We start from the raw sequence: 57671 nt of genomic DNA, 5'->3' as shown, positions 1-57671 counted from the left end.
GATTGGGGGATTCTCCCCCAAATCTTGCTCATTTTCTAATAGGTAGAGCAGAAATTGAGAAATCAACTCTCATCACCTTAATTGTATTGACTTAGGAGGTAATCTATGAATGAAAATCCATCAGCAGCAGGTGGAATGCGCCGCCAACCCAGACAAGCGCGTAGCCAGGAACGAGTTAATCGGATTTTGGATGTAGCAGAAGAACTTTTTATTACTCAAGGCTATGCAGCCACCACAACCAATGCGATCGCCTCTGGTGCTAAAGTCCCAATTGGGTCACTTTATCAGTTTTTCCCTGACAAATCTGCAATCATGCAGGCACTTGCCTTGCGTCATGAGGAAAATATTCATCAAAAGTTAGCAGTGCTGGATAATCCTGAATTAGCCAATCTGCCCTTAGAAATTCTAGTAGAACAAATGATTGATATCACCGCCCAGCATTTCTCTGATAATCCTGGTTACTACGCCATTTTTATGGCACTCCAGGGTTCAATGCCCGAATTAGAAGCCGTCGGAGAGGTGATGGATGCTAAATTGATGCAAGATTTAGCCAGTTTACTAGCTAAACGCAAAGCAGGGTTAGAGACTACAGACTATGAAGCGATCGCCTTTATTTTAGTCAAAGCGATCGGCACATTACTATGGCTATCCCTCAGTCAAGAAAAAACATTTCAACCGCGATTGATAGCAGAAACCAAACGCTTGGCGTTAAGTTATCTGCAAAGCTATTTCCCGTCTGGTGGAAACAACGCGACTTTGTGAAATCATCACTATTTGTCCAACTTATTGCTTACATCCAACACCCTCATAAGCTATTAAGCACTTAGTTTGCAGTTTAGACCGCAGGGGAGCAGAGGGGCAGAGGAGAGAGTTTAAGTCATTTATGTACAATTTCAATAGTGCAGCTTAAATGCTGATTAGCTTATAATTCGTCGGGGCTTAAATTTCAGGATCAGCCAAGCGAGTAGTCGGGCGACTTTGAGACAAATCTTGAATAACTTGTACAGCAGAAACCACAGCTACTAAGGCGATGACGAAGATTGGTAATAAACCTTTGCCAAAAAGTGCGATCGCCAGTAGCACCACAGCACCACCCAAGCGATACAGCGAACGAATCTTACAATATCGAATCACACCATAGCGGTGCAGAACACCCACAGCTAACGAGCATAATGCCACTGAACCACAAATCAACCATCTTTGGGCATCTGGTAACGCCAGAGTTGGCGGACTTACCAAGATTTTTTCGACACCAACACCAGTAGCTGCAATTCCAATTACTAAGGGTAAATGGGTATAAAGCCAAATATTAACCGTCCCAACTTTTCCTTGAGTGCGTGCAGTTTCAATTGGTGTCCCACCTAAATTGTCAAAATAAACCCACCACCAACTAAAAGCAATTATCAGCCCAAAAATTGCGGAAATGACAGTCAACACCTGCCATTTTTGTTGTGAGACACCTTCAACCACCGCAATAATCGCTTCCCCCAACACAATAATTGTGAACAATCCAAAACGTTCTGGTAAATGAGAAGCGTGAGGAAGCAAGCCAATTTGATGTTTGCGTGCGGTGATTGGTGTACCAAAATCAATCGCAATTCCCACGCCCCAAAGTGCAAATCGCCAAGGAACAGGGACAAAAGCCGAACTCAACCAAATCAAAGATGCGATCGCAAAACCAATGGCGTAGCGAGTTGTTAATGGACGCGCCGACGGAATATGTATCCCCGCCCGCACATACTCCGCCACCAATACAGCCCGACCAAGTGCATAAGCTAAAGCAAAACCCGGCGAACTTTCTCCCAAGCCATGATGAATATTCACAGCCATCCCCGCAGCCGTTAACATTTGTACCCCAACCAACAACCGATGAATCACATCATCGCTATCAAAGCGGTTAGCATAAAACGTCGTCCCAATCCATGACCACCAAATCGGGATAAACAAAACTACAAATCCCAGTAATCCCGACAGCGAAATGTCTTCCTTGAGATTATGCGCTACTTGCGACACAGCAACCACAAACACCAAATCATAAAACAGTTCCAGCCAAGTGGCGCGTCTTTCTTCTTCACTATCTTCCTCACCAATACGTAATCTTGGCGGCTGGAGAAAATTTGTCATAAAAATTACTGGCAAATCGCTAATAGCTTTTTATCATACTGACAAAAGAGATAAGGAAGACAAGGGAGGGAGATGTTTGTCAATCATTGAGAATTGCTATAGGCTTTTCTAGCCTACTGATGTACAAATTCATCTGCGTTTATCTGTCTTGAAAAGTTTGCTCAATTCGGCAGAGCCACCCACGCAACGCCAGTGAAGGAGTCGGGGAACCCGCCCAACGCACTGGCTCAACTTTTCGCTGCGTTCATCTGCGGTTAATTAAAGTCAGAATTTAAATGTAATCTCAAGAAACTGTACTTTAAATCAGATTAATAAAGACAAAATAAAAAGTCCGCACTTGCGGACTTTGGTTAGGCTTTCTGTCACTGTAATTGGCTACAATCATGTATCATGATGCTTTTATTTTTCCTTATTCATTATTAGCAATCAAGCTGTGTAGTCTGTATATATAGACATAAAATCATAAATTTTATCCTGGAAATTTAATTAATCAAAGTCATTAAACAAGAAAAAATATAATTTTGAGCAATATAAGTGAGATTATCCACAAAATATGTATAGAATTATTTTGTTGAGATAATAATATCATATTAATAATATTTTTCATAAAATCTTGCTAGACATAAGCCAAATATTTAAGTCTATTGTAAACATCCACTTTAATTTTGCATCAATTATAAATAAAGTAAAGGTGGTCAGGTTATCAGCCCTAGGGATTCCCAGCCCTAGGGTTTTACTTTTTTGTGTAGTGCCAATTATTGATAAATTGATGTGTAGAATTTAAAAAAAATTAACCACTCGTCAGATAGATGTAACTGACAAAAAGACTATTTAAATTATAAATATAAAACCAAGGGCGTTACGAATTTAGGGTGCAACTATCCTAATGAGCAACCAAAAAATACACAGAGTAAAATTATATTTACTCTGTGTTTATCTGTGGCTGAGGATTGCTAGAGCAGTCTTATTTGATATGTGAAGAAAAGAGACAAGGGAAAGATGTGGGTAAATCATTTAGGATTACGAATATTGAGCTACAGCCTTGCTTGCCATAGCTCAATATCCTCACAATTAAATTTCAGCGCCGGCTTTAGGTTCTGCACCCATTGGTGACACATAGTCGCGGAAAAGATTAATCTGCTGTTCAAAAGCTAATTCTTTAATTTGTTCCAGCAAAGTTTCTGCTGCTGAAGAAAGACGATAACCAGCAGGTACAGGAATAATTACATTACTATCCATTCCTTGAGAGAGACGATACCAAAATAGCAGTTTGGTGGTATCTCCTAACGAACCATATTCTCTGCTTATTTGAGTATCTGCTCGATTAATTAAGTCTCGCTGAACTTGTAATTGTTCTTCGTGACTTAATTCTTTTACCTGATTAAATAAACCTTCAGCAATTTCTGGAGAAACAGTACTAGCAGCAGGAGCCGCAGGTGTAACAGACTCACCCATTTCTTTATAGATAAACCAGAATAAACCTAGTTGTTCATCTACATCTAATTTTCGCCAAGATTCAACACATTTACGAATGGTAGGGTCACTAGTTTGAGTGTAGGTCATAACAAATCTACTCGTGATTTATGTTGCCATTAGTCACCTTATCAAACACCTATTTCTGGTTTAACCCTACTGAAGACAGATGTGGTTCAACCAAAGAGAATAATTCAGAAATGATATGAATCATTGAAAATATGGAGGTTAGACAAGCTGGCTATCCTCCCAAATTCATGATTTATTATTTACAAATTCTTAGGCATTAACGAAGATATCTGCATTGGTTAAGGCTAATCCGGTGTTGAGTGTCGCAATTTGAACTCTGGCGATCGCACCTGAGCCATCTTGGTCAAAGAATAACCCACCTGTTGTATTGTTGTAACTTAAAGTATTTTTACTGAATTTTGGCTGAAATTATCACATATTGATGAGAATTTGTTGATAGGCTTGAATCATTTGCCGGGCGATCGCATCCCAGCTAAAATTTTCTAAGGCATATTTTTGAGCATTTATTCCCCGGCGTTGGCGTTCTTGGGGATTTTGCAAAGCTTGTTGCAATAACTCCAACAACGAAGATACCTCTGTTTGACCCACCCATCCCGACTGACTATCGCTTACTTGCTGCCAAATATGCACCTGGTCAGAAATCACTACAGGTATCCCCGCAACCATAGCCTCAGCGACTGCAATACCAAAGTTTTCGTAATAAGAAGGTAAAACAAATAAATCAGCCGCTTGCAGTAAACCAGCTTTCAATTCACCACTCACAAAGCCTGTAATGGTAGTATGCGATCGCAATGATGAATTTTCGATTTGAAATTTGATTTTGTTTTCATAGTCTGGGTCTTGAGGATTTGTCCCAGCTAAAACAAAATGAAACTTGTGATTATCCGCCAACAGCTTTTCTAAAGCCGGAATCAACAAATTCAAACCTTTCTTTGGGTCAATACGCGACATAAACAACACCAAAGGCACATCTTCCGGTATACCTAACTGACTGCGTACTGCACTTGCTGAAATTCTTTGCGTTGGTTTTACACCCAAAGGAATTACTAAATCTTTTGTCTTAACTCCAAATCTTGCTGATATTTTTGCTTCTTGTTCACTAGTGAAATGAATTGCGGCTGCACCTGCTAAATTTTGGCGTTCAATCAACTCGACATACAGCTTTTTTAATTGTTTTTTCTTTTGTAAATCAGCCGGGTCAAGAGTACCTAAAGGACGCAAAATATAAGGTAATTTTTTCTCCCGACATACCGTCGCGGCTGCACTACTAATTGGCGAAAATAAAGCATGAATATGCGCTATATCAAATTCCTTAGCATGAATTTTTAGCCAATTGAGTAACTCCAGGGAAAATTTATAGCGACGAAATGGCGCACAACGAAAGTAAATTATTTCATAACCATCTTGTTGAATTGGTCGATTTAAAGGTACATCTAAAGGTTGTTGACCAGTATCACCATTGCTATCTGTGGTCAGAATAGTAACTTTTACACCTTCTTTTGCTAAAGCCGGCGCTAACCCTAAAACCATTTGGCTAGGGCCACCATAAATTAACGAAATAGACGGAACAATTTGTAAAATTTTCATGCCTATTTACTCTGAAATAATTCTTGATAAAACTCATACTGCTCTTTAGCAAGTGCCTTATTAGTGTATTTTGCCATTGCTTTTTGATAGCCATTTACAGCTAAATTTTGGTGTAATTCTGGTTGCTTGAGCAATTTTTTGATGCACTCAGCTAGTAGTTGAACATTGCCTTCGGGAAATATTAATCCACTATCACCAATCACATGAGGTATTTCCCCAGAATCAGAACCAATCACAGGCACTTGACAAGCCATAGCTTCAATTAATACATGACCAAATTGTTCTTTCCAACCAGCAGCAGTTAAAGTTTTAAATTTATAAGTAGTTTCGGAAGGTAGCACCAAGGTACTCATTAAATTAATATAATTAGTAACTTCGTGATGAGGAACACTTTCTACCATAATTAATCTGTCTTGGATTTGATTATCTGTGGCTATTTTCAGGATTTCATCTCGCAGTTCGCCTCGCCCTAGAAGCATTAATTTCCAAGACTCATCTTTTAAAGTTACTAAAGCCTGCAATAAAGTTAATAAACCTTTTTCTGGAACAAACCTTCCAACAAAGCCCACCACAAATTCATCAGGTTTAATCCCTAATTTAGCTGCTAATTCTGGTTGTTTTTTGGGAGAAAAAAGAGTTTCATCAACACCTAATTGGGGCATAACTTTAATTGCGCCCTGATACCCTCGTTGCCGTAAAACTTCTGCTCCGTCTTGATTCCCAGAAATAATCCCGTGGCTATTATTGAGATTAAATTTTTCTAATAAAGCCGCAGGTAATTTTAATGTGTAGGGTAAATTCCACCAAGTAAAGAAGATATTTTTTGCCTTTAATCCCAACAATTTATTTAAAATAATCATTTGACTGTATGCCAAGCTTCTTGATGCTTGTTCTACTTGAATAACTTGCGGGCGAAATTGCTGCATCAAAGATATTAAATCAGTTCCAAATGTCAATAGCCCTTGATGATTTTGACTGAAATTAGAAATCGGCACTATTTTAAAATTACCTTCATCTTTATATTGACTTTCAATAGTCTGATTCTGTACACCACCGGGCTTCCAGATTTTAGGCACAACAACTGTCACCTCAATATCTGGTGCTAACTGAGCTAAAGCACGTAGTTTTTCACAATTAAGGTCTACTATATATGTATGACTAGCAACTAAAATTCTCATAGTTAATTTTCATGATAGATTGATAAATTTAACCGCAGATAATATCATTTATCTGCGGTGATAAAATCTAAACTTGTTCATCCAAATGGCTATAGATTTGTCCATCATTCCACACTGACTGAATGACAGTACCCAAAGCCTTCAGGAAACCCAAAGTGTAAAAAATAGCGCGAGTGAGAATTTTGATAGGTGAACCACTTTTATGACAAGGTGGTCTTCCGAGAACATGACAATCAAATAAACGGGCGTATAAACGTAAGGCTTGAGTCAAGGTTAAATTTTTCAGCCCTAATAAAAAGTGGTTGTGATAGAAAGTGAGTTGATATTTGAGCGATCGCATACTAATATCATGACAACCCCCAGTCTCTTCTCCCAAATGCACTAAATCAGCTTTTGGGTCATACCAAATTTTGTATCCAGTCTGTCGCAGTCGCAAACAAAAATCCGATTCTTCCCGGACTGCACTCCCGCGAAATCTCTCATCAAACTTCAGTCCGTATTTCGTAAAAATTTCGCGCCGAAAAGACATATTGCAACCCCTAGCTGTTAAAACCTGCTGGGGCTTAATAGTATGTACTAAATCAATATGATACCAAGCAATGCCAGGATCCATTGCTTGGGGAGGGAGATATTCAATTTCTAATTTTCCGCCAGAATCACCCAATTTCATTCTGTCAAATACTCGTCCGGCTACAGCTCCTACCTCTGGATTTTGTACATAATTTTTCGCATGAGCCATTAAAAAGCCAGGCGTTAATTTTACATCATCATCAATAAATAAAATTATTTCCCCAGATGAGCGACGCACACCATAGTTTCGCGCCCCTGGTAAACTCGCCCAATTTAGGTGAAACAATTTAATTTTCCCTTTTGCCGCTACCTCTTCTAAATATGCTTGAACTTCTGGTTGGTGTTTTGGATATTGGTCGATTACCAAAACTTCAAAATTTGGATAGTCCTGATTGAGAATATCAACTATACTATCGCGTAGTGGTTCATCTCTTCCGTAAGTTGGTATGATTACGGAAATTAAAGGAAAATCATTCATGTGTTTGATTGTGAAATAAATTGTTTGTTTTGCTCGTAGAATTGCCCAATGTGGAGTCTATCGCTGTTGATGGAAACTTAATGAATTAAAACTTAATTTTTAAACCTTTTTTATTTGTTGCTTTTTCAGGGTTGGCATCTTCCTTCTCTTGTTTATCTATCACTGGCAATTTGAATAGTATTCCTGCACCCAACCAGTAATATACAGATACTGGATCGACATCTAAAGGATAGTAGTAAGTGTTGTAACTAATAAACAATATAAACACCCACATCGACGCTGCGTAACTGCGGAAATTACGGTTTTTTATCGAGCGATAAGTTGTGAACGCCGTAAATGTCAGTGTAGTAACTAAAGCCAGAAAACCCAATACGCCAAAAATCCCAATCTCATATATTAATTTGGGGTAGTAAGTCTCTACTAGTTTGGTTTTACCTAATGCACGAGCAGAGTTAGTGGCTCGACCTAAACCACTTCCTAGAGGGCTATCTGTATCTTTTAAGTTTTCTTCAAATTGCTGAATAATAAAATCTTGAGGTGGTGAAGCATTCCAACGACTGGCAAAACTATCTATTCTCTCTTGAACAACTACAGGGTTGCTCACAACGGCAATTCCCAAAATCATCACTAACCCTACTCCTATGGGGATAAACCGTTTCAAGTTAGCAATTTGACCAGTCAGCAAGAGTAACATGACAAAACAAGTAGGTACTAAGCCTAGGGCGATTCTTTGTCCCGAAATTACTGCATTGACAAAGATTAAAGCCATAGAACCTAAACTTATTAACCGCCAAAAAATTGACGGGTCGGAAAAGCCTGTAGCAAAGGCAAAAAAAGTACTAGAAATTAAAAACCATGCCCATTGCCAAGGTGCAACAAATGTTCCTGGTAGCCGAATTATTCCTTGACTGGGGCTGTAGACTAGTGAGCCACCAAAATAACATCTAGCGTCAAGTGTAGCCTTAAATAAGGCAGAACCTTCGAGATTTTTAGTTCCTTCACAAATTCCAGTGAGTAAGAATAAGTATTGGATCAATCCTAGGACACAACAGACGATAATTAGTACAATTTGTAGACGCGATAAGAAGAAAAAATCTTGCTTATTGCGAATTAGGTAGTAAATACAAGTAATTAAAGATACGTAACCTAAAAGAACTTTTAAACCGAGAATTCCTAAGCCTATGGGAAATTCTTTAACAGGTTCCTCTAATAGTCCAGCTGGTGGTGGGTTAAACTGTTGTCCACCATTAATAAATACGAGAGTGAGCAAACAAGAACCCAATAAAATAAACAATGGGATTTTAATTTGCTTGGGGATGATGAATGGTAGTTTCTGTTTGCGGCAAATTTGCCAAAGAGCGATCGCAGCTGGGATGTAAAATGAATCTTTAGCCAATTGCAGAATCGGACTATTACCAATGTAATAAGTAATTGTGCCGCCAAAGGGAACGTAGATAATAAAGGCAATTAAAGCCTGACGAGGGTATTTATAAGAAAAAGACATCACCAGTACCCCCAAGACAGCAGGTAATGCAGCCTTAATACCGGCAACTAAAAACAGCAAAAAACCTAAAAACAACGCACCAGATAAGGATTTAGTGAGTAAATCCATAAATTCTTTGCGGGCTTTCGTTGCTTGACGCTTTTGGGCTAACCTTTCTTGGAGGCTAAGAGTCGGTGCTTCCTTTTTAGGCTGCTTTTTCGAGTTTTTTGATTTCTGGACTTTTGATTTTACTTTTGCCATAGCAGCGCCTTAGCCTGTTAGCCTTTGTATAAAAAGTGCTGGTTACTGAATTAGAAATATAAGTTTTCCAGTGCTTTTTTTGTGTTGATGCTGGCTAATTACTCAATCCTGAAAGTTAAAACCCGATAATAACATACATAAAGCTAGTGTCTAATGAGACGCAAGAACTTGCTGATACTAAGTTGTAGTAAGTCCTAAAGTCGTATTTCCTCATACATTATCCAATGTGTTGACTCAGCAAGACCTCTATCTCCCTTGTCTCCCTTGTCCCTGAATGATGAGATATTTTTTTAGTTGTCAATCCCCAAGATTATTCCTGGCGCACACCTCCAACTACAGGTGTAACTTGATTCGTCGAAAATGGATCTGTACCACCAGTCCAATTAAAGTCACTAATGCGAATGCTGAAACCGCCTAATTCTAAGACGGGATTGTAGCGTAGGGTAATGCCATAGGTGCGGCGGCTATATTCTAAAACATAGTCTGTACTGGTTTCTCTGCCTGTATCCAAGTTAATTGAGGTCTGAAACCCAATCCGAAATGGCCCATAAATTTGTTGAACAATTCCCGCATTCAAGACTTGGTTATCAACAAATCGGTCGAACAAAAAAGGTGATAATCCGCTAGTTAAGCCTCTAGAGTAACTGATATTAAAGCCTGTGTAATCAAAAAAAGGACGGGAAAAATGGCCAATCTGTCCTTGTAAACCAACTGAACCAATGAGATTGGTTTGGTCATCTCCACTGGTGTAATAAGTACTAGTACCTCTGATACTAGCTACCGCTTGTATATAAGGAACTACAGGTCTAGGTGTATAACGCAAACCGGCGGTAGCTGTGGGGGCTAATGGTTTTCCCTGCCAGAGAAACACACCAGTGCTGAGAGCGGCGCTGGCTTGTAGACGACCTAAAGAGACACGATCAATTGTTTGACCAATGTTGGTGCTAAATAAGTTTTGACGATCGCTATTAGCAGTAATATATTGTGCGCTGGCTTGATAGTCGAGGTTAATACCACTTTTCCCCAAAGGAATAATCGGCGAGGTGACAACAGCGCCCAAATTACTTTGGACAGTTTGAAAGCCAAGAGAACCGTTATACAAGCGATCGCGGTAACTATATTCCACATTTAAAAGATGTGGATTGCGATCGCCTAATTCTCGCCGCAGTCGCAAACTCGCCCGCAAATTGGAATCTAATTGGCTCAGGTCAAAACTAGTTAATTCTCCTGAACCGCGCAGTGTGGTTTTTGGGTCTAAAACTGAATTCAGTTTACTTCTCACACCAAACAAAGATGCGGGATTTTCTAAACCTGACTGAATGGCTTTTTGTAAAAAAAACTGCGGTGTAATTGTCCAACTTGTTGTTTCGGTATTGATGGGTGTAAAACCCCGTTCCAAATATAAACCACCACGGTCATCGCCATCATAGCCAGGCGAGACAATTGCAGGAGTGACTTCTTGTTCCCGGCGGTCAATAGTTTGGCTATCTACGGGGATGGGTAAACTCAGACCTTGATCAAATACCAAACGCTGACGTTCGGTTTTAATGCGGTCAATTAATGGAGCTTGGCGTGTCAGTGTAACTTTACTCGCCCGTAACTCTAGTTCGGGAGGTGAAAATGGGTCATTGGTAATTCGCACATCCCTAGCTTGCCAACCCCGTGGATAAAAATCGATGTGTCTAGCTTCAAATCGCAGTCGCTTAACTTGTCCGCCTTGTTTTGGTGTTGGTAGATTACTTGCGCCACGACCACCGACAACCACGTTCACTTCGCCCGGATTTTGGACATTGGTGAGGGGTTGATTAGTACGAATGCGATCGCTTGGTGGTCTGAGTTGTAAACCACCAGGGGTATTCTCAGCAGGTAAAAAGCCCAAATCTGTAGAGGATGTGGGGATATAAATTTCGCCTCTGCCATTTTCTAATTCCCCACTGTCTTGCAAAAAGTTATAAGTAAAACGTTGACCACGCAATACTTGATCACCTCTAGTCAAGGCCACATCCCCTTCCCCAACGGCAATTAAGTTGGCTAAATTCACTTGTAGGCGATCGGCATCCACTACAGCCCCATCAAATCGCACTACTACATTGCCTTCCGCCGTCACAATTCTTCGTTGTTCATCATACTCCTGCCGATCTGAGATCACTTCCACAATTCTTTCTCTAACCACTGGTGTGGTTGTCTGTGATGGCTGTTGGGGAGTGGGAGAAGTTGTGCTTGGGGGAGTTGGTTGGTTAGGTGATTTAAATTCTATATTGGTCGGGTTATTTGATTGGCTGGTGAGGTTGCGAGATTTAAACTCAATAATATTTTGAACTGGCTGAGTGTTAGGTATATAGTCGCTAAATTTCCCCGAAAGATTAATAGTTTTTGGTTGTTGTGGCTGTGCTGTTGTGCTTTGTGATGCGGGTGGAGTAACTTGTTCAGCAACGACTTTTGCTGCTGGGGGAAATTGCTGAACAGGTGACTGTGGTGTGATTTTTTCAGTGACGACTTTTGCGGGTGTGGGGATTTTTTCTGCCGATGCTGACTGAGTAACTGGTTCAGTGACGACTTTTGCAGATGCAGGGATTTTTTCTGCCGATGCTGGCTGGGCGACTGGTTCAGTGACAAATTTTGCGGGTGCGGGGAATTGCTGGACAGATGCGCCAGTTTGTGATGGATTTTCACCAATTAGATTCCCTGACTGAACGCCATAACCAATGCTGAGAGGTTGTCCTAAACTTGTAGCACTTCTGGAGGGAGAAAACGGCGATAGTGCTGGGGGTAAAGTTTCTGGTGTATGGGGAGTGGGTAGAGTTTTTGTCTTGACTAAATTATCTGAAGTAGATGCGATCGGTACTAATTGAGGCGGTAGATTTTTAGTATCGGCAATTTTGGCAGTTTGCGGTTTTTCAGCCGTGTTTTGAGCATCACTAGCTGATTCTACAAAAGCATGAGTTTGGGGATTGTCAACTGATGACAGCGAATTTGTCGATTTGATCGGTTCAATAACAGGCGGTGGCGCAGGCGGCAGAACTGGATGAAGCATATCTGGGCAAAATTAACCTAACAAATAGCCAACGATTAGCCGGAAAGATGAGAACACTTGTGTCTTCCGACTTTTGCTTTCTGCCTACGTGCAGCAAGCTGCTAAAAAGAGGAAATTCCACTGTCAAGGACACTGCTAGAAAACGCTTTCCTACTAGGGATAACTTTGCGATCGCCTAACAAATAGTATATTTTAATACTATTAATTTAGTAAAAACCCAGTTACTGTGAAGGGAAACTCCGTGTTAGCCAATGGCTGCGGATTTTCCCTGTGTAGCAACTGCTAATCAGTATTTAAACGTAAAGCTTTCCTGTAGGATAGCCAGCAATTGTCCGTGACTTTGGTTGTTTTCCACCTTCCGGCAGTCGCGGATAATTTGTCTTGTACTTACTCTAAATCCCGACGGCCGGGGTTACGAGCAGGATCATTTGACAAGAATCCGAAGACAAAAATAGTCACAAAGAAGGCAACAACAATATAAACAGCGATTTTTAAAGTCAGCATAGAAATATCTCCAAAGGGGGTCGGAAAAAGCTTCTCTCGGTATCTGCCATGCAGAAAAGATAGCTCCTTTATCTTACCCAAATCTTGTCTCGTTTTGAGCGCACTCTGTTGATAGGGGAGGCTATGTTATGACTACCCCATAGAGTATGGCACAGGTTTCGCCATTATCTCATGCTGTGGGTTGTTTTATAGCAGAAGGTAGGTTACAGGTGATAGGTGACAGGTTACAGAGTTAAATAAAAGCCTGTTGCTGTCGTTTACATTTACTAATGTCTTAACCAACCTAGACACTACTATTAAGTAAGTAGATGCTAATGAGATGTAGTTTTTGACTGGCTAATGTTGTGACGTTAATTAATGCCAGAGGTTTCCTGAAATTTTAGGGTGTAGGGGTGTGAACAATACGGTTCGGATAAGAAACTTACTTGTGTAGGCAAGCAAGGGTGCAGGGGTGAAAGGGGGAACGAAGGTACGCTCTCCCCTGCACCTGAAGCTCCTCCGCCCCCCTGCTCACCTCAACAGATACATTTGTTAACCGAACCGTATTGGGGGTGTGAGGGTGTGGGGTGTAGTTGTTCAGCACTCTTACACCCCTACACCCTTAAACCCTTACACCCGCCTCAACCAAAAACCGAATTTATCTGATTTGATCAGTTCACTTTCAAACCAGCCCTAGCTTGAATATATTCTGCTAGTTCGATTTTCACAGGTACAGCATTCCAAATTTCTTGGCAATATTCTTTAATGGCTCGGTCAGAAGAGAATTTACCCATCCTAGCTGCATTGAGAATTGACATTTTTGTCCAGTGTTCTTGGTCACGGTAAGCATGATTTACCTGGTCTTGACAGTCAATGTAAGACTGGTAATCGGCAAACAGCAGATAAGGATCGTGGTACAACAGTGAGTCTACTAATGGCCGGAACAGATTAGTATCACCATGCGAGAAGAATCCTGAACTGATCAAGTCAATGACTTCTTTGAGTTGGTGATTGCTATGGTAATAATCCCAAGGGTTATAGCCTCTGGATTTTAAATCATATACTTGTTCGGTTGTCAGTCCAAACAAGAAGAAGTTTTCTGCACCTACTTCTTCCCGAATTTCGATGTTAGCGCCATCAAGTGTACCGATAGTTAGTGAGCCATTCATGGCAAATTTCATATTGCCAGTCCCGGAAGCTTCTTTACCAGCCGTCGAGATTTGTTCGGAAAGGTCGGCGGCTGGGTAAACTCGTTGACCAAACCTGACATTGTAATCAGGTAAGAATACTACTTTTAGGCGATCGCGCATATCGGGATCATTATTAATCACATCCCCAACAGAATTGATGAGTTTAATGATTAATTTCGCTATGAAGTAGCCGGGAGCAGCTTTCCCACCAAAAATAAAGGTGCGGGGTGTAATTTCCAGATTGGGATTGTCTTTGAGGCGTTTATAAAGGGTGATGATGTGCAGCACATTCAAGTGTTGGCGCTTGTACTCATGCAGCCGCTTCACTTGCACATCAAACAGTGATTCGGGATTGACTTCAATTCCGTGGTTGTCCTTAATATAATTTGCCAAATAAGTCTTAATATCTTGCTTGGTTTGCCGCCATTCATGACGAAACTCAGCATCTTCGACAAAAGCTTCGAGTCGCTTTAAATCTTCTAAATGGCTAATCCAATCTGTCCCAATTTTACGAGTAATCAAGTTAGCCAGTTGGGGATTACTCACTACTATCCAACGTCGGGGTGTAACACCATTGGTTTTGTTGGTGAATTTCTCTGGCCAAAATTCGTAAAAGTCACGCAGAACATCTTGTTTGAGTAACTCTGTATGTAAGGCGGCGACACCGTTAATTGCGTGGGAACCAACACTGGCTAAATGTGCCATACGGACATATTTTTCCCCACTTTCATCAATCAATGATAGCCGCGCTAGGCGATCGCTATCGTCGGGATATTTAGCACGCACTTGACCGAGAAAGCGTTGGTTAATTTCATAGATAATTTGCAAATGTCTGGGCAGTAAGTTACTGAATAGTCTTAAAGGCCACTTTTCTAGAGCCTCTGGTAATAAGGTGTGATTGGTGTAGCCAAAGGTATTTTGCGTAATTTGCCAAGCTTGATCCCACTCTAGTTGATGTTCATCTACCAAGAGCCGCATCAATTCTGCCACACCGATGGAGGGGTGAGTGTCATTGAGTTGTACGGCAAATGATTGATGAAAAGTCTCTATGGTTTCGCCTTTTTGCAAGTGCAGCCGAATCATGTCTTGCAGAGAACAAGACACAAAGAAATATTGTTGTTCTAGGCGTAGTTCTTTACCTTGCTGCAACTCATCGTTAGGATAAAGAACTTTGGTAATATTCTCGGAAACTACTTTTTTGTTGACAGCACCGTAATAGTTACCATCGTTAAATGCCTTAAATTCAAACGATTCCGGCGCTTCAGCTTTCCACAACCGTAAGGTATTAGCGGTGTTGACGCGATAACCTAAGATGGGCGTATCGTAGGGAACACCTTTGACCACTTTATCGGGAATCCAGCGTACCCGATAACGGCATTTTTCATCGTAATAACCTTCCGTGCGACCACCAAACTTAACTTCGATGGTTTCTTCTAGGCGGGGAATTTCCCAAGGGTTGCCCAAATGCAGCCATTTATCTGTAATTTCTACTTGCCAACCATCCCGAATTTCTTGGTCAAAAATGCCAAATTCGTAGCGAATTCCATAGCCAATGGCGGGAATTTCGAGAGTTGACAGAGAGTCCATATAACAAGCCGCCAGACGACCTAGACCACCATTTCCTAGGCCTGGTTCTTCTTCAATTTCGCGCAGTTGCACAAAATCTAGCCCGGTTTCTTCCACGGTTTGGCGGACTAAATCATAAATGCCCAAGTTGATCAAGTTATTGCTTAAGTGCGGCCCCAAGAGAAATTCTGCGGAGAGATAACTGACAACTTTGACACCTTTTTTTGTATAGGCTTCCGTAGTTTTAAACCAACGTTGCAACATGCGATCGCGCACGGTGTAAGCCAAAGCCATATAATAATCATTGAGCGTGGCTGTACCAGGGTATTTACCTTGGATGTAAAAAAGATTATCAGCTAAAGCACGTTTGATAGTTTCTTTACTTAACCCGGTGCGATCGTCTTCAAATTCGCACTGAAATATTGGAGCTTGCTCAAATGTCGTCATAATTATTTCCTATCAAGAATAGAGAGTAGACAAGAGCGAAATCACCACTCCTCACCCTTAAGTCATCACAGTTGGGTTCATGCTGTTAGTTGCTTCAGCCAGAGTAATGAAACAAGCAAGTACTCTTTAGGTATCAAGGTGATGTGCGATGTGATTTTTCTCTAGCTGGCTCAATAAACTCTGGGGATTGCACCTTGAGTACCTGTACCGGAAATTTTCACCACTACAGGAGAAGCTTGATAAAGCCAATGCGAATACCCTGTTTATGACTAAAACTGCCATTAACAGGGTTGGTATAACTTAAGTCATGATTATTTTATGACTTGGTTTCTTGAAGGGAAAAAAAAGACACACTTTTCTTTAGATACAGTGGTGATTATGTCCGGGTAATGCTTACCCCTGTTTCTGATAATTGCTGATTCATCCGATTTTTGACGACTTTTGCAGGTACACCCACAGCCACAGAAAATGGCGGAATATCTTTTGTGACGACTGCGCCTGCACCAATAACGCTACCTTGACCGATGGTTACACCATCTAATACTGTGACTCCATGTCCTAGCCAACAATCATCTTCAATCACAATTCCTTTGCGTGTGATGCCTTGGTCTTTAATTGGTTCTAAGGGATTTGTAAAGTTGTGATTGTTAGCATATATGCCGGAGTGGGCTGCAATCATACAGTGTTTGCCAATGGTAATATCTCCTGGCCCGGCAATACATACATGAGGGCCAATAAAAGTTTCTTCGTCAATATAAATAGATGTGTTATCTAAACAACCAATATCAACATTGCGTTCAATAGCTACACCATAACCCAAATAAATTTTATTGTTGGAATGTCCTTGGGCATCAATTCTCACACCTTTAAAGATATGTACTTTTTTACCAATAGCGATGCAGTTTGTCCCCAAAAATTCCACACCGTTTTGGATATAAACTGAACTGTCTAACTGAGAAAAAATACTGCGATATAACCAATTACGGAGTTTTGTACCGAGAGCCATTGTCGGGATATCTGCTAATAAGGTTGTGAGTAGTACTTCCTTGAAACGTTGAATTTTAGCGGCGTATTTTTGGTTACTCATGGCTGTATTTGGGGTATTTTTTTGAATGAAGTGAGAAGAGAAATTGTAGGTAGCGCAATTTCTCTGAAATTAATCAAAAACTGAATTAGTAAGTCTTGAGCCGCAACTTATTAAAATAGCTGGCAATAAATTACAGGATAAAAGTGTATTTGATGAAAGTTAATCTCGTTTGATCAAAGTGCGATCACTTGAGATTTTCTAGCTCTTCATCAATTACTTTTAGCAACAAAATTTTGCATTTAGTATCAAGATTAATCTCAGCCAGATACTAATGCTGCTGCTAATTTATCCAGCAAATGACAGATGGTGACATCAACTATTCAACTGTTTGATAGTTGAAATAAATTGATATCTTTACCATCAAGTTGCTCTATGCAGTTGTTTTAAATATGTTCAATGACCTAATTAAACAAGGACAAATTCTGGCAATAACAATATGTATGTGATTGTTGAAGCTCAAAACCTACTGCGGACTGTTTACCAATCACAAAATAATTGCTAATCCTCTTGTTATTTTTAGGTCAATTAAAAATTGATTTTAATTAAGGTGGAGTATCACCAACTTCAGCCATCACATTAAAGTTTACCATCGGTGCAAACAAGTATGCGCTTCCCCGACTGCAATGACGACTTTCTTGCAATAAATTTCTAGAGTATCCCGCTACGCTCATGTTGCACACGGATGATTTACAACTTAACCAAGTCACGATTTCATTTAGATGGGTGGCTTTTCATAACAATTGCCTCCCAGAATAACACATTTTATTTTTGATGGATCACTCCCAAGTCGGAAGTTTTTAACAATATAATTAATTGACTACAGTTGGTAGTTTAAACAACATTTGTTTTATCCCAACTAGCAAGATTACAAATTTTAGATTCGTGATTTAAAATACATTATATATCTATCAATACGGTTCAGTTAACGTTGTCAGCTTATCGATTTCAGAAGAACCAAGACTTGGGGGATTCTCCCCCAAACCCCCGATTGGGAGACGGTTGCGTCCCCCAAACCCCCTCCAAAAAAGAGTTCTGTTTTATGTGTAGCAGTTAATTTATTTTCTTAACTGAACCGTATTGCATTATATATTTAGGAAAGTAATGAGTAATGAGTCAAAGATTTACTCATTACTCATTACTTAATACTCCTGGTGTACCTTACTGACTTCAAAAGTGCTGTATTTCAATACAGTTCCACTTAGCCTAATTCTTGGTTTCTTTCCCTTCATACAGAAACTTTCGGCACGAAACCGGACAGGCGTATAACCATAATTGCCAAATTTGTAAATCACCCAATCAGGTGAACCAGATGGACGATGTGTCTAGGATATCTCCCATTATAAATTGTGAAGTCTAGAGAAAATTCACGCGATGAGAAGCAATTCTCACAAGAAAACCAAATTTACAGACTAAGCTTCTTTAAATTAACTCCCACACTTGGTTGAAATTATGGTTGAAATTAAACAAATCGTCCAGCAAGCTTTTAGAACTGGTTATTTGAGTATCGCCGATCGCAACCAGATCCAAACGTTATTGCGCCGAGAGTACGACTCAGAAGACTTGGACGCTTTTATCATTTTGCAACGCGCGATCGCCTCTGGTGAAGTGATGCAGGAATCAAAACCTCGTCCCAAAACTTCTGCCACACACCACAAGGATAGCGCATCTAATATCAAACTTGCTTATAAGATTGCAGCAGAGTTGGCTTATGCGGCGGCGCAAAGTCTCACCATGCCAAAAAAACCACAAGATCAGCCTTCTTTGGGCAGTTAAACATGACGAATAGACATTAACCTCTCTGTTCTCGGTGGGAATGGGGAGTTTTGATGTCAATAGCGCCTCAATTATTAAATTTTCCTTATTAATTCAGACACTCCAGCAGAACATCAACAAGGAACAATCCGCTTGGGGTAAGGTTCTGCACTGATTTTCGTCTCAGTTTTTAATACTTAACAAAGTCATCTGTACTTTACAAACACAGTATAAAGAATTGGCAGCATTGGATAAACAAGGTAAACAATAACCATAGCTGAACTTGGAGAGTTGCTAACCTATGCAGCCAATTCGCACATTCAATGTTTCCCCGTCACTACCGCCGCGCCTGGAACCACTGCGGCGGTTAGCATATAATTTGCATTGGGACTGGAATGTTGAAACTAAAGATTTATTTCGCCGTTTAGATAGAGATTTATGGGAATCTAGCCATCACAATCCAGTGTTGATGCTGGGTACTATCTCCCAAGCACGGCTGTTGGAGGTAGTAGAGGATGATGGGTTTTTAGCACAAATGGATCGTGCTGCTCGTCAGTTAGATGATTATCTCCAAGAAGGAACTTGGTATCAGAAACAACGCGCTCAAAAGACAAAAGAATGTTATGCCTATTTTTCGGCAGAGTTTGGCTTGGTTGACTGTTTACCTGTTTATTCTGGTGGCTTGGGTGTTCTGGCTGGTGATCATTTAAAATCTGCCAGTGACTTAGGGCTACCATTGGTAGGTGTCGGCTTGCTTTATCAACAAGGGTATTTTGCTCAATACCTCAACGCTGATGGTTGGCAACAAGAACGTTACCCCATCAACGATTTTTATAATATGCCCTTGCATTTAGAACGCAATCCCGATGGTTCCGAATTGCAAATTGCGGTTGATTATCCAGGGCGCAAGGTATACGCCAGAGTTTGGCGGGTACAGGTGGGGATGGTGCCTTTGTATATGTTAGACACCAACATCGAACCCAATAATCAATATGATCACGACATTACAGATCAACTGTATGGCGGCGATATTGATATGCGTATCCACCAAGAAATTATGTTGGGAATTGGTGGTGTACGGATGCTGAAAGCTTTGGGTTATGATGTCACTGCCTACCACATGAATGAAGGCCATGCGGCTTTCTCGGCGTTAGAGCGCATCCGCATCTTAATTCAAGAAGAAGGTTTGAGCTATGCCCAAGCCAAACAGGTAGTGATGTCTAGCAACATCTTTACCACACACACGCCTGTACCTGCGGGAATTGATTTGTTCCCTCCCGATAAAATTTTGTATTATCTGGGTTACTATGCAGATATCTTTGGTTTGCCCAAAGAACAGTTTTTAGGACTGGGCAGAGAAAATACAGGGGATTTATCCGGGCCTTTCAGTATGGCGGTGCTGGCGTTGAAAATGGCGACATTTTCTAACGGGGTGGCGCAGCTGCACGGTGTGGTGTCACGGCAGATGTTCCAAGGCTTGTGGAAAAAAGTCCCTGTCGAGGAAGTGCCAATCACCGCTATTACCAACGGTGTTCACGCTCGCAGTTGTGTGGCAAAATCAACCCAAGAGTTGTACGATCGCTACTTAGGGCCAAACTGGTCATCAGTACCACCAGATAACCAACTGTGGGAGAGGATGGATGCAATTCCCGATGAAGAGTTGTGGCGCAATCACGAACGCTGTCGTTTGGATATGGTACTGTATGTACGGGATCATCTCGTCAAACATTTACGCGATCGCGGTGCTTCTTCTTCAGAAATTGCCCAAGCCCAAGAAGTATTAGATCCCTACGTTTTAACTATTGGTTTTGCCCGTCGGTTTGCAACTTATAAACGCGCTACCTTGTGGATGCGTGATTTAGAACGTATTCAACGCATTTTACTTGGTGATAAAAACCGCAAAGTTCAATTTGTGATTGCTGGGAAAGCCCACCCCAAAGACATTCCTGGTAAAGAACTGATTCGTGAAATCAATCATTTTATCCGCGAACATCATTTAGAAAAACAAGTTGTTTTTGTACCTAACTACGATATTCATATATCTCGGTTGATGGTGGCTGGTTGTGATATCTGGTTGAATACACCACGTCGTCCCAGGGAAGCTTCGGGAACTAGCGGAATGAAAGCCGCAATGAATGGCTTACCTAATTTAAGTGTTTTAGATGGTTGGTGGGATGAAGCCGATTATGTCCGCACCGGTTGGGCGATAGGACATGGGGAAAATTACGAAGATCCCAATTATCAAGATGAGGTAGAAGCTAACGCCCTCTACGATTTGTTAGAGAAAGAAGTTGTGCCTCTATTTTATGACCACCGCGACGAAGATGGACTGCCCCGACGTTGGGTAGCCAAAATGAAAGATGCGATTCGCCTGAACTGTCCGTTCTTTAATACAGCGCGGATGGTACGGGATTATGCCCAAAAAGCATATTTCCACGCCAGCGATCGCTATCATACTTTAGTGGATGATAATTATGCCCCAGCCAAAGAATTAGCCGCTTGGAAAGCTAAACTCAGCGACCACTGGTTTAACATCAGAATCAAAGATATTGATGTATCTGTAGGTTCAGATATTAAAGTTGAGCAAAAGGTAGCAGTGAAAGCCAAAGTTGATTTAGCAACTTTGAGTAATGATGATATCCAAGTAGAGTTATATCAAGGTGCGATCGATGCCAACGGTGAAATCGTGAATGCGGTTCCAGTTGTCATGGATTACCAAGGTCAAGATGACCAAGGCTTGAGTCTCTACACTGCTGATATTGTCTACACTACCTCTGGTTTTCAAGGCTTATCCTTGCGTGTGTTACCCAAACACCCACACCTGTCTAATGCTTATGAACCCAGATTGATTGCTTGGGCGGAATAAACTGGGGAGTAGGGAATAGGGAGTGGGGAATGGGGAAATTTCTACTACTCCCTACTCACCACTCACCACTCCCCATTTTCTTAGGGATGACAATGTAACCTGTAGTGCGATCGCCTAATACTAAGTTACGTTGTTCTCCCCAATACCACCAGTGTGCAGCCACATAAGCACAGATTAAACTATCTAGTTTATCTTCGATGGCTTTGAGGGCTGCACCTGTGGAAGGTAAAAGGAAAAAGTCAAAAGGAAAAAGATGAGATTGTGGTGTTTTAAGACTAGGTTCGAGAATAGGTAAAACTTCGAGAATATATTGATAAAGTTTGATTAATTCTACGCGACGCTCATTGATGCGCCCTTTTTTATATTTAAGAATACGTTCTAAATTAAATAAATGCACAATTGCAGGGTGTGGAAAAACTTCGATTTGATATCTACCAGGTGTTTTTGCTGCTATTGTTGGTGCATGGGCAAAACCACGGGATTCTAATTCTAAGCCAAAGTTAATTGTCCGCTCGGCAAAAGGTAAATTTTGATTAGCAGGATAGCAGCCGGCGTGATATTTGCCAAAGTATTTATGAGTCAGTTTGTCGGGGAGACGGCTACCTGTAGCGTTAGGAATCAAAGTCGGCGCATCAACCGCAATCATCGCTGGTGCTGCTGGTTGTACCCAGTGATCTATCCAAGTTAAAATGTCAGCGATCGCATCTTGGCGATCTAAATCTAGTAATTGCAATTTTCCATCGATTAATTCTAAACAGCACAAGCCACTTGGTTGCGATTTCCAACCTAAATCAATCCCAAGAAATTTCATTTATAACTAACTAATTCATTTGTTAATATAATTGCACAATTATATTTAAGTAGTAGGACTAAATTAAAACTAACTTAAAATTACCGGGTTTCGACTGCGCTCAACCCTCTTATTCTCAAGGATCGAGCATTGAGCGTTCGCGTAGCGTCTCCCTTGGGGAGAAGTCGAAATGCGTCTTCTAAATAATTGTGTCTACCTACTTACAAGTAAGCAGAGAAATAAATATTTATTCCTCTGCTTTATACACTTAATTTATTAAAAGGAAAAAAGAGACTTTTTCAACTTGTTCAAAATCTCATTAGTCTTGACTTTGAGAACCTTGTCCGCCGTAACAATCTTGTCCGGGTAAACACTTGGCAAATGGTGTTACTGTAATGATATTACCTACAACTAGACGGGCTGATGGTTGTGGTGCAATCATGGGTGATGACTGTTCAGGTGATGACTCTTCTGCTGGCGATACTCCTTGAGTTGGTTGTTCACCTTGACCATAACCACCACGACCATAATATTTACATCCCCCAGCTAAAAATTCTTGTTTTTCTGGAGATAAATCCACAAATAAATCGGATACTTTTGTTTGAACCAACATAATCTTGACCTCACTTACGTTACATAGGTATTTGTTAATTACCTATGCTTAATTTATAGACATATTTGCGAAATCAAAAATTATTCTTTGGTTATAAAAAATTAGAATAAGATTCTATCTTTAGAAGTTGAATAAATATATGTAAATTACTAGTTGGAGATTTGATAAATATTTATTGTATCTTTTTAGATAATTAATATAATGAATCAGTGCCTTTAGTTATACAGTAGTGAGTATAGGTAGCGATCGCCCCAAGTCCAGCAATAATTAAAATGCCCTAGATGAGTGAGTGCGATCACCCCAAATCCAGTAATAATTACAATGACCTAGATGAGTAAGTGCGATCGCTCCAAATCCAGCGATAATTACAATGACCTAGATGAGTAAGTGCGATCGCTCCAAATCCAGCGATAATTACAATACCTTAGATGAGTGAGTGCGATCGCTCCAAATCCAGCGATAATTACAATACCCTAGATGAGTGAGTGCGATCGCTCCAAATCCAGTAATAATTACAATGTCCTAGATGAGTAAGTGCGATCGCTCCCAATCCAGCGATAATTACAATGCCCTCAAAGTAATCAAATCAGTAATGATGAGTGCGATCGCTCCCAATCCAGCGATAATTACAATGCCCTCAAAGTAATCAAATCAGTAATGATGAGTGCGATGGCCTTCGACAGAGCAATCAAGGTATGCGGTTGCTCCTTATAGAAGCAATTAGCCATCATTGTTTAACAATGGATAATCATTAGATTTTCTTAATTTTTACTTACGAATCTAAAACTCCAATATGTCTACTGGATGGAAGATATTATGAAATATTGATACTTTGCCCCTTAGTAAGGCTACTATATCTAAATATATAAATTTTTTTGTAAAAAATCGACATTTTTGATTCTAATTTAATTAATGAATCCAAAGTTTTTCAATCAAATTAGTCCCAAGTTTTGCATTTAACATGATAGTTAGTATTACTAAGAAATCATCAAAACCCTCCTTAAATATTATATCTAAATTTGCATTATTATCTTGATAATTAATTTCCCCAATATACTCAATTTTATCGAAGTTTTTAACCCAGTCCAACCAATCTGATATAATATTTTCGTATTTTTCTTTAGTTTTTAAAGTTTTTTTTCTGAGTTGAGTTGTTAATATAATTTGATGAGATTGATTATCAGAATAAAAATTTATAAGCTTATGGCGTAATGCGGCTGGTTTTCTAAGATCATAATGCTTTAATTGATGATTTCTTCCCACTCGATACCAAATTATATGACTACCACCAATAATATACCCGTAGCGGTCACGCTTAGATTGCTCGTGCAGTGGTTGTAACAAGCTTTCTTCTTCATTCACTACCTGGCGAACTTTTTCATGTATCTCAGGATTTCTATCTCTATGCTGTTGATACCTAATTTCTGGATTAGGAGCAAAGATAATCTCATAAATTGGGTCGTAAAATTCATATAGCACATAATCATAAGGAGCTTCCAATAAATATTGAATTTTAGGATTTTGAGATAATAATGCAAAATCTGTAAGATAGATTTTCTGAACGATTGTGATTGGATGATAATTTGCCATTTCATCAACATGGTAGAAAGTACAATTATTACTCTTTTCTCTCGCAAGGAAGTTGCTCCACATTGGCAGATGAAAGCTTCACCATTAAAGCATTTGAGTAAATAAAACGATTTTTTCTGGAATTAATTTTCTTACTTGCGCCCTATTTGATTAAGATTTTAAGTATGAAAGCGAAAAATCAAGGGTTAAGGAGAGAGTGAAGGGGTGTATGTATCTAAAGTAATTACACCGTTCGGCTGACGCTCACGGCGAAGCCCTACACCCCTTCACCCAGTCTCCACAGAAAATCTTTGTGCGTAAGTCCTAAATTAGGCTAAGTCCACCATACTAAAACTACTTGTGTTGTGCATAAATGGAAAGTCAAAATGATCATGACAAGAAGTGACAAATGACCATCAACTCAATTTAAGCCTGCTTTACTTCTTCATACCAAATGCCAACTTTTTCAAAAGCAGCGTAAGCCAGCTTGAGAAAATGTACGACTCGCTGTTTGCTCAAAATGCCAAATTCTTTGTATTCTCTTGCTTCAGAGAAAGTCATGCGAGTTTGGTCAATGATGTTTCTTTCTTTGTATGCCAATTTCGGAAAGTCCACAACCTGAACGTTATGCTTTTGTACTAACTGTTGCATGTTCGGGTCAGAATCAACGTGTTCCCAGTCGTCACATAGTCCGCAATTTCTCACAAGGACATGGGGAACTTTATCACCATAGCTATTGATTGACTGGACAAATAAATTGAGGCTGTCATAGCCGCCTGTAGTGACAAACCACTTGCAAAAACTGACTCCTTCGGCGCTTCCCAGTTCGAGTAACTGGTTTTTATCAATCCAGTTTTTGACGGCGCGATGGCTTTGGGCGGCGAGATTGACAATTACAGGCTTAGACATTGCCATTTCAAAGATTCTATCAGCTTTGTCGGCTTGGCGTTCATCTTCGGTAAAAACGGCATACTGACACATACCTTTATAAACGCCAGCTACGTCAGGATTTGATCTATCCGTCTCTATGGGGACAAAGGGAATTTTCTTATCTAAGCAATATTGAATCATTGTCCGGGTGACTAGCGACTTTCCTACCCCACCTTTTTCACCATCTATTAAATGAATTGTTGGCATAATAGCTACCCCTAATACTGTTTGAAGTTATTTAAAATATCTGCTTGTGTTTTGGAAGGTTTGAGTGTCTTCTGCTGCAACTTTTATACCATCTGTTGAGAAATACTGCTGATTTTTCGTGAAATTAACGCGATGTGTGACTTATTCTTGAAACCCCTCTCCAAACCTCTCACGCCAGTCGCTACAACGGAGGAAACCTCCGCAACGCGCTGGCTCCCCGAAGCGGAGAGAGGCTTTGAATCTTGCCCCCCTTCCCTACAAGGGAAGGGGTTGGGGGTTAGGTTTGAGAGAAAGTTGCACATCACGTTAAATTAACGTTTATCTATAGAGTTTTTTGAGACTTTGTGCCTGTCATGTTACCGATCAGGGTCAAAATTTAAATAATCCTATCATCAAAGACTGACAAGGGTTCGATACAAACTTTTACATTTGCTGGGGGGAATAAGAGGCAAAAAAATACCAGACTCTACTTTTAGAGTTTTGCGAGTAGCACTTTAATATTTTCGGTGTTATCTTAAAATCCTGGCTTTATGTCAGGCTGTGCGCTTGATTATTTAGCGATCGCACCCACAAACATCATCACTATATCTAGTAATTTTTGCCTAGTAATTGAGCAAAAAAATCTCATCCATAAATCATTGAATCTGTCCTGTATCTACCTAAAAATACAGTCAATTAGTGTATCTATTGTTATAGATTTAATTGCGAAATTGTAATATTAAGCAACCAATTTTGAGCAAGAAGTCTACAATTTGGGTGGTAGCTTCTATAACTAATTTGTGTAAAAATAGGCGGCTACCTCAAGCTGTTTTTTAATGGGGGTCAGGTAATGGCTATCGCCACCATCAATCCCGCCACTGGGGAGACGCTCAAAACTTTTGAGCCACTCAACGATGTAGAAATTGCCGCTAAACTAAATTTGGCAAATCAGGCTTTTGAGCAGTACCGTAAGACGAGTTTCCCACAGCGATCGCTCTGGTTGCAAAAGGCTGCGGAAATTTTAGACCAAGAAAAGGCAGACTTTGGCAAAATCATGACGCTGGAAATGGGTAAACCATACAAAGCAGCGATCGCAGAAGTTGAAAAATGTGCCAGTGTTTGTCGCTATTATGCGGAAAATGCTGCTGATTTTTTGGCGGATGTGACTGTGAAAACAGATGCTAGTCATAGCTTTGTCCGCTATCAGCCCTTGGGGATAATTTTGGCAGTGATGCCGTGGAATTTTCCCTTTTGGCAAGTGTTTCGCTTTGCTGCACCTGCACTGATGGCAGGTAATGTTGGTTTATTAAAACATGCGTCGAATGTACCGCAATCAGCTTTAGCAATTGCCGATATTTTCCAACGGGCTGGTTTTCCCGGAGGTGTATTTCAAACTTTATTAATTGGTGCGGCAAAAGTAGCTGATTTAATTGCTGATGACCGAGTAAAAGCTGCTACCTTAACTGGAAGTGAACCTGCGGGTGCGTCTTTAGCCGCCAACGCCGGCAAACACATTAAAAAAACTGTTTTGGAATTGGGGGGAAGTGACCCGTTTATTGTTTTAGCCAGTGCGGATATAGCAGCCGCAGCAGCGACAGCCACCGCCGCCCGGATGTTAAATAATGGGCAATCTTGTATTGCAGCGAAACGCTTTATTGTGGAAGAAGCGATCGCTGATCAATTCGAGAAGTTATTGTTAGATAAATTTCTGGCTTTAAAAGTCGGCGATCCTATGCAATCAGACACCGATTTAGGGCCACTCGCCACACCAGATATCCTCCAAGAGTTAGATCAGCAAGTACAAGTTGCCAAACAAAGCGGTGGTAAAGTCTTGACTGGTGGGCATCCTATATCAAACCTTCCAGGTAACTTTTATCCACCGACGATCATCTCAGATATTCCTCTTGACGCGCCAATTGCCCAGGAAGAATTTTTTGGCCCAGTCGCCTTGTTATTTCGAGTGCCAAATATTGATGCAGCGATTAAACTGGCAAATGCTACACCCTTTGGTTTGGGTGCAAGTGCTTGGACAAACAACGACGAAGAACGTTCACGCTTAATTGCCGAAATTGAAGCTGGCGCAGTCTTTATCAATGGTTTAGTTAAATCTGACCCCCGCTTACCTTTTGGCGGTCTCAAACGTTCTGGCTATGGCCGAGAATTAAGCATTCAAGGCATACAAGAGTTTGTCAATGTTAAAACTGTTTGGGTGAAGTGATTAGTGAGTAGGGAGTAGGGAATAGGAAGGCAAAAATCAAAAGGCAAAAGTTAAAAGAAACCTAGTTTTTTACTTTTTACTTGATGTATCACTACTCCCCACTCCCCACTCTCCATTCCCTACTTTGTGCATCTTATGAGGAACTTAAAATGAATACAGCAGAACTATTAGTAAAGTGTTTAGAAAATGAAGGTGTAGAGTATGTTTTTGGACTGCCGGGTGAGGAAAATTTACACGTTTTAGAAGCAATCAAACACTCTACCATTAAATTTATTACGACTCGTCATGAACAAGGTGCGGCTTTTATGGCCGATGTTTATGGACGGTTAACTGGTAAAGCTGGGGTTTGTCTTTCTACCCTTGGCCCTGGGGCAACAAATTTGATGACTGGTGTGGCTGATGCTAACCTGGATGGTGCGCCTTTAGTAGCAATTACTGGGCAAGTGGGAACCGATAGAATGCACATTGAATCTCACCAATATTTAGATTTAGTGGCGATGTTTGCCCCGGTAACTAAGTGGAATAAACAGATTGTGCGACCGAGTATTACACCAGAAGTAGTCCGCAAAGCCTTCAAGCGATCACAAACCGAAAAACCCGGTGCAGTGCATATCGATTTACCAGAAAATATCGCCGCTATGTCTGTGGAAGGGAAACCTTTACAGCGCGATAAAACTGAAAAAACCTACGCATCTTTCGCCAGCATCCGCGCCGCCGCCGCGATGATTTCTCAAGCCGTCAATCCCTTAATTTTAGTTGGTAATGGTGCAATTCGTGGTCAAGCTAGTGATGCGGTAACACAATTTGCAACACAAATGAATATCCCTGTTGCTAATACATTTATGGGTAAAGGTGTAATTCCTTATACTCATCCTTTGGCATTATGGTCTGTCGGTTTACAGCAACGAGACTTTATTACCTGCGGTTTTGATAATACAGATTTAGTAATTGCGATCGGCTATGATTTAATTGAATTTTCGCCGAAAAAATGGAATCCTGAAGGTAATATTCCCATCGTACATATTAGTACATCTGCGGCAGAAATTGATAGTAGTTATGTTTGTAATGTCGAAGTTATTGGTGATATTTCCGATTCTTTGTTTGAAATCTTAAAAGTCGCAGACCGCCAAGGTAAACCAAATCCTTATGCGATTAGTTTACGCAGTGAAATTCGCGCTGATTATGAACAATATGCTAATGATGAAGGTTATCCAATTAAACCGCAAAAATTAATTTATGACTTGCGGCAAGTCATGGGGCCAGATGATATTGTAATTTCCGACGTTGGCGCACATAAAATGTGGATGGCGCGTCATTATCATTGCCATAGTCCCAATACTTGCATTATTTCTAATGGCTTTGCCGCAATGGGGATTGCGATTCCTGGTGCTTTAGCCGCTAAACTGGTGTATCCCAAGCGCAAAATTGTGGCTGTAACGGGTGACGGTGGCTTTATGATGAATTCCCAAGAATTAGAAACAGCGTTGCGCGTCGGTACTCCCTTTGTCACCTTAATCTTTAATGATGGTGGTTATGGCTTAATTGAATGGAAGCAAGAAAACCACTTTGGTAAAGGTAATTCATCTTTCGTCCATTTTGGTAATCCCGATTTTGTCAAATTAGCCGAAAGTATGGGTTTAAAAGGCTATCGCGTGGAATCTAGTCTCGATTTAATCCCGATCCTTAAAGAAGCCTTAGCGCAGGATGTACCCGCAGTTATTGATTGTCCTGTAGATTACAGAGAAAATCGCCGTTTTACTCAAAAAGCCGGTGAATTGAGTTGTGAACTGTAGTTCTGAGGACTGACACATAAAGGTTGTCTATTGAGAATGGGTGTAAGGTTTTTCCCTCCTAAACCTGCACCCTGATACAGCACTTTTGAAGTAAGTGAGGTACACCATTTACTTTTTTCAATCAGTTGCTGTACCTCATAAACAAGGCTCAAGTAGTAATACTTGAGCCTTGATAAAATTATGTAACCGAGGTGTCGGTATTTTTCAAAAAATAGCAGTAGTCAAGTTGGTAATTAGACAGCAAAAGGCTGATAATTCTGCCCTCTGTTACCTGTTACCACTTAATAGCGGTTACGGTAGCCGCCGCCACCACCGCGATTACCACCACCACCAAAGGAACCACGGTCTTCTTTAGGTCTAGCTTTATTAACTTTGAGGTCACGACCCATCCATTCAGCACCATCAAGTGCTTCAATAGCGGCTGTTTCTTCAGCATCGCTACCCATCTCTACAAAGGCAAAACCACGTAGACGACCTGTTTCACGGTCGGTAGGGATTTGAATCCGCTTTACAGAACCATATTCTGCAAAAACACTATTCAAAGCATCTTGTGTAACTTCATAAGAGAGGTTACCTACGTAAATTGACATAATTTAAATCCGAAATCGCAAGTTTGCAGAGATATTAGATTTCGGGGAGAAGTCTGTAAATACCAAAAGGAAAAGCCCATCAATACTAAAAACAAACGCTATCGCCGAATTAATTCTCACACCTCATCATGACACAAGATGTAAGTTTTAGGCAAGAAAAGAGAAAAATTGTCATAAAAAGAAATGTAACGACTTGTAAAATCTGCTGGATTCTCCATTTAACGGGAGAGTTTAGGATGAATGTAACGAGTAGGACACAAATAGTTCCTTTGAATAACAAAGAGGAACAGCTATGTTAACTAAACCAACAATTTATGGGCTAGTAGGTATACTCGCAGGTAGTGCGATTACTGCTTTATCCTTTACCTACGCTACCAGAGCCGCACAACAGCGTCTACAATCGCCTCCTTGTGCGACAAGTAGCACTATGCCACACAAAATGGCAGGAACACAGCAAGCAGATCAGAACTTCATCGAAATGATGATTCCCCACCATCAAGGCGCAGTCGAGATGGCGGATATAGCGTTGCAAAAATCTCAACGGCCAGAAATTAAACAGCTGGCTACGGCAATTAAAGCCGACCAGACCAAAGAAATTGACCAAATGAAAGCTTGGTACAAACAATGGTATGGCGCGGAAGTTCCTGCGACTCCAAGCACCGAGATGGGAAGTCATCATAGTGCAGGTCACAAAATGCCGGAAATGTCCATGCACTCAGGAATGATGGGTATGGGGATGAATTTAGAGACATTAAAAAATGCCTCTGATTTTGACAAGGAATTTATTCGTCAGATGATTCCTCACCATGAATCAGCAGTGATGATGGCCAAGATGGTAGCCAATAATGCTACACATCCTGAAATTAGGAAGTTAGCTGAAGCAATCATTAAGTCTCAAACTGCTGAAATTCAACAGATGCAGCAATGGTATCAAGCTTGGTCTAAGTAGTTTTATCATTCAAAATTCTAAATCTATGACACTCACACTTACCGTTCCCAACATGGCTTGTTCTGTTTGTGCTAACAATATCACCAATGCTGTGAAAACAGTTGATGCTGATGCGATCGTACAAGCTGATCCCGCAACTAAGCTTGTTAATGTGGAAACTCAAGCTTCTGAGGAAAAAATCAAAGATGCTTTAGCTAATGCTGGCTATCCCCCAGCTTAAGTATTACCTGGACTTACCTGTGTTGAGGCTGGGTGTAAGGGTTTTGAACACCTACACCCTTACACCCCTTACACCCCTGTCACCTGTCACCTGTCACCCGCTATTTCATCATACTTAGCGCGGACTGCCTGAATATCTTGCCACATCAACCATTTTGGGCTGCCTTTTTCTTTCGATGGGTTACGCAACAAGTAGGAAGGGTGAAAAATTGGCATACATAAATGGCCTTCCCACTCTATCCACTGGCCGCGAATTTTTGTAATTCCTTGCTTTTCGCCTGTTAATCCTTTGACGGCTGTTGCACCTGTTAACAAAATAATTTTGGGATCAATTAAGCGAATTTGTTCTAATAAATATGGGATGCAGGCTGCCATTTCATGAGGAGTAGGAACCCGATTATTTGGTGGTCTACATTTATTGATGTTACCAATGTAGACATCTTGCTCAGTAGTCAAATTCACCGATGCTAATATTTTTTCTAGTAGCTGGCCAGACCGACCAACAAATGGTAAGCCGGTTTCGTCTTCGCTTTGGCCTGGCGCTTCGCCCACAATCATGATTGGTGCTTTGAGATTACCTCGCCCTACGACAGCATTGGTGCGTGTTTGTCCTAATTCGCAACGTTGACACTGGTTGCAGTGCTGTGCCAATTCGGTCATGTTGTTGTAGGTTCCCGTCGGAATGGGAATTTTGCCATCTGTAGGAATCTGGTCTTTTTGATTGATGTTAGATTCTCCAAAGAGACTCAGTTGAATGTCGCTGCTCATGAAACTACGCTTGTTGGTTTAAGCACCTAGATTGTGTTGATTGCAGAATACTGAAATTGGCGTGAGTTCCATTGTAGCAGCGAACTTAAGACAAAAAACTATTGCCTATTGCTGATATTGCATAGCTTTGGCGTAATCACCCAAGGCATAGCAAGCAACTTTGAGGCTGGCTAGGGCTTGTTCTTCAATGCGGCGGTCTTTGATACTTCTCGCTAAGAGTAAGCGTTGTTCATAATATTGGATGGCTTGGTTATAATCTCCCAACGCTTCACAAGTTACGCCTAAACTGCCTAGAGATTGTTCTTCACTGCGTTTGTCTTTTAATTCTCTGGCTAGTTGGAGACGTTCTTGATAATAAGTCATGGCTTTGCCGTATTCATTGGTAGCATAACAAGCATTGCCTAAATTTTTGAGTACTTGAATGGCACTGCGGGGGTTGTTGAGAATGCGTGCGACTTTGACACATTGTTCGTAATAGGCGATCGCTTTGGGATAATTGTCCAAAGCATACCAAGCATTACCCAAATTTTTCAGGACTTGTTCTATACCCCAGTTATCTTGAAGTTCCTGCACCAATTTTAAGCTTTGCTCTTGATACTCGATCGCCCGTGTTAAGTTACCTGCTGCTTTGTAAACCAATCCTAAATTATTTAAGGCGGCAACTTGACTGCGCTTGTCTTGCAAGCTGCGGGTAATTTTCAAGCATTCATCTAAATATTTAATTGCTTTCTCATGCTCATTTAAGTGACGATAAGCGTTACCTAAATGGGAAAATGCCTGCATTTGTATTGATGGGTCTGGTGTCTCTTTTTTTAAAGTCAGACATTGCTTGGCATAAGTAATAGTACTTTTATAATCTCCCGAAGCGTAGGTAACTACTGCTAAAAAGCATAGCGCCTGTTCTTGTTGGGGGATATCTCCAATCACCTCAAATAACGCCAAGGATTGTTGCAAGGACTTCAAAGCCGCGATGAGTTCTCCCGCTTGTTGCTGTTGTATACCTTGACGCAATAGTTCTGCTGCTTCCCATAACTGAGTATTGCTGTTTTCCGCCAACATTGCATCAGCAGCATTTTGGTCAAATTCATGGGTAATGGTATTGCGCTTGATTGGCGTAAGGCGGGTTGTAGGCGCTGGCGTAGGAGAGGTACTGTTCAAGTTGTTTTTCCATTGACCGTCAGACATTGACCAATTCCCGTTAAATCAACTAGTAGATCAAGTGTTCCCAAAATCAATGCTGATCTCTCATAGACAGGAGTTACGCACCAAAATTGTGTATGGGGAGTGTGGGGGGTGTGGGGAGTGTGGGGAGTGTGGGGAGTGTGGGGAGTGTGGGGAGTGTGGGAGGTGTGGGGAGTGTGGGGAGTGTGGGAAGTGTGGGGAGTGTGGGGAGTGTGGGAGGTGTGGGGGGTGTGACTTGATTTTTTCGTTTTTTTGCGTAAGTCCTAATAGAAAACTATTACTGTAGTTATTGTTGGTTGAATAACAGGGTTGATGATGGAAAGAGTTTTGGAACCAGAAGTCATGGATACTTGGGAAGAAGCCATTGACTATGATGCGATGGATTTTACTGAGGTTAACACAGCTTTTGCCAAGGAAGCGATCGCTCTGGGTACAACAGCACCATGCTTAGTACTCGATGCGGGGACTGGCCCCGGTCGTATCCCGGTTCTCATTGCACAAATGTGTCCCCAATGGGGGTTGATTGCGATTGATTTAGCTCAGAATATGCTCAAAATTGCCACGCAGCATGTTCAACAAGCTGGCTTACAACAGCAAATTTCTTTGGAATTGGTGGATGCGAAACAGTTACCCTACGCAGATGCAATGTTTGATTTGGTGATTTCTAATAGCTTGGTTCACCATTTACCTGATCCTCTGCCGTTTTTCCAAGAAATCCAGCGTGTTAGTAAACCGAACGGTGGCTTGCTGATTCGTGATTTATTACGTCCAGCCGATGCAGAGACCATGAATGCTTTAGTATCCAGCATTGGCCATGACTATGATCCCCTTCAGCAAAAGTTATTTCGAGATTCTCTCCACGCTGCACTTACACTAGATGAGGTGAATCAGTTGGTGACTAGTGTCGGGTTAGCTGAAGTGAAAGTTTATCAATCAAGCGATCGCCATTGGACTATTGCACGTCATTGTAATTTATCTGTTTAAATTAAGTCAGCAACGCTTTAATTTCTACTACCCAAATTTAGCGATTCATTGGGATTTTTGTATTCCACACTTGTTCAAATTCTGCTTTAGTAATCCCAAATTCTCGAATATCTTCTTCTTGAATTGGTTTATCACATAACATTCCGTAATTGTCGGCAAAGTGGCTACTATCATAAAATAAGACATTGCCATTTTCGTAAACTTCTATTTGTCTAATCGGATATAGATCATCACCAATTTCGAGAAAGTAAGTACTAGTACCCCAAGCATCATATTCTCCTCCTAGGGTTTCATCCCAAAACCATTTACAATATTGCTTGACTTTAGTTTTTGATAAAAGCATATTTTTGCCTCCTTATATTGCCTCCTTTCAAACTCTGTTCTTTTTTACTTAAAGTTACAAAAACTAGTTTTTTGTAACTTTAAGTAAACATCTATTAATAAATTCACATTGATGACTGAAATGACTATCTATACAGCAATCATAAATGATTTATAAACATCTTTTTCTTATTTTCCTTGTCTCCCTTGTCTTTGTTGTTCAGATATCAACTAGGACTGCTATACAAGATTGAAAATTAACACTGACCAGTTTATTTTATCGTAGCACTTCCCGATTTAGTGCCATCTTCTGCGCGTATAATATCGCGCACTTCCATTAAAATTATCCCTAACATATTTTTGCCACTGCCGTCAGCGCCACAACCCCAATAATAATCAATGGGAGAATTTTCTACTATTTCGTCATTACCTGTACTGAGTAAAATTTCTCTAATATCTGTATGGGTTGTAAACTTACATAGTACTGCTTTTTTCATAATACTATCTTTGACTTGCTCCCAATCTTGACGCAAAGGACGGCTTCTTTCTCTACCCATTTTTGCGGCTTCTTTTGGAGTTTTTACCAAGCGAATTTTTTCTAAATGAAATGTTCCAACAAACTTTTGTGCTTGAAAATAATGTTCGCTTGTATACCAGTATAAATCATCCAACACAAATCCGTGATCAGAAAAGTTGGAGAAGCAACCATATTGTTCGCGGGTGCTATAAAAATAGATAGTCATCGAATTACTTGTGAAAAATCAGCTATTAGAGATTATTCATAGCATTTTCTTGGCAAATCGACAAAATTAACTCTGAAAGTAACTAAGCTTTGCACTTCAACGATGAAATTACATTTCATTAATAAAACAAAGAAATTATAGGACTCATATAGGAATCCGGTTTGATTTCTGAATTTATTTGTGTAGGTAGGGAATAGGGAATGGGGAGTCGGGAGTAGAAAAGAATCAGTACACCCAGGTCATTGCAATCTCATGATTTCAATCACTTTCACCATAAAATATTGAAACTGTTGTTATACCAAATTAAAAAATGATTGCGACAGATGGATGACTCAAAGGCTTACCGATCAACCCTTACCCAATCCACAATCTAAAATCCAAAATCCAAAATGGTATTAGATGTGTAGCCGCGACTGAAGTCGCTGGCTACAAGCTATATATAAATTTCTTAATTAATTTCAAACTTTATACTTTTCTCTTAATCTGCGATCGCCCAGCGCACATAAGGACGAGAAGCGGCTACAGTTTTGTAAGTAATTAGCTGTCCTGGTGCGTTGATGTTTCGCAAATCGACGCGAAAATATGCCTTTTTATTTTTAAACCGCACATTATAAAAAGGATATTCCTGACTTTGGGTTTGACCAATACAGTTAGCATAATTACTGCGTAAAGGTGAAACAAACTCAACAAACAGCTTATTATTAGATGCGACTAATTGAGTTGTATCGGCAAAATCTCTAGTCTCGGCAATTACAGTATGTTCTGCACCACCTTCATAAGGTAAGATTAACCACCACAAACCAACTGTTTGCGGGCAAGTACCGCTTGTGCGTTGCACTTTTAATTGTACATTGGGTTCAGCTAGTGGACTCTGTGAAGGTTGTGCTTGCGCTGTAGAGGCGATCGCACCTGCGGTAACTAAGGGGCATAAAATCCTCGCAAAAATTGTCAACTTTGCCAACTTATTCATAACTCAAAATGTTCATTGTACTAACTATTATTCATAAATTGACTCGGTAAATGTCGCAAAAGTGCCTAATTAATTTGATTTATCGCTAAGGTGTTTTCAGTTACAGTTACATCCTCAAAAACAACGCCACAATATGGTTAATTACGAATTACAAATTACGCATTCATACTACTTGCTGTCTCATGAAACCTCGAATCATTGTTTGTGGCTTAGGGCGTACAGGATATAAAATCTTTCGTCTGCTGAGACAGCAGGGCGCATTAGTTGTTGGTATTCATCACAAACCAATTGCCGGGGAATGTTCTCCAGATATTATTATTGGTAATTTACACGCGGCGGCGACTTTGACGGCGGCCGGGATTCAGCAAGCACATACGTTGGTCATTACAGCTTCGGAAGATACCTTAAATTTATCAATTATGATGCAAGCGCGAGTGTTAAATCCGCGCATTCGCATTATTAACCGCTTTTATAATACAAACTTAGGTGAAAGGCTAGATCAAACTCTCCCAGAACATTTAAGTATGAGTGTTGTGGGATTGGCTGCACCATTATTTACCTTTGCGGCTTTAGGAAATCAAGCTATAGGGCAAATCAAATTATTTGACCAAACTTGGCCTGTTCAAGAAGAATATATTGATGAAAATCATCCTTGGTTGGGGCGGAATTTAAGTGATTTGTGGGAAGAACCCGCGAGAATGCCAATTTATTATCTGCCGTTACAAGGGGAGATGAATTTAATTGATGGAGTGCTATCTGGACAAGAATTACAAGTAGGCGATCGCTTAATTGTCGCCACTCAACCGCGCATTCGTTCTACCCGCAGATCATTAATTAAAAAAGTCTTGAAAGTTTGTACCAGTTTGCGGCAGTTTCAGCAACATGGACAATCAATAGTCGTGGGCGCGTTAGTCTTAATAGCAATTATAGCGATCGCCACACTCACATATATGTCTACAGAACTGAGTTTATCTGTAGTCGATGCCCTTTATTTTTCTGTGGGGATGATTACTGGTGCAGGGGGTAATGATAAAATTGTTGAAAACGCCCCCAACAGCATCAAATTATTCACCATTGTGATTATGCTAATTGGTGCAGTGGTGATTGGTACTTGGTATGCGATGCTAACTGATTTTGTGTTAGGTAATCGCTTTAAGCAATTTTGGGACGCAGCGAGAATTCCCCAACGCCATCATTATATTGTCTGCGGTTTAAGTGGCATTGGTAGCAAAATTGTTCAGCAACTTCATAGCAGTGGTTATGAAGTTATTGTGATTGAAACCGACTCAAATAATAAATATGTCAACTCGGTGCGGGGTTTGGGGATTCCTGTAATTCAAGGTGATGCAAGTTTCCGCACCATTTTGCAAACCAGTAATGTAACTGCGGCGGCGGCGGTATTAGCTGTTACTCACAACGATGCAACTAACCTAGAAATTGCCCTTAAAACTAAAGGTTTAGCACCTAAAATTCCTGTAATTGTTCATTATGCTGACCCCGACTTTGCTAGGATGGCACAACAAGTATTTAATTTTGAAGCCGTCCTCAGTCCCGCAGAACTAGCCGCGCCAGCCTTCGCCGCCGCCGCTTTAGGTGGACGCATCCTCGGTAATGGTATCACCGCCAATAAACTATGGGTAGCCTTTGCCACACTCATTACAGCATCACATCCCTTTTGCGGTCAATTGGTGAAAGAAATCGCCATATCTGCTGACTTTGTACCGTTATATGTGGAAAGTAACAGTCAACGTGTCCAAGGTTGGCAATTACTCACAACACAATTAGACGAGGGCGATATTCTATATTTAACAATGCCCGCAAATCGTTTATATCAACTGTGGCGGGATGAGAAAGTATCGCAGACAAGTTAGAAAAAGAAAGGGTGTGGGGGTATCAGGGTGTGAGGGGGTAGGAGTTGAAGAAATGCGATCGCTCTCATTATGATTGTGATGATTGAAAGATGAAATGCGATCGCTCTCATTATAATTGTGATGGTTAAAAGATGAAATGCGATCGCTCACATTATAATTGTGATGGTTGAAAGATGAATTGCGATCGCTCTCATTGCTATTGTGAGAGTTGAAAGATGAAATGCGATCGCTCACATTATGATTGTGATGGTTAAAAGATGAAATGCGATCGCTCACATTATAATTGTGATAGTTGAAAGATGAATTGCGATCGCTCACATTATAATTGTGATAGTTGAAAGATGAATTGCGATCGCTCTCATTGCAATTGTAGGTGTAAAAATATAAATTGTAGTTGCATTTGATATGCTACAGAAGAAAGAACAAATTCAAAATTACTTGTGATTGTAGATAAAATACCAGACGAAGCAATAGTTATTCGGGGTGGACGTAATCGACCAGAAGATATTGAGCGTGGTTTTGGGACTCATCCTAGTGGAGTAACTGGAATATCTGTAGAGAGTGCGATAGGATTATCGATAGAACAGTTGGCTGCAACAATACCTCACGGACAAATTGGAGTAACATCAGTAGGCGCAGTTAGAGCTTTAGGAGGAGATGTAATTTGTACTTCTGGTAGAAGTTCCTCTCATGCAACATTAACAGGTTTAACTCCACAGCAAATTAGCAGCTTACTTACTCCTACAATTGCTAATCCAGCTAAAGCAAACTAGAAATTTTCTCACCATTTAAACGCTATGGATAAACCAAGAGTCTTTGCCGATTTTCATAATGCTGATTCTCAAGGTCGCTTGCGACTTAATTGTACTGGTACTATTGAAGATTTAGCTCGTCAAAAAATTTGGTTGCAAGATAATTTAAATTTGGTGTTGTATAGCGAAGATTTAGAAGTTGATGGAATTGTTCAATATTCTCATGAAGAAAATGTTTGGGTGGCGGTAATTGATTGGGATAATATCAGAGAGCAAGATAATATTTCAATTCCAGATATTAATCTTATATAGTAATAGTTTACTGTTCAGCCAATAATTAAGCTTATAATGAGAATTATTGACAAAGCCTCAAAATATGAGTGAAACAGCCGAAAAACTTAAAATTGAACTTTCTCGCCTGTCTGCAAAAGAACGTGCTGAAATTGCTTATTTTTTAATTCATTCTCTAGATGAAGATATAGATGATAATCTAGAAATTACTTGGGATACAGAATTAACTCAACGGTTGGAGGATATTAATTGTAAAAAAGCTATTGGGGAACCATCATCTCAAGTTTTTTCTGAGTTACGAGAAAAGTATTCGTGAAGTTTATTGTAATTCACACCGAAGCTCGAAAAGAGCTTGATGCTGCAATAGCTTACTATGAATCTCAAAAAGTAGGCTTAGGGCTTGATTTACTTGCTGAAGTAGAAAAAGTTATTCTTAAAATTCAGCAAAACCCCAATTTAGGCACTCCATATAAAATAGCAGGAATACGTCGTTATAAAATTCAACGTTTTCCTTATTTGATATTTTATACGGAGCTTGAAGAAGTGATTTGGGTGATTGCGATCGCGCATAGTAAACGCAAACCAAATTACTGGAAGCAAAGAAATATTGAAACATAATCAAAAATGTAAATTGCTATTGTGAGGGTTAAAGGATGAATTGCGATCGCCTGCAATAAAAAAACCGGGATGAACCCGGTATAGTTTTATATTACGTTTGCAATCGCAGTGTTATAGACACGGTAGCTGTGAGTAATTGAGGAATGCGCCAAGAAACAAGCGATCGCCTGATAATATCAATTACAGACTGTTCCTTAAAAGTAGAAGTCTGCTCATCTAACAACACCTGTCTGACTCGTCCCTTATTTATCTGCAACTCAAACACTAAATCCCCACCGGAATATATAAACAATGAGGCAGATTTTAAATGCTGAGTCAGAAGCGCAACCATTTGCTCATTTAATCCCGTCACACTCACAACCTGTAAACGCTCAACAGGATCAACTTTATCTACAAGTTCTTCTGCTTCTAATAAGTCTACATCCTCAAAATCTTCATCAAAACTACGGTAAGCTCTTTGTGCAAATTTCGGAGGTGAGGGTGCTTCACACAAAAAACTCTCTGCTTCCGGTGCGCCTGGAGATTCTACTCTCCGCTTACGTTGCAAAAACTCAGGCGCAGGAGATATTGCACTTACTTTGGGAGCAACAGCACTAACAGCACTCCCAAAAATACCTTGATAACTGATACCTTCAGCCATTTCTACAGGTACTTGCACAGAAACTGAACCCTGACGCGAATCAACTCGCACATCATCACTCACCGCCACAAAAGCCGTGTACTGCGACAACAGTTGATAAGTCAAAGCTGTATCCGTCACCGCTTCCACACCCAACTTAGTATCACCACTCACCATTTGATTCATTAATTCCTTGATGCGGGAACGTCCCCAAAGTTGAGCAATGGCGGGATTTCCTGCTTCCTCAAAGTCCAGGTTAAAGGTATGCTGATAACGTGTACCACCCGCAACAATTCCTGTAATGTGGAGTTTTCCCCCACGCGCATCAGGCTTTTTACCAAATAAAACTAACGGCTGTTCCGCAAACAAATCTGGTGGCGTAGTAGGATAGATAATTGGCGCATCACCATCGCCTTCCCATTGCAAATTAATGTTAGTCAAAACTGGATTATTAATTTGACGGTAGAATTTATCGACTACCTCATCCGTTGGTTCATCGTGGCGAATAATGTGAGATATACCCCTTCCTAATTCTGCAATGCGATTGAGTAAAAAGCGATTTACCGAACTACCTGCACCAAAACTATAAAGGCGGTATCTTGGTTGGAGATATCGTTGCACGTCAGAAAGAATTTGGTTTTCATTGCCAATATAACCATCCGTCAACAATACAATACTCCGCAAACGCACCGTATCTGTAACTGGGAAATTCAAAGCACTGAGAATACCCCGTGACATTTCCGTGCCGCCATTAGCAGTCAATCGATTAATATAATTGATGGCGCGTGTGCGATTTTGGGAATTATTAGAGAGGGGAACAGGCGATAGTTGCCGAGTCGTATCAGAGAAATCAATAATACTAAAAGTGTCATCAGGGTTAAGTCCATTAATAAAGCGGCGCATCAACTCTTGACATTGCATCAATGGCGCACCCATTTGTGAACCGGAAGTATCAATGAGAAACACCACATCTTTAGGAACCACCTGATCCTGACGATACTGAAGTGCAGGAATTAAATATAGTGCAAAATGTCCACCCCGTTCATCAGCTTGGCTGAGTACGGTAGCTTGAGTAGATTCGCCTGCGACTTGATAACGTAAAATCAAGTCTTTATTAGGAATTGTGTCCCCACCCGCTAATTTCACTAACACCCGCTTACCTTCATAAGCTACCTGAAGTTGGTGAGAAGGAGACTGGACATTCTGCACCTCAACCCCCGCATCAATTTCTACCGTTACATTAATATCATGGGGCGATCGCGTACCTGATGGTAAGATAGGTGCATTCAACCGTGAACCATCGGGAACTATATCTGTATCTTGATTTTGCGTCATCGGTGCAGTAGCCGAACCTACACCGCCTGCATTTCCATCAATTGGTATCCCTGGAATGTAACGGGGAGCAACCACCATCGGGAAAACAAACTCATAATTACCCGCCGTAAATTTCAGACTTTCAGAGTAGCGAATAATCACATCAATTTGCTCACCTGGTTGAATGTTAGCCAAGGATTGAGTAAAAATGTTGTCCCGTTCTTGTTCCAACAGTCCCGCAGTGCGTCCTTGCTGCTTGGCTTGTTCGTAGATTTGCTGTGCTTCTTGGCGTTTTTTAATACTACCTTTAATAGTCTTGTCGCCAATCTGAATCACCATATCATCAACAGCCGCCTCATCCGGTAATGGGAAAATATAAACAGCTTCTAACGTAGTTGTGAAAGGATTTTCAAAACTTTGGGTAACTTCTACCCGTGAGATATTCCCCGCAATTTTGGCTTGTACTTCAGTGTGCTTGAGGGGGAAAGCGATTTGCTGTTGTTCAGGCGTTTGAACATATAAGCCACCAGCTTGGCGTTCTAAAGGTTGAGTCATATAAGTTACCTCACGCTTTGATGTTATGTCTCTAGCGTAAGCGCGGTTACTCGGCAGATATGCTCAGTTTTGTGTTCAGTCAATGCTCAGTAGTTGGTTAATTAATTGAGCTACAAGGTGGGCTGAAATATTTTTAAAATATAGCTTGCTCAAAGTGATGACTATATGTATCATCGCTATATTATTAAGTTTGTATGTTCTAATCAGTATTAAGATGGCTTTAAGTATCCGATCAGCAAGGCAACTTCGTAGAATGCGACAGCGTGATCTAGCTGTTGCTGTTGGGATTTCCGTGCGGGAGTTAATGGAATTTGAACGGGGACTTACATTTCCCTCTAAAAATTTGCTTTATCGGATATCTGATTATCTGAATATGGATGCCGAGCAACTATTAGTTGCTCAAAATGAACTCTGTAAAAATCCCTTGACAGGTGAAGGATACGTCACAGCTTGCCCTGAGAACATAACAAAAATTTCACGTAAGAGACAGCCTGATCTGACAAAAAAACCTGTTCTTGACCTGTTTTGTGGAGTTGGAGGATTCTCATTTGGATTTGAGATGTGTGAGTTGTTTGAGGTGGTTGCAGGCATCGATATTCTTAGTGATCGATTACAAACTTTTTCATATAATCATGAGACTGCTAATGCTTATGGACAAGATATCCGCACTATTTCAACTGAGGTTTTAGAAACTGAGAATCCTCGTCCCTTCGTCATTATAGGTGGTTCACCATGCCAGGGTTTTTCATCTATTCGTCCGTTTCGGAACATAGAACGAAATGACCCAAGAAACAATCTAGTAGAAGAATTTTGTCGCATAGTTCATGATTTACAGCCAGAATGGTTAGTTTTTGAGAATGTGGTTGGTTTACTTACTTATCACAATAGACAAAATTTACAAGCTATTATACAAACTTTTGAGGAAATAGGTTATAGAACAAGCTATAAAGTGCTAAATGCTGCTTATTATGGATTACCACAGCGTCGTGAACGTTTAATCATAATTGGCAATAAACGAGGTAAACCATACAAATGGACTGAGCCTACACATTGGTGCGAACATCGAAGCATGGCTGGAAAACAAGAATGTGTTCTTAAACCGCCAGAAAAGCTATTTGCTAAAGATTTAAAGACTGCTGTCACTATAAATGAAGCAATTCATGATCTCCCCCAAGTTGAAGCTGGAAAACACGCTGTTGTCTATCGGGACGATATTAACCCTACGGAGTATGAAATTTTTATTCGTAATGGAGCACAGCAGTTAAAACTGCATGAAGCAACTGCACATTCTCCTCGAATGTTAGAAATAATTAGGCAAGCAGGAACAAATATTTACGCTTTGCCTGAAGGAACGGTTACAAGTGGCTTTAGCTCATGCTACAGTCGGTTAAATGGAAATGAGCCTAGTGTAACCTTAACCGTAAATTTTGTTCATCCGGCTTCAAATCGTTGTATTCATCCCTATCAAGATCGTGGCTTAACGCCAAGAGAAGGTGCACGCTTGCAAGGTTTTTTTGATACTTTTGAATTTATTGGTACACGATCTCAAATTGTTAAACAGATTGGGAACGCTGTGCCACCCCTATTAGGAAGTATCATAGCGCAAGGCATATTAGAAAGTGACTAATCTTGCTCAATAAGCTGCTGGTAACTTCGATATACTTTACCTTTTGGTGAAAGAGGAGCACGTTTTAAATCACAGTACACCACTTGAAGCACTTCCATACCTGTTGCATTAACCACAGCAGTTTTTCCAGAATCACCCTCTGTGTTACTGAGGTTGAAATGGTCTGTCAAAAGATAGCCACAGCGTATTTCCCAAATATAAGGTTTGACACCACGATTTTCTTTACCAATTATTAGAGAACCATCAGATTGGCAAAGTACATAACGACAGGTAAGATAATAACCCTCTTTAGCAAGATGTCCTTTGGGTTTATTAGTTTCAAGAGCCATTTTCAACTCAATATCAGGTACTTTTGGTGAGATACCAGTAGTGAGTAAATCTGGATATTTATGAGGCCCGTTACGTCTGAGTAAACCGTTGGAGTGCTTTGCTATAGCTGAGGCAAAAATATTTCCAATCATTGAAGATAAATTGGCTAGCTCAACTGTTTGGCTTAATGGAAAAACTTCTGCCGTCTCAAGAGTTGCATCTATCTGGTCAAGCAATTTATATGTGTCCCGAATTGCTTGCCGTAATATATCAGGGCTTAAACCAATTTTTTCTAGTACATTTGCATTTACAAAGTAGCCTAAATCAGATGCACGCATCACTCTACCTCCTGTTCAAACTGCAACAATTCAGCAGCTGAGACATCAAGAGCATGAGCAATTTTTTGAATGTTAATCAGACTGATGTTACGTTCACCTCTCTCAACACCACCTATATAGGTTCTATCTAGTCCTGCTGCAAGTGCTAAAGCTTCTTGTGAAAGACCACAAGTTTGACGGAGAGCACGTACACGTTCTCCAAAAAGCATTAAAATCACTTTCTTTTTGTTAGGCTGCGTCATAATGCAGCAGTAAACTTTAAAAGATGACTATAAGTCTACGGACTATAAGTATCTTAATTTTTGGTATTACAGATTTTGAAGATGCTGTACAAATTGCTTGTGCGATCGCTCAAAATTTAGATGCAATTGTGACTCGTGATACTAAATTTGCAGGTGTTTCGATCCCTGTATTGTCTGTGAGTCAGATATTACAACAGCTCTCTTTAAGTCAAAATAGAGACGATTTGCTCAGTTAACAGATATATGTCAAACTCGCTCAAAGCATCAACAACTGGACTGGGAATTGTAGACAAGGCGCGAAAACGTCTTGGTTGGACGAAAACTAGTACGGCGCGTTGGTGGCAAGATGCTCACACTTCTAGAGCTACTTTACGGCGATTTTGGCAGGGCGATCGCATTCAACAAGAAATTTTTATCGCTATCTGTCAGGCTGTTGACATTAACGATTGGCAAAGTATCGCAGAAATGCCTAACGCAGACTTCGAGGAAGTCTCTACACAATACCTCGACTGGGATGAAGCACCTGATGTTGAAAGTTTTTACGGACGTAATCAAGAATTAACTCAGTTAGAAGAATGGATTGTAGCCCATCGCTGTAAACTAATCATCATCACAGGGATTGCTGGCATTGGTAAAACGGCTCTAGCTCTGGCTTTGGCTGATTATCTTCAGTTACAATTTGATGGCTTAATTTGGAAAACGCTTTATTCCGCGCCATCCCTGGTTTCGCTGTTAGATGGACTTCTCCACACCTTTAAGCAAACTCCGGTTGATGATATTCCCTCAGATACCGCAAAACTCATTCACCATCTGCAACAGCGTCGGTATTTATTAATACTTGATGGATGGGATGAATCAGAAAAACACTATCATCAATTTATCCAGCAATTAAGCCGCGCTCATCATCAAAGTTGCATTATCCTCACCAGTCGTCAGCAACCAAACATTATTGAATCGAATACAAAAACAGTTCGCAGTCTCACGTTAACAGGATTACCAAAAGACGATGCCATCAAACTATTACAGGCTCAACAATCAGTAGTCAAAATTTCTCTTCCCAGTCCCCAGTCCCCAGTCCCTAGTACCCAATTCACAGGTAAGGAAATCGGACTATCACCCTTAATTCAACTTTATCGCGGCAATCCTTTGGCACTCAAACTAGTTACGCCATTGATTCAGTCGGTGTTTGGTGGGAATATTGCGGCTTTTCTGAGTCAAAATACGATAGTAATTGGCGATCGCTTGCGTGGTATCTTCAAGCAACAGTTTGAGCAACTGTGTGATTTAGAACAAAGTATTCTCTATTGGTTAGCAATTTGGCAACAACCAATTTCTTTTAGCCGCTTGCAAACTCATTTACTCATTTCTCTCGACCCAGCTACAATTTTAGATGCTATTGTCAGCTTAGAAAGGCGATCGCTTTTAGAAAAATGGATTTGTAGTGATGCACCAGCTTTTACCTTACAACCACTGGTGATGAAAATTGTCACCGATGAATTAGTAGAACGTGCAACTCAAGAGATAATTCTGGTAATGCAGAGTCAAGATATCGCTGATTTTAAAGTGCTGCGAACCCATTGGTTATTGCGTCCTGGTAGTGATGATATTGTAGGTGATCGCATTTTGCATCAAATACAAGAAAAACTCTGGCAGATTTATGGAGCAAATCTCGTACAAAATCTCCAGCAAATTCTATTACTTTTAAATGATAAATCCCCTTTAGCAATTGGTTATATTGCTTGTAATATCACAACCATTATTAAACGATTAGGATAGATAATATAACTACCAAATTTTAGACATATTCAAGGAAAATCCTGGTAAAACTGGATCTGCGCTAACTGTCTCAGGATTTTCTAAACATTCTTCTGGTTGATGAGGACGATAAATATAAACTTGGCGGTGTTTGCGGTCGATTAAAAAACCTAACTGTACCCCTGGCTCTTGCATATATTCTGCCATTTTATCTTTGAGGGGTTGGAGATTATCGCTAGGCGATCGCAATTCAATGACAAAATTAGGACAAATCGGTGCAAATCTTTGTTGTTGTTCTGATGATAAAGCATTCCATCGTTCTAATTTCATCCAAGAAGCATCAGGAGAGCGTTTTGCACCCGTAGATAATGTAAAGCCTGTACTGGAGTCAAAACAAATACCTGTACCGTCTTTTTCTGACCAAACTCCTACCTGTAAAGCTACATTAAAGTTGCGATTTCCTGTTTCTGAACCCGTAGGCGGCATAATTGAAATTTCTCCGAACTGATTCATTTCAATGCGTAAGTCACGGTTGACTTGACAGAAATCAAAGAATTGTTCATCTGTCATTTGCATTGATGCTGGCATTTGAAGTAATAAGGGATCTGAAAGCATAATGCTTGGGCGACTGGCTTTATTTTTATTCTCACGCATAGACGCGGTAGCGGCTTCTCGAAGAATAGGCGCAAAGTCGCTAAGAATAGAGTCTTGCAACTTTGCGCCTTGATACAAAATTTTAATGGGACTTTAGCATACTCAGTACTGATTGCTGAATGCCTTAACTCAGCACTCAGCACTTTCAACTCAGCACTCATTACTTGTTAGGTTGAGGAGTTAACCGCAAATAGGGTTTGACTACTTCGTAACCTTTGGGGAATTTTTCTTTTAAGACTTCGGGGTCTTTGAGAGAGGGGACGATAACAACCTTATCACCATCTTTCCAGTCTGCTGGGGTGGCTACGCTGTAGTTATCAGTGAGTTGCAAGGAATCAATTACTCGCAACAGTTCATCAAAGTTACGTCCAGTGCTGGGAGGATAGGTGAAGGTGAGACGCAGTTTTTTGCTGGGATCAATTACAAACACAGAACGCACTGTTACTGCTGCGTTAGCGTTGGGATGAATCATGTCGTAAAGGTCGGAAACTTTACGATCTGCGTCTGCCAAAATGGGGTAATTAAGGGTGGTGCTTTGAGTTTCTTCGATGTCGCCTACCCAGCCTTTGTGAGATTCTACATCATCAACGCTGAGAGCGATCGCTTTCACGTTACGCTTGTCAAATTCTGGCTTGAGTTTCGCAACTGTACCTAATTCAGTTGTACAAACAGGTGTGAAGTCAGCAGGGTGAGAAAACAGCACCACCCAGCTATCACCAGCCCATTCGTAAAAATCTATGTCGCCATGTGTAGAAGCTTGTGTAAAGTTTGGTACTGTATCACCAAGACGGAGAGCCATAAGAGATTCCCTGTAGATAAAGAGGCAGATGTAGTCTACTTTGCCATCATCCCATAAAACATCGGTTTCCCTATCGACTTTTAGCTATTTGTTACAAAATTTTAATTTTTTAGCACAGAGGCAGGGAGAGATGCAGTGTAACTAGATGCGGCTTGATTATTATACAGATATAAGGTTTATCTTTTACACTCCATCAATTAACTGAAAATTAACTTTTTGATCGCACAATAGAAGCAGAATTTACCACTTGATTGCCAAGATTACTAGATTACTCTTGATTCTGGGAGAAGTGCATGGTTTTTCAAAGGTCGCGGTTCGCCACTCATCTTGTAGTAATCTCTGCTTTAGTGTTCATGACGGGATGTAACACTGACCCAAATTCCGAGAATAATTTTACCGGGTTAACAGTCAAGTTACTGGTTGGTAGTGCTTTGGGTGACTTTTGCAATCAAGCGGCGAAAAATTTTAATACGACTCAACCAAAGCTAGATAATGGTACAGCTTTTCAAGTGAAATGCGAGTCTTTGGGTAGTGGCGATGTCGTGACCAAGGTAGTGGCTTTAGCAGAACAGTTGCAAAAGGGGACAGTACAAGCCGACGCAGCAGATTTTCCCACAATTATTTCTCTGGATGGTGACATATATCACAGTCAGTTAATTTACCGGATGAATCAACTGTTTCCGGGGAAAAATTACATCCCAGAAATCACAGAGTCGTCACTGGTTGCGAACACACCAATGGTATTTATGGCGCAAGCTGACATCGCCAGTGGTTTGCGGAAGGTTGCAGATCCTTACAAAGCTTTGGTGACGGCTAAAACTCACCGTGATATTGACCCAACTTCGCCACCTGTGACAGTTCATTATGTACATTCTGCCCCGACTCGTTCTAATTCTGGGCTGCAAACATTGGTAGCTCAATACGCCAGTGTATCAGGTAAGCGTCCTGAAGAAATCACAGTGGCGGATGTGCAGCAATTTCAACCCCAAATTCAGCAAATTCAAAGCAAGATTACTCGTTACGGGGTTTCGACTAATTCTCTCGCCCAAGCGATGGTGAAGAATGGGCCTTTTTGGGCTTCCGTTGGTTCAGTATATGAATCGAGTGTAATTGTAGCCAATTCTGGTTTAGCAACAGGACAGCAACGTTATCAAGCAGTTTATCCCAAAGCTACTTTTACTTCTAATATGCGGGCGATTATCCCGAATGCACCTTGGGTCAGCGCCGATGAAAAGGCGGCTGCGGAAAAGTTTATCACTTATTGGCGATCGCCAGAAACACAAAAAATTGCCACCGATTTGGGTTTACGTCCCGGAACTCCTGGTGTAGCTTTGGGTGCTAAGTTCAGTCCCGACTTTGGTGTAGAACCCCAAGCTAAATATGATTCACTGCGTCCACCAAAGCCAGAAGTTGTCGATGCAATGTTGAAATCTTGGCAAGAATTGGCAAAAAAACCTTCTTTAGTGGTGGTTGTTGTTGATTCTTCTGGTTCCATGTCGGGTGATAAATTACCAGCAGTCCAAAATACTTTACAAAACTATATTAAGAACTTGGGGCCAAAAGAGCAAATTGCCTTGATTGATTTTGACTCAATAATTCGTCCACCTGTATTAGTTGATGGTACACCCCAAGGACGCGATCGCGGTTGGCAATTCATCAATGAACTGCGGGCTGATGGCGGCACAAAATTATATGATGCGGCTTTAGAAGCAAGAAATTGGCTACAAAAAAATCTGCGTCAAGATGCCATTAACGCTGTGTTGATATTAACTGATGGTGAAGATGCTGGTTCAAAGATTAGATTAAATGAGTTAGAAGCAGAATTGAAAAAAAGCGGTTTTGCAACTGACCAAAGAATTAGCTTTTTTACGATTGGCTATGGTAAGGAAGGTGAATTTAAACCAGATGTTTTAAAAGCAATTGCCGAGTTAAATGGAGGATATTATTCTCAAGGCAATCCTGAGACAATTTCGCAGGTCATGTCAAACTTACAGGTGGAGTTTTAAACGCCAAAGTACGCGGAGTTTTTTATGGTGAAGTTAGTCAATCCTTTGTATTATCCAGTGGCTGTTTTAGTTGGTGGTTTGACTTTATTTGTTGGGGTACGTTTGGGGAATTTGTCTAGTTTGATGATGCTACCTGTGGCGACTGGTGTGGCGGTGGCTGGTGCAAGTTTTTTCAAGTATCGTGAAGGTGAGGTATTAGAGTTAGATAATCCAGCTTTAGAACGGGAAATATTAACAGTTAAATCATCGGCTTTGGCTTTAGCAAATCAAGCTAATGCTATGCGGTTAGAGGTGCAGAAATTATTAACTGATACCTTTCATGTGGAACTGTTGACAACAATTTTAATGAGTTGCGATCGCGCCGCCGAACTTCCAGCTAAACTTGATAAATTAGGAGTTAGTCTACATCATACAAATTCACTCCTTTCTATCGAAGCTCTACAACAGCAACTTACAGAAGTCAAAACCAAATTACCAGCTAGTTCTGGTGTAGCTAAACGACATCTGAATCAGTTAGCAGAAAGTCTGAAACGTAATATAGAACTAGCACAAGAAGGTGAAGATAGTCGTCTAGCCAGAGTTATCAATATTGCTACTCTCATTCAAGATTTTGCTGGCGTATTGCAAAAACTCCAAACAAGATTACGTACATCTGATTTAAGTGATGCAGAACAGATTAATGGTTTGCAATTAATTGCTGATGAACTCAATAGCCTTGCAGAAAATCTGGATTTAGTAGTATAGCCTTTCCTAGTCTGCTGAGGTGCAAATTTATCTGTGTCCATCTGCGGTTAATTATTCTTGCTTGTACTTCACTAGAAAAAGAAAGGCTATAAGACAGTGAAGTTGTAATTTCAGGAATCAAAGCGGATTCCTAATATATGCAGAAAAAAATCAGCCATCTCAAAAAATTTACCTTTGTTGTCATCTTTGCAGAGTCGTTGATAGTTATCCCTATGTTGGTATTGACGCTGGGTAAATCAATTAACTTAAAATGTCACCGACTTGAACCTAATTATGTCAAATGTCAGCAGCAGGTTAGCCATTTATATGGTTTATGGTCAAATACATCTACATCATTTAGATTAACGGATGTGGAGCTAGAAGAGTATGTCTTTAAAGAAGATTTACCTGAAGGAACTTATATTTACCTCAAAACTAATAATCAAGGAGAAGAGCTATATTTTTACGGGAGTAATTTAAAAACAGCATTAGCAGATAAAGAACGACTAGAAACACTACTAAGTAATAGTGGTCAAGCATCCTTAGAAATCACAGTTAAAGATACTTATTGGAGTGCTTTGGATTTTCTGAAAAATTTAGTAGGTCTCAACATTAGTATTATCTTTTCGATAGCTTTATTCTTCTTAATTATTCTGATTATGTTCGCTTTGATACTAGTTACTGCAAGCCACTTTTTTAACAAAACAAAATAATATGAAAAGCAAAAAATCTCAATTCAACCGCAGAAAACAAGTTTTTACTTCTGTAACTATTATCGCAGCTGCATTAGGTTTAACCTACGCGCCAATTCCTGGTTTACAGCAAACAGTGGTCATTGTTAGCGGGACAGAATTACAAGAACCACTGCAACAACTAGAAGCTAAATTTGAGCAAGCAAACCCTAATATCAAGTTAGAACTCAAATTTCAGGGTTCACAAGATATGGTGAACAATTATGTTGACCAGAAAAATGATTTTAAACCTGCGGTGTTAATTCCAGCCAATGGAGAAATTTTAACAGAATTAAGCGATCGCCTCCGCAGCACCACCCAAACCGAACCCTTTTATGAAACTCCTCAACCACTGGCTAAAACCTTACTTGTAGGTATTGCTTGGCCAGAACGGGGTAAAGTCCTTTTTCCCAATGGACGCTTTCAATGGTCAAAACTAGAACAAGCAATGCAAGCTGGTAACTGGGGAAAAGTTGGCGGTTCAAGTAACTGGGGTAGTTTTGATTTTGTCACCACCGACCCCACGCGGTCTAATAGCGGTCAGTTAACTTTGAACTTGTGGACACAATCAAAATTAGGTGGTGTTATTAACGCCGATAGTTTTAATAATTCCTCAGTCCAAGAACTATTTAGTTTAATCAAAAAATCAGTTTATCAACCGCCTCGTTCTACAGATATTCTTCTACAAGAATTTATTGTTAGAGGTGCTAATGATGCTGATGTCGCTACTGTCTATGAAAGTGTAGCTTTATATCGTTGGCAACAATCAGCCGCCAGTAAAGGCAAACCATACCAAGTTTATTATTTAGACCCATCAATTGAAACTACCGCCACCGCCGCCATTGTCCGACGAGACGTAGACGCAGGGACAGCAAAAGCCGCCAAACAATTTTTAGACTTTCTCACCCAACCAGAACAACAAGCAGTATTTGTGCGGTATGGTTTTCGTCCGGTAAATCATAATATTGATTTAAAGACTGTGCCGAATAGTCCGTGGAATCAAAATATTCCTGGCGTAGAAGTTAAGCCGAGTGTGAAAATTCTTCCACCAGCAGATAGTAAAACAATTACAGAAATTCAACGTCAATGGGAAAGGACGAATTAAAAAATGAAATTAATTAAGGGATTGATATTATTTTTTGTGATATTCGTTTTACCTGTAGGGATTTCCGTCTGTTTCTCAGAAAGTGAATTTATCTTCTATCCTTTAATTGATACTCAATTACCTCCAGGTTTTACAATGCAGAAGTTCGAGAGTATCAAACCAGGAATGACGAAAGCTGAAGTATCAAAAATTTTACCAGCACAGAAGTATTCATCAGAGGATGACAGTTCTTGGCATTATGGCCAAGATGGTGCAGCACCTTTTGGGGATTTTGCGTGGTTTGAGTTTATCATCCGCTTTAATGCAGAAGGAAAAGTGATCAAAACAGAACGGCAACAATTTAATGACTAAGTTTTCCCAATTCCATGAATTTATAGCCAATTACCTACTAAAACGTAAGGAGACCAATAAAAAGGATGCCTATAATTAGGGTCTGCTAAAAGCAGAAGTTGAGCGCGTTTTAAAGCTTCTGCTTTAGTCTCTTTGCTATTAGCAAACTGTTTATAAAACTCTCCCATAATCATGGCAGTACCTTGATCATCAACACTCCATAATGTTGCTAATGTACTACGCGCCCCAGAACGCAGTGCAAATCCAGCAATTCCTAAACCAGCCCGTTTATCGCCAGTAGCGGTTTGACAAGCACTCAAAACTAATAGCTCGATCGCATTTCTTTGGCTATTCTCTCTAGTTTGCAATAATGAACTTAATTCGTTAACATTGACGCGATCGCCGACTAAGGTGAGGTCTTTAGTTTGCGAATCTTTCCAAGTCAAAATAAAGGTATCTTCGGCGTTAGAAGCAAATTGACCATGTGTCGCCAGATGAACTACCGGTGCGCCAAATGACTTGATGATTTTTTCTAAGGCAATTTTAGTAAATTGACTATCTAGCAGGACTCGCGCTGGTACTTGTTGTTTAATAGAGTTAATCTCTTCTGCAACACTGGGTAGTCCTTCAAAGTTACCGATGGCTTCTGTGATTCCGGCTGCAATAGTGCGCGGTTTTTCTCTGCTTAAAGAACGAGTCGGTAATAGGTGTAACCCTGGTGTGAGTGCAATGTTATAGCCTTTCTGAATCAAATATTCTTTTCCATCATGAAGTGCGGCCATTGGGACACTCCGCAATGCGCCATCTAAGACAAACACGAGGTTTTCTACTTTGTGTGCTTGCAATTGGGGTTCGATATCTTTAATCAACCAGTTATAAACTTTTTGGGAAATCGGCAAAAATTCCCGCGTTGAACGTGTCACCAATTTTGCCCGTAGTTCTTGAATGGTCTTTTCTACTTCGGTTTGAGAAACTGGAATGGGTTTGGGGCGTAATAATAAGTTTTGTTTTTGGTTTTGAGCTTTGTTAGGTAAAGAAACAATTACCTCTAAGCGATCGCGTAAAATAATCGGATAAATGACTGCGGCTTTAGGATCAATTTCGTCAATCTGCACAGGTTTAGCATCTAAACAAGCTGTGCGAAAAAAGTTATCTAACTCCGCTAATTGCAGTGATTCAATAACATCCCTAGCAGTTTTGAGATTTTCTTGACTGGCTGCGGAATCTTCTTGATAGGGCGAATTTTGCAGCAATAAACTCACGAGTTCCCGATAAACCGGTTCTACTCCCTCTTGAAAGGAGAATTGGACTTCCCGGTTAATCGCTACTAAATCACTCCGCAATAATTTGAGAATATTCACCGCTTTGGTGTAAGCTGCGATCGCCGCTTGTTCGTTACGTCGCGGATTATCTTGCGCCTTAAGAATCCTGCCTAATTGCCAATGCCAACGATAAGCAATATCAGCAGCACCAATTCCTTCCGCCAATTTTAAAGCTTCCTGAGTCAATTGTTGGGCTTCTTGCCACTGGTGGGTTTGCTCGTATAAATTACCTAATGCCCCTAAAGCATAAGCTTCTGCACGCCTATCCTTGAGGATTTTAGCTTGGTCAACTGCACTGGCAATCATTTGGGCGATCGCTTTCCATTCTACATTTTCCCCGGTTAATTGCACAGTTTCGAGGTTTTTGACATTACTAAAACTCCCATCGACTAATATCTCATTTTTGGGACAATTAGCATTCATTCCCATCCTCATAGGTTCAGTTAATTGTTTCAAACAAGTCAAACTCTGAGCAAAGTGAATCCGCGCATATATAGTTGTGCGATTTGCTGGTACAGCATCGAGTTGTTGGTGAATTTCTGGCAACAAACTTTGGACTTGCTGCCATTTTTGCTGATCCATTAATAGGCGCATTTGATTCAGTTTTGCCTGCAACCGAGTTAACGGTGATTTAGCTAGGGTAGCTTTAGTGTAATAATCTAAAGCATCGGCAAGTCTTTGGCTTTTCTCTTCAGGATTCTGCCCTAAACTTAAAGCTTGAGCAGTGTTTCCTAAACTCAAATGAATGTCGGGTATTAATTGTGGATATACTTGTGCAGCTAGGGATAAACTTTTCTCTAATACTTGCAAAGAACCAAGGTTTTCTATTACTGTTCCCTCAGCATTTTTTTGAGTTAAATCACCCATCAACCGCAAAGTATTACCTAAATTCAGTAGTCCCATCACTTTTAGGGGAGAAGTTGGTTGTTTTTCGAGTAATTCATTTACCTGAATTAAAGTAATTCTTGCCCGACGATATAATCCTAATGCTTGTAATGCTTGAGTTTGATTTAGTTGGCTACCAATTTTCCCAGCATCATCACCCAATTTAGTATAAATAGCTGTTGCTTGCTCCCAACTGGTTAATGCTTCTTGGGAATGTCCTGATGCTAATTGTATTTGTCCTTGAGTGTTCCAAGCTTGGGCAAGTATTGATAAATAGTCTGACGAATTTCTTTGCGCCACTATTTTTAATAGTGCCAAACTGTCAGCGATCGCTTTTTGCGCTTGGGGTAATTGTCCAATTTGCTGTTCTGCCAATGCCAGATAATTTAAGGCTAGGGCTTGATTGAGATGATCGGTTTGTGCTTGAAAGCCTCCCGCCGCTTGCTGAAACAATTTAGCCGCTTCGCTAAAATTTTCAGTTCGGTAAAGTTGCATCCCTTCTTCTAAAGTTTGTTGGGGATTTGCTGACAACAGAGTTTCTGTGATGGGTGTAGTCACATTTTGTATCGCAACTTGGTAAGAGTTGGGAATCAGGGCAACTGGCTGAGTCATTTGTGATATTGTCGCAAAAATAATTAGTGCAGACATAATTTTTAAATTCGTAATTTAACCAGACAAAAAATATTTGATCAGCAGAAGGAATAAGTTAAACCTGACTTGAGATTACCGGGTTTCGACACTTCGACAAGCTCAGTGCATCGCTTCGCTCAACCCTCTTCTAGCAAGCTTGTTGAGCATTGAGCGACTTGCCTTGAGCGTAGTCGTTCGCGTTAGCGTCTCCGCAGGAGAAAGGAGTCGAAATACGTCTTCTAAGTAATTTTTAAAAGTCTTTTTTCTTATTCAAACTTCAAATTTCAGACTTCCTAAAACGGTTGAGTATAAACTAAAGAAAAATACAAACCATTTTCCTGCAAAGTATTATTCTGAGAATTAGCATCAATTAAAGGGATACCCCAATCAAATCGGGCATTAATGCGATCGCTTTGCCATAGTAATCCCAAACCAACAGAAGCTAGGCTATTAGGATCAGGATCAGCACGATTGGAACTGTTGTAAGCAGTACCATAATCAATAAATGGTGTTAATTGTAATACACCTCCTAATTGCGGGGCGCGGAGAATCGGATAACGTAATTCAGCCGACACAAAAACTGCATTATCTGTCAAAAGTAAATCTTGGCGATAGCCCCGGACTGTTGCTTGACCACCCAAACCAAACTGTTCTAGGGGTACTAATGCTCTGTCGGCTAATTGAGCATCGGCTCGTAATACAAGTAAAGTTTCCGGTGCTAACAGGCGTACCCATTGGGCTTGTCCCCGCCAAGAGAAAAACCTGCTATCTGGTGGTGCGCCACTGTTGGTAACATCAAAGGCATCGATTCCAAAACTAAATTGCGATCGCGCTGCAAATACTTCTCTACTATTGCGTTGTGTCCAATCTTGAAAAAATCGCAGCACCGAAAGCCGAGTTTGACCATCCACAGACCCCGGTGAAGGAAAGGGAACACGTTCCCCAACTAAAGCTTCTAAATAGCCAATATCACTGTTACGCCGATTGGCTGTAATTCCCAAGGCAAATTCTGTGGTAGGAGTTTGCAACAGTGGTTGGCGAAAGGTAATGGCAAAGTCTTGGGATCTACCTTCAATATTTAAAAAATCAAAAGGTTCTTCTACAACATTGCTAGTGGTGTAGTTATATTGAAACTGCACAGTCCCATTGTAGGGATTAACTGGTAATGTGTAGCTAACATCAACATCATTACTGCCATCGGTGTTGGCATAAGCAACAGAAAGTCCATCACCTAATCCCAATAAATTGGCTTGGTTAAATTGAATTTGTCTCTGAAAACTGCCAATACTCGGAACTCGATTATTATTAAAATTCACCTGGGCGCTGAAGGTTGAATTTTCAGATGCCCTGATATCAATTACACTAGTCCCTGGACGAGAACCAGCCGCCAACTCCGCCGAAATATTTTTAATTAAAGGATTTAGTTGTAATAGTTGCAGTGCTTGGAGTAACTTGTTGACGTTTAAGGGTTTGCCTGTAGCTACAGCAATGCGACTCCGCACATAATCCGGGTTGAGTCGTTTGAGTCCCCTAACTTCTATGCTTTCTACACTACCTTCAATCACTTGAATTGTGACAACACCACCCCTAGTCTTGAAGGTTTGATCAGCCGGGATAAATGCTCCCGAAGAAATGTAACCTTTATCTGTATAGAACCCATTTGGGATCTAGTATACTGATAAAATAACAGTATGTTTTGTCACTTATGTATTTAAGCAGTTTAACAGATGAAGAGTGGCTAATTATTGAACCATTATTACC

The 57671-nt window shown here is 40.5% G+C and carries 50 protein-coding genes; 22 read left to right on the top strand and 28 right to left on the bottom strand.

Annotated features, from left to right (window positions below; all coding sequences use genetic code 11):
- The first annotated feature begins 105 nt into the window (after window positions 1–105).
- On the top strand, window positions 106–762 hold the full coding sequence (locus H6G79_RS28415) for a TetR/AcrR family transcriptional regulator (RefSeq protein ID WP_190594439.1): 657 nt from the start codon (window positions 106–108) through the stop codon (window positions 760–762).
- 177 nt (window positions 763–939) lie between these two features.
- On the opposite strand, the gene H6G79_RS28410 is transcribed toward H6G79_RS28415, so the two are convergent.
- The 10 genes from H6G79_RS28410 to H6G79_RS28365 form a co-directional block, all read right to left on the bottom strand.
- Window positions 940–2124: a low temperature requirement protein A gene (locus H6G79_RS28410; RefSeq protein WP_190594438.1), complete on the bottom strand. Its 1185-nt coding sequence runs from the start codon at window positions 2122–2124 to the stop codon at window positions 940–942.
- Between the two features lie 1071 nt (window positions 2125–3195).
- On the bottom strand, window positions 3196–3687 hold the full coding sequence (locus H6G79_RS28405) for an orange carotenoid protein N-terminal domain-containing protein (RefSeq protein WP_190594437.1): 492 nt from the start codon (window positions 3685–3687) through the stop codon (window positions 3196–3198).
- A gap of 351 nt (window positions 3688–4038) precedes the next feature.
- Window positions 4039–5214 (bottom strand): hormogonium polysaccharide biosynthesis glycosyltransferase HpsP, encoded by a 1176-nt coding sequence (gene hpsP / locus H6G79_RS28400; RefSeq protein WP_190594436.1) that lies wholly within the window; start codon window positions 5212–5214, stop codon window positions 4039–4041.
- A gap of 2 nt (window positions 5215–5216) precedes the next feature.
- A complete protein-coding gene (gene hpsO / locus H6G79_RS28395; RefSeq protein WP_190594435.1) occupies window positions 5217–6392 on the bottom strand; it encodes a hormogonium polysaccharide biosynthesis glycosyltransferase HpsO in 1176 nt (391 codons plus the stop codon).
- 67 nt (window positions 6393–6459) lie between these two features.
- A complete protein-coding gene (hpsN, locus tag H6G79_RS28390) occupies window positions 6460–7440 on the bottom strand; it encodes a hormogonium polysaccharide biosynthesis glycosyltransferase HpsN (RefSeq protein WP_190594434.1) in 981 nt (326 codons plus the stop codon).
- 85 nt (window positions 7441–7525) lie between these two features.
- Window positions 7526–9184, bottom strand: coding sequence for a hormogonium polysaccharide biosynthesis protein HpsL (gene hpsL, locus H6G79_RS28385; protein ID WP_190594433.1), 1659 nt, complete (start codon window positions 9182–9184; stop codon window positions 7526–7528).
- A gap of 310 nt (window positions 9185–9494) precedes the next feature.
- The gene (locus H6G79_RS28380; RefSeq protein ID WP_190594432.1) at window positions 9495–12218 is read right to left on the bottom strand and encodes a DUF3769 domain-containing protein; all 2724 of its coding nucleotides are present in this window, start codon (window positions 12216–12218) and stop codon (window positions 9495–9497) included.
- A 387-nt stretch (window positions 12219–12605) separates the two neighbouring features.
- Window positions 12606–12722: a photosystem II reaction center protein I gene (locus H6G79_RS28375; protein ID WP_015114068.1), complete on the bottom strand. Its 117-nt coding sequence runs from the start codon at window positions 12720–12722 to the stop codon at window positions 12606–12608.
- A 650-nt stretch (window positions 12723–13372) separates the two neighbouring features.
- The gene (locus H6G79_RS28370) at window positions 13373–15904 is read right to left on the bottom strand and encodes a glycogen/starch/alpha-glucan phosphorylase (RefSeq protein WP_190594430.1); all 2532 of its coding nucleotides are present in this window, start codon (window positions 15902–15904) and stop codon (window positions 13373–13375) included.
- Between the two features lie 376 nt (window positions 15905–16280).
- Window positions 16281–16991: a DapH/DapD/GlmU-related protein gene (locus H6G79_RS28365; RefSeq protein ID WP_190594429.1), complete on the bottom strand. Its 711-nt coding sequence runs from the start codon at window positions 16989–16991 to the stop codon at window positions 16281–16283.
- A gap of 1449 nt (window positions 16992–18440) precedes the next feature.
- Here H6G79_RS28365 and H6G79_RS28360 point away from each other — a divergent pair.
- The gene (locus H6G79_RS28360; protein ID WP_190594428.1) at window positions 18441–18764 is read left to right on the top strand and encodes a hypothetical protein; all 324 of its coding nucleotides are present in this window, start codon (window positions 18441–18443) and stop codon (window positions 18762–18764) included.
- A 280-nt stretch (window positions 18765–19044) separates the two neighbouring features.
- Complete coding sequence (glgP, locus tag H6G79_RS28355) at window positions 19045–21609, top strand: alpha-glucan family phosphorylase (protein WP_190594427.1); 2565 nt, start codon at window positions 19045–19047, stop codon at window positions 21607–21609.
- 55 nt (window positions 21610–21664) lie between these two features.
- Here the strand turns inward: glgP and H6G79_RS28350 are convergent, their stop codons facing one another.
- From H6G79_RS28350 to H6G79_RS28335, 4 genes are all read right to left on the bottom strand, one after another.
- Window positions 21665–22420: a DUF429 domain-containing protein gene (locus tag H6G79_RS28350; RefSeq protein ID WP_190594426.1), complete on the bottom strand. Its 756-nt coding sequence runs from the start codon at window positions 22418–22420 to the stop codon at window positions 21665–21667.
- Between the two features lie 298 nt (window positions 22421–22718).
- Entirely contained in the window at window positions 22719–23012 is a 294-nt protein-coding gene (locus tag H6G79_RS28345) for a hypothetical protein (protein ID WP_190594425.1), read from the bottom strand.
- A 909-nt stretch (window positions 23013–23921) separates the two neighbouring features.
- Window positions 23922–24665: a hypothetical protein gene (locus H6G79_RS28340; protein WP_190594424.1), complete on the bottom strand. Its 744-nt coding sequence runs from the start codon at window positions 24663–24665 to the stop codon at window positions 23922–23924.
- A gap of 342 nt (window positions 24666–25007) precedes the next feature.
- Window positions 25008–25718 carry a mobilization protein gene (locus tag H6G79_RS28335; protein WP_096582981.1) on the bottom strand — a complete coding sequence of 237 codons (711 nt, stop codon included), beginning with the start codon at window positions 25716–25718 and terminating at the stop codon, window positions 25008–25010.
- Window positions 25719–26547: 829 nt separating this feature from the next.
- On the opposite strand from H6G79_RS28335, the gene H6G79_RS28330 reads away from it, so the two are divergent.
- Window positions 26548–27915, top strand: a complete 1368-nt coding sequence (locus H6G79_RS28330; protein ID WP_190594423.1) for an NAD-dependent succinate-semialdehyde dehydrogenase — start codon at window positions 26548–26550, stop codon at window positions 27913–27915.
- 149 nt (window positions 27916–28064) lie between these two features.
- The gene (locus H6G79_RS28325) at window positions 28065–29708 is read left to right on the top strand and encodes an acetolactate synthase large subunit (protein ID WP_190594422.1); all 1644 of its coding nucleotides are present in this window, start codon (window positions 28065–28067) and stop codon (window positions 29706–29708) included.
- A gap of 281 nt (window positions 29709–29989) precedes the next feature.
- Here the strand turns inward: H6G79_RS28325 and H6G79_RS28320 are convergent, their stop codons facing one another.
- Window positions 29990–30298, bottom strand: a complete 309-nt coding sequence (locus H6G79_RS28320; RefSeq protein WP_190594421.1) for an RNA-binding protein — start codon at window positions 30296–30298, stop codon at window positions 29990–29992.
- A 292-nt stretch (window positions 30299–30590) separates the two neighbouring features.
- Here H6G79_RS28320 and H6G79_RS28315 point away from each other — a divergent pair, with 292 nt between their 5' ends.
- Together H6G79_RS28315 and H6G79_RS28310 are read left to right on the top strand one after the other, a co-directional pair.
- Window positions 30591–31247, top strand: coding sequence for a DUF305 domain-containing protein (locus tag H6G79_RS28315; protein WP_190594420.1), 657 nt, complete (start codon window positions 30591–30593; stop codon window positions 31245–31247).
- A gap of 25 nt (window positions 31248–31272) precedes the next feature.
- Window positions 31273–31467: a heavy-metal-associated domain-containing protein gene (locus H6G79_RS28310; RefSeq protein ID WP_190594419.1), complete on the top strand. Its 195-nt coding sequence runs from the start codon at window positions 31273–31275 to the stop codon at window positions 31465–31467.
- Window positions 31468–31553: 86 nt separating this feature from the next.
- Here the strand turns inward: H6G79_RS28310 and H6G79_RS28305 are convergent, their stop codons facing one another.
- Together H6G79_RS28305 and H6G79_RS28300 are read right to left on the bottom strand one after the other, a co-directional pair.
- Window positions 31554–32234, bottom strand: a complete 681-nt coding sequence (locus tag H6G79_RS28305) for a uracil-DNA glycosylase family protein (protein ID WP_190594418.1) — start codon at window positions 32232–32234, stop codon at window positions 31554–31556.
- A gap of 105 nt (window positions 32235–32339) precedes the next feature.
- Window positions 32340–33419: a tetratricopeptide repeat protein gene (locus H6G79_RS28300; RefSeq protein WP_190594417.1), complete on the bottom strand. Its 1080-nt coding sequence runs from the start codon at window positions 33417–33419 to the stop codon at window positions 32340–32342.
- Between the two features lie 92 nt (window positions 33420–33511).
- Between H6G79_RS28300 and H6G79_RS28295 the strand changes: the two genes are divergently transcribed.
- Window positions 33512–33655 carry a hypothetical protein gene (locus tag H6G79_RS28295; RefSeq protein ID WP_191049381.1) on the top strand — a complete coding sequence of 48 codons (144 nt, stop codon included), beginning with the start codon at window positions 33512–33514 and terminating at the stop codon, window positions 33653–33655.
- A gap of 76 nt (window positions 33656–33731) precedes the next feature.
- The gene (locus tag H6G79_RS28290) at window positions 33732–34400 is read left to right on the top strand and encodes a class I SAM-dependent methyltransferase (protein WP_190593715.1); all 669 of its coding nucleotides are present in this window, start codon (window positions 33732–33734) and stop codon (window positions 34398–34400) included.
- Between the two features lie 37 nt (window positions 34401–34437).
- Here the strand turns inward: H6G79_RS28290 and H6G79_RS28285 are convergent, their stop codons facing one another.
- The 3 genes from H6G79_RS28285 to H6G79_RS28275 all read right to left on the bottom strand — a co-directional run bounded on the left by H6G79_RS28285 (window position 34438) and on the right by H6G79_RS28275 (window position 36434).
- Complete coding sequence (locus H6G79_RS28285; protein WP_190593639.1) at window positions 34438–34743, bottom strand: hypothetical protein; 306 nt, start codon at window positions 34741–34743, stop codon at window positions 34438–34440.
- A gap of 250 nt (window positions 34744–34993) precedes the next feature.
- Window positions 34994–35464 (bottom strand): NADAR family protein, encoded by a 471-nt coding sequence (locus tag H6G79_RS28280; RefSeq protein WP_190593641.1) that lies wholly within the window; start codon window positions 35462–35464, stop codon window positions 34994–34996.
- A gap of 478 nt (window positions 35465–35942) precedes the next feature.
- The gene (locus tag H6G79_RS28275; RefSeq protein WP_190593643.1) at window positions 35943–36434 is read right to left on the bottom strand and encodes a hypothetical protein; all 492 of its coding nucleotides are present in this window, start codon (window positions 36432–36434) and stop codon (window positions 35943–35945) included.
- Between the two features lie 182 nt (window positions 36435–36616).
- On the opposite strand from H6G79_RS28275, the gene H6G79_RS28270 reads away from it, so the two are divergent.
- Complete coding sequence (locus tag H6G79_RS28270; RefSeq protein WP_190593645.1) at window positions 36617–38305, top strand: NAD-binding protein; 1689 nt, start codon at window positions 36617–36619, stop codon at window positions 38303–38305.
- On the opposite strand, the gene H6G79_RS28265 is transcribed toward H6G79_RS28270, so the two are convergent.
- Window positions 38261–38623, bottom strand: a complete 363-nt coding sequence (locus H6G79_RS28265) for a hypothetical protein (protein ID WP_190593647.1) — start codon at window positions 38621–38623, stop codon at window positions 38261–38263. The two genes, H6G79_RS28270 and H6G79_RS28265, sit on opposite strands and share 45 nt — an antisense overlap.
- 122 nt (window positions 38624–38745) lie before the next feature.
- Between H6G79_RS28265 and H6G79_RS28260 the strand changes: the two genes are divergently transcribed.
- The 4 genes from H6G79_RS28260 to H6G79_RS28245 are packed head-to-tail and all read left to right on the top strand — an operon-like array spanning window position 38746 to window position 39966.
- Window positions 38746–39078: a flavoredoxin gene (locus H6G79_RS28260; protein ID WP_190593649.1), complete on the top strand. Its 333-nt coding sequence runs from the start codon at window positions 38746–38748 to the stop codon at window positions 39076–39078.
- A 24-nt stretch (window positions 39079–39102) separates the two neighbouring features.
- Window positions 39103–39369, top strand: a complete 267-nt coding sequence (locus H6G79_RS28255; protein WP_015114484.1) for a hypothetical protein — start codon at window positions 39103–39105, stop codon at window positions 39367–39369.
- A 46-nt stretch (window positions 39370–39415) separates the two neighbouring features.
- Entirely contained in the window at window positions 39416–39664 is a 249-nt protein-coding gene (locus H6G79_RS28250; RefSeq protein ID WP_242048597.1) for an addiction module protein, read from the top strand.
- Window positions 39661–39966 (top strand): type II toxin-antitoxin system RelE/ParE family toxin, encoded by a 306-nt coding sequence (locus H6G79_RS28245; protein ID WP_190593652.1) that lies wholly within the window; start codon window positions 39661–39663, stop codon window positions 39964–39966. The genes H6G79_RS28250 and H6G79_RS28245 overlap by 4 nt, the downstream gene beginning before the upstream one ends.
- Before the next feature lie 91 nt (window positions 39967–40057).
- On the opposite strand, the gene H6G79_RS28240 is transcribed toward H6G79_RS28245, so the two are convergent.
- The gene (locus H6G79_RS28240) at window positions 40058–42454 is read right to left on the bottom strand and encodes a VIT domain-containing protein (RefSeq protein WP_190593654.1); all 2397 of its coding nucleotides are present in this window, start codon (window positions 42452–42454) and stop codon (window positions 40058–40060) included.
- 157 nt (window positions 42455–42611) lie between these two features.
- Between H6G79_RS28240 and dcm the strand changes: the two genes are divergently transcribed.
- The gene (gene dcm, locus H6G79_RS28235) at window positions 42612–44081 is read left to right on the top strand and encodes a DNA (cytosine-5-)-methyltransferase (protein ID WP_313934572.1); all 1470 of its coding nucleotides are present in this window, start codon (window positions 42612–42614) and stop codon (window positions 44079–44081) included.
- Here dcm and H6G79_RS28230 read toward each other — a convergent pair.
- Entirely contained in the window at window positions 44078–44728 is a 651-nt protein-coding gene (locus H6G79_RS28230) for a hypothetical protein (protein ID WP_190593658.1), read from the bottom strand. The genes dcm and H6G79_RS28230 overlap by 4 nt on opposite strands.
- Window positions 44728–44970, bottom strand: coding sequence for a helix-turn-helix domain-containing protein (locus H6G79_RS28225; protein WP_190593660.1), 243 nt, complete (start codon window positions 44968–44970; stop codon window positions 44728–44730). Before H6G79_RS28225 ends, H6G79_RS28230 begins: the two co-directional genes overlap by 1 nt.
- A gap of 23 nt (window positions 44971–44993) precedes the next feature.
- On the opposite strand from H6G79_RS28225, the gene H6G79_RS28220 reads away from it, so the two are divergent.
- Together H6G79_RS28220 and H6G79_RS28215 are read left to right on the top strand one after the other, a co-directional pair.
- Window positions 44994–45206 (top strand): PIN domain-containing protein, encoded by a 213-nt coding sequence (locus H6G79_RS28220; RefSeq protein WP_199331690.1) that lies wholly within the window; start codon window positions 44994–44996, stop codon window positions 45204–45206.
- 7 nt (window positions 45207–45213) lie between these two features.
- Entirely contained in the window at window positions 45214–46746 is a 1533-nt protein-coding gene (locus H6G79_RS28215; protein WP_190593662.1) for an NB-ARC domain-containing protein, read from the top strand.
- A gap of 9 nt (window positions 46747–46755) precedes the next feature.
- On the opposite strand, the gene H6G79_RS28210 is transcribed toward H6G79_RS28215, so the two are convergent.
- On the bottom strand, window positions 46756–47340 hold the full coding sequence (locus H6G79_RS28210) for a Uma2 family endonuclease (protein ID WP_190593719.1): 585 nt from the start codon (window positions 47338–47340) through the stop codon (window positions 46756–46758).
- Window positions 47341–47539: 199 nt separating this feature from the next.
- Window positions 47540–48178, bottom strand: coding sequence for a peroxiredoxin (locus H6G79_RS28205; RefSeq protein WP_190593664.1), 639 nt, complete (start codon window positions 48176–48178; stop codon window positions 47540–47542).
- 293 nt (window positions 48179–48471) lie between these two features.
- On the opposite strand from H6G79_RS28205, the gene H6G79_RS28200 reads away from it, so the two are divergent.
- The 5 genes from H6G79_RS28200 to H6G79_RS28180 all read left to right on the top strand — a co-directional run bounded on the left by H6G79_RS28200 (window position 48472) and on the right by H6G79_RS28180 (window position 53094).
- Window positions 48472–50184, top strand: coding sequence for a VWA domain-containing protein (locus H6G79_RS28200; RefSeq protein ID WP_190593666.1), 1713 nt, complete (start codon window positions 48472–48474; stop codon window positions 50182–50184).
- A 24-nt stretch (window positions 50185–50208) separates the two neighbouring features.
- Complete coding sequence (locus H6G79_RS28195; RefSeq protein WP_190593668.1) at window positions 50209–50928, top strand: hypothetical protein; 720 nt, start codon at window positions 50209–50211, stop codon at window positions 50926–50928.
- Window positions 50929–51065: 137 nt separating this feature from the next.
- Window positions 51066–51620, top strand: coding sequence for a hypothetical protein (locus H6G79_RS28190; RefSeq protein ID WP_190593670.1), 555 nt, complete (start codon window positions 51066–51068; stop codon window positions 51618–51620).
- A gap of 1 nt (window position 51621) precedes the next feature.
- The gene (locus tag H6G79_RS28185; RefSeq protein ID WP_190593672.1) at window positions 51622–52743 is read left to right on the top strand and encodes a substrate-binding domain-containing protein; all 1122 of its coding nucleotides are present in this window, start codon (window positions 51622–51624) and stop codon (window positions 52741–52743) included.
- Window positions 52744–52746: 3 nt separating this feature from the next.
- Window positions 52747–53094 (top strand): hypothetical protein, encoded by a 348-nt coding sequence (locus tag H6G79_RS28180; protein WP_242048595.1) that lies wholly within the window; start codon window positions 52747–52749, stop codon window positions 53092–53094.
- Between the two features lie 20 nt (window positions 53095–53114).
- On the opposite strand, the gene H6G79_RS28175 is transcribed toward H6G79_RS28180, so the two are convergent.
- Window positions 53115–55928 (bottom strand): CHAT domain-containing protein, encoded by a 2814-nt coding sequence (locus tag H6G79_RS28175; RefSeq protein WP_190593674.1) that lies wholly within the window; start codon window positions 55926–55928, stop codon window positions 53115–53117.
- 275 nt (window positions 55929–56203) lie between these two features.
- Window positions 56204–57475 carry a ShlB/FhaC/HecB family hemolysin secretion/activation protein gene (locus H6G79_RS28170; RefSeq protein ID WP_313934560.1) on the bottom strand — a complete coding sequence of 424 codons (1272 nt, stop codon included), beginning with the start codon at window positions 57473–57475 and terminating at the stop codon, window positions 56204–56206.
- Window positions 57476–57671 lie beyond the last annotated feature (196 nt).

It is taken from the genome of Anabaena sp. FACHB-83, assembly GCF_014697485.1.
Lineage (GTDB): Bacteria > Cyanobacteriota > Cyanobacteriia > Cyanobacteriales > Nostocaceae > Nostoc_B.
This window is presented reverse-complemented; position numbering and strand designations above follow the sequence as displayed.

Bases quoted from the DNA above. Each gene is read 5' to 3' on its own strand.
- H6G79_RS28415 (WP_190594439.1), top strand. From the start codon at position 106: ATGAATGAAAATCCATCAGCAGCAGGTGGAATGCGCCGCCAACCCAGA.
- H6G79_RS28410 (WP_190594438.1), bottom strand. From the start codon at position 2,124: ATGACAAATTTTCTCCAGCCGCCAAGATTACGTATTGGTGAGGAAGAT.
- H6G79_RS28405 (WP_190594437.1), bottom strand. From the start codon at position 3,687: ATGACCTACACTCAAACTAGTGACCCTACCATTCGTAAATGTGTTGAA.
- hpsP (WP_190594436.1), bottom strand. From the start codon at position 5,214: ATGAAAATTTTACAAATTGTTCCGTCTATTTCGTTAATTTATGGTGGC.
- hpsO (WP_190594435.1), bottom strand. From the start codon at position 6,392: ATGAGAATTTTAGTTGCTAGTCATACATATATAGTAGACCTTAATTGT.
- hpsN (WP_190594434.1), bottom strand. From the start codon at position 7,440: ATGAATGATTTTCCTTTAATTTCCGTAATCATACCAACTTACGGAAGA.
- hpsL (WP_190594433.1), bottom strand. From the start codon at position 9,184: ATGGCAAAAGTAAAATCAAAAGTCCAGAAATCAAAAAACTCGAAAAAG.
- H6G79_RS28380 (WP_190594432.1), bottom strand. From the start codon at position 12,218: ATGCTTCATCCAGTTCTGCCGCCTGCGCCACCGCCTGTTATTGAACCG.
- H6G79_RS28375 (WP_015114068.1), bottom strand. From the start codon at position 12,722: ATGCTGACTTTAAAAATCGCTGTTTATATTGTTGTTGCCTTCTTTGTG.
- H6G79_RS28370 (WP_190594430.1), bottom strand. From the start codon at position 15,904: ATGACGACATTTGAGCAAGCTCCAATATTTCAGTGCGAATTTGAAGAC.
- H6G79_RS28365 (WP_190594429.1), bottom strand. From the start codon at position 16,991: ATGAGTAACCAAAAATACGCCGCTAAAATTCAACGTTTCAAGGAAGTA.
- H6G79_RS28360 (WP_190594428.1), top strand. From the start codon at position 18,441: ATGGTTGAAATTAAACAAATCGTCCAGCAAGCTTTTAGAACTGGTTAT.
- glgP (WP_190594427.1), top strand. From the start codon at position 19,045: ATGCAGCCAATTCGCACATTCAATGTTTCCCCGTCACTACCGCCGCGC.
- H6G79_RS28350 (WP_190594426.1), bottom strand. From the start codon at position 22,420: ATGAAATTTCTTGGGATTGATTTAGGTTGGAAATCGCAACCAAGTGGC.
- H6G79_RS28345 (WP_190594425.1), bottom strand. From the start codon at position 23,012: ATGTTGGTTCAAACAAAAGTATCCGATTTATTTGTGGATTTATCTCCA.
- H6G79_RS28340 (WP_190594424.1), bottom strand. From the start codon at position 24,665: ATGTGGAGCAACTTCCTTGCGAGAGAAAAGAGTAATAATTGTACTTTC.
- H6G79_RS28335 (WP_096582981.1), bottom strand. From the start codon at position 25,718: ATGCCAACAATTCATTTAATAGATGGTGAAAAAGGTGGGGTAGGAAAG.
- H6G79_RS28330 (WP_190594423.1), top strand. From the start codon at position 26,548: ATGGCTATCGCCACCATCAATCCCGCCACTGGGGAGACGCTCAAAACT.
- H6G79_RS28325 (WP_190594422.1), top strand. From the start codon at position 28,065: ATGAATACAGCAGAACTATTAGTAAAGTGTTTAGAAAATGAAGGTGTA.
- H6G79_RS28320 (WP_190594421.1), bottom strand. From the start codon at position 30,298: ATGTCAATTTACGTAGGTAACCTCTCTTATGAAGTTACACAAGATGCT.
- H6G79_RS28315 (WP_190594420.1), top strand. From the start codon at position 30,591: ATGTTAACTAAACCAACAATTTATGGGCTAGTAGGTATACTCGCAGGT.
- H6G79_RS28310 (WP_190594419.1), top strand. From the start codon at position 31,273: ATGACACTCACACTTACCGTTCCCAACATGGCTTGTTCTGTTTGTGCT.
- H6G79_RS28305 (WP_190594418.1), bottom strand. From the start codon at position 32,234: ATGAGCAGCGACATTCAACTGAGTCTCTTTGGAGAATCTAACATCAAT.
- H6G79_RS28300 (WP_190594417.1), bottom strand. From the start codon at position 33,419: ATGTCTGACGGTCAATGGAAAAACAACTTGAACAGTACCTCTCCTACG.
- H6G79_RS28295 (WP_191049381.1), top strand. From the start codon at position 33,512: ATGGGGAGTGTGGGGGGTGTGGGGAGTGTGGGGAGTGTGGGGAGTGTG.
- H6G79_RS28290 (WP_190593715.1), top strand. From the start codon at position 33,732: ATGGAAAGAGTTTTGGAACCAGAAGTCATGGATACTTGGGAAGAAGCC.
- H6G79_RS28285 (WP_190593639.1), bottom strand. From the start codon at position 34,743: ATGCTTTTATCAAAAACTAAAGTCAAGCAATATTGTAAATGGTTTTGG.
- H6G79_RS28280 (WP_190593641.1), bottom strand. From the start codon at position 35,464: ATGACTATCTATTTTTATAGCACCCGCGAACAATATGGTTGCTTCTCC.
- H6G79_RS28275 (WP_190593643.1), bottom strand. From the start codon at position 36,434: ATGAATAAGTTGGCAAAGTTGACAATTTTTGCGAGGATTTTATGCCCC.
- H6G79_RS28270 (WP_190593645.1), top strand. From the start codon at position 36,617: ATGAAACCTCGAATCATTGTTTGTGGCTTAGGGCGTACAGGATATAAA.
- H6G79_RS28255 (WP_015114484.1), top strand. From the start codon at position 39,103: ATGGATAAACCAAGAGTCTTTGCCGATTTTCATAATGCTGATTCTCAA.
- H6G79_RS28240 (WP_190593654.1), bottom strand. From the start codon at position 42,454: ATGACTCAACCTTTAGAACGCCAAGCTGGTGGCTTATATGTTCAAACG.
- dcm (WP_313934572.1), top strand. From the start codon at position 42,612: ATGACTATATGTATCATCGCTATATTATTAAGTTTGTATGTTCTAATC.
- H6G79_RS28230 (WP_190593658.1), bottom strand. From the start codon at position 44,728: ATGCGTGCATCTGATTTAGGCTACTTTGTAAATGCAAATGTACTAGAA.
- H6G79_RS28225 (WP_190593660.1), bottom strand. From the start codon at position 44,970: ATGACGCAGCCTAACAAAAAGAAAGTGATTTTAATGCTTTTTGGAGAA.
- H6G79_RS28220 (WP_199331690.1), top strand. From the start codon at position 44,994: ATGACTATAAGTCTACGGACTATAAGTATCTTAATTTTTGGTATTACA.
- H6G79_RS28215 (WP_190593662.1), top strand. From the start codon at position 45,214: ATGTCAAACTCGCTCAAAGCATCAACAACTGGACTGGGAATTGTAGAC.
- H6G79_RS28210 (WP_190593719.1), bottom strand. From the start codon at position 47,340: ATGCTTTCAGATCCCTTATTACTTCAAATGCCAGCATCAATGCAAATG.
- H6G79_RS28205 (WP_190593664.1), bottom strand. From the start codon at position 48,178: ATGGCTCTCCGTCTTGGTGATACAGTACCAAACTTTACACAAGCTTCT.
- H6G79_RS28200 (WP_190593666.1), top strand. From the start codon at position 48,472: ATGGTTTTTCAAAGGTCGCGGTTCGCCACTCATCTTGTAGTAATCTCT.
- H6G79_RS28195 (WP_190593668.1), top strand. From the start codon at position 50,209: ATGGTGAAGTTAGTCAATCCTTTGTATTATCCAGTGGCTGTTTTAGTT.
- H6G79_RS28190 (WP_190593670.1), top strand. From the start codon at position 51,066: ATGCAGAAAAAAATCAGCCATCTCAAAAAATTTACCTTTGTTGTCATC.
- H6G79_RS28185 (WP_190593672.1), top strand. From the start codon at position 51,622: ATGAAAAGCAAAAAATCTCAATTCAACCGCAGAAAACAAGTTTTTACT.
- H6G79_RS28180 (WP_242048595.1), top strand. From the start codon at position 52,747: ATGAAATTAATTAAGGGATTGATATTATTTTTTGTGATATTCGTTTTA.
- H6G79_RS28175 (WP_190593674.1), bottom strand. From the start codon at position 55,928: ATGTCTGCACTAATTATTTTTGCGACAATATCACAAATGACTCAGCCA.